At 60.3% G+C, this 55,791-nt stretch carries 54 protein-coding genes and 1 pseudogene (2 of these 55 only partly in view); 30 read left to right on the plus strand and 25 right to left on the minus strand.

Going from position 1 to position 55,791, the window contains the following annotated elements:
• Positions 1 to 178, plus strand: partial view of a hypothetical protein gene (locus BMY73_RS04000; RefSeq protein WP_062382131.1) — the 3' portion only. Its footprint begins 29 nt before the window's first position; the window shows 178 of its 207 coding nt (coding positions 30-207); its start codon lies beyond the left edge, outside the window; its stop codon occupies positions 176 to 178.
• Here BMY73_RS04000 and BMY73_RS04005 read toward each other — a convergent pair.
• Positions 175 to 912, minus strand: a complete 738-nt coding sequence (locus BMY73_RS04005; protein WP_082060818.1) for a lipopolysaccharide kinase InaA family protein — start codon at positions 910 to 912, stop codon at positions 175 to 177. The genes BMY73_RS04000 and BMY73_RS04005 overlap by 4 nt on opposite strands.
• A gap of 271 nt (positions 913 to 1,183) precedes the next feature.
• Here BMY73_RS04005 and chrA point away from each other — a divergent pair, with 271 nt between their 5' ends.
• Positions 1,184 to 2,548, plus strand: a complete 1,365-nt coding sequence (gene chrA, locus BMY73_RS04010) for a chromate efflux transporter (RefSeq protein ID WP_062382132.1) — start codon at positions 1,184 to 1,186, stop codon at positions 2,546 to 2,548.
• A gap of 132 nt (positions 2,549 to 2,680) precedes the next feature.
• On the opposite strand, the gene BMY73_RS04015 is transcribed toward chrA, so the two are convergent.
• Both BMY73_RS04015 and BMY73_RS04020 read right to left on the minus strand, forming a co-directional pair.
• A complete protein-coding gene (locus tag BMY73_RS04015) occupies positions 2,681 to 2,902 on the minus strand; it encodes a PLD nuclease N-terminal domain-containing protein (RefSeq protein WP_062382133.1) in 222 nt (73 codons plus the stop codon).
• Between the two features lie 18 nt (positions 2,903 to 2,920).
• Positions 2,921 to 4,144, minus strand: a complete 1,224-nt coding sequence (locus BMY73_RS04020; protein ID WP_062382134.1) for a zinc-dependent alcohol dehydrogenase — start codon at positions 4,142 to 4,144, stop codon at positions 2,921 to 2,923.
• Between the two features lie 203 nt (positions 4,145 to 4,347).
• Between BMY73_RS04020 and BMY73_RS04025 the strand changes: the two genes are divergently transcribed.
• Complete coding sequence (locus BMY73_RS04025; RefSeq protein WP_062382135.1) at positions 4,348 to 4,845, plus strand: CinA family protein; 498 nt, start codon at positions 4,348 to 4,350, stop codon at positions 4,843 to 4,845.
• A 194-nt stretch (positions 4,846 to 5,039) separates the two neighbouring features.
• Complete coding sequence (locus BMY73_RS04030; protein ID WP_062382136.1) at positions 5,040 to 7,106, plus strand: hybrid sensor histidine kinase/response regulator; 2,067 nt, start codon at positions 5,040 to 5,042, stop codon at positions 7,104 to 7,106.
• A gap of 91 nt (positions 7,107 to 7,197) precedes the next feature.
• Here BMY73_RS04030 and BMY73_RS04035 read toward each other — a convergent pair whose 3' ends face one another.
• Positions 7,198 to 8,094 carry a LysR family transcriptional regulator gene (locus tag BMY73_RS04035; RefSeq protein ID WP_062382347.1) on the minus strand — a complete coding sequence of 299 codons (897 nt, stop codon included), beginning with the start codon at positions 8,092 to 8,094 and terminating at the stop codon, positions 7,198 to 7,200.
• Positions 8,095 to 8,315: 221 nt separating this feature from the next.
• Here BMY73_RS04035 and BMY73_RS04040 point away from each other — a divergent pair, with 221 nt between their 5' ends.
• Entirely contained in the window at positions 8,316 to 8,942 is a 627-nt protein-coding gene (locus BMY73_RS04040; protein WP_062382137.1) for a hydrolase, read from the plus strand.
• Positions 8,943 to 9,087: 145 nt separating this feature from the next.
• Entirely contained in the window at positions 9,088 to 9,342 is a 255-nt protein-coding gene (locus BMY73_RS04045; protein WP_139214099.1) for a hypothetical protein, read from the plus strand.
• A 190-nt stretch (positions 9,343 to 9,532) separates the two neighbouring features.
• Here BMY73_RS04045 and BMY73_RS04050 read toward each other — a convergent pair whose 3' ends face one another.
• On the minus strand, positions 9,533 to 10,315 hold the full coding sequence (locus BMY73_RS04050; RefSeq protein ID WP_062382139.1) for an aldolase: 783 nt from the start codon (positions 10,313 to 10,315) through the stop codon (positions 9,533 to 9,535).
• Between the two features lie 132 nt (positions 10,316 to 10,447).
• On the opposite strand from BMY73_RS04050, the gene BMY73_RS04055 reads away from it, so the two are divergent.
• A complete protein-coding gene (locus tag BMY73_RS04055) occupies positions 10,448 to 10,987 on the plus strand; it encodes a helix-turn-helix domain-containing protein (RefSeq protein ID WP_062382140.1) in 540 nt (179 codons plus the stop codon).
• A 27-nt stretch (positions 10,988 to 11,014) separates the two neighbouring features.
• On the opposite strand, the gene BMY73_RS04060 is transcribed toward BMY73_RS04055, so the two are convergent.
• A complete protein-coding gene (locus BMY73_RS04060) occupies positions 11,015 to 11,857 on the minus strand; it encodes an EamA family transporter (protein WP_062382141.1) in 843 nt (280 codons plus the stop codon).
• Between the two features lie 147 nt (positions 11,858 to 12,004).
• Between BMY73_RS04060 and gcvA the strand changes: the two genes are divergently transcribed.
• Positions 12,005 to 12,922: a transcriptional regulator GcvA gene (gene gcvA, locus BMY73_RS04065; protein WP_062382142.1), complete on the plus strand. Its 918-nt coding sequence runs from the start codon at positions 12,005 to 12,007 to the stop codon at positions 12,920 to 12,922.
• Positions 12,923 to 12,934: 12 nt separating this feature from the next.
• On the opposite strand, the gene BMY73_RS04070 is transcribed toward gcvA, so the two are convergent.
• Positions 12,935 to 13,885, minus strand: coding sequence for a LysR family transcriptional regulator (locus BMY73_RS04070; RefSeq protein WP_092405201.1), 951 nt, complete (start codon positions 13,883 to 13,885; stop codon positions 12,935 to 12,937).
• A 128-nt stretch (positions 13,886 to 14,013) separates the two neighbouring features.
• Between BMY73_RS04070 and BMY73_RS04075 the strand changes: the two genes are divergently transcribed.
• The 3 genes from BMY73_RS04075 to BMY73_RS04085 all read left to right on the plus strand — a co-directional run bounded on the left by BMY73_RS04075 (position 14,014) and on the right by BMY73_RS04085 (position 15,132).
• The gene (locus BMY73_RS04075) at positions 14,014 to 14,277 is read left to right on the plus strand and encodes a DUF2798 domain-containing protein (protein WP_092405203.1); all 264 of its coding nucleotides are present in this window, start codon (positions 14,014 to 14,016) and stop codon (positions 14,275 to 14,277) included.
• Between the two features lie 83 nt (positions 14,278 to 14,360).
• A complete protein-coding gene (locus tag BMY73_RS04080) occupies positions 14,361 to 14,663 on the plus strand; it encodes a DUF1883 domain-containing protein (protein ID WP_062382145.1) in 303 nt (100 codons plus the stop codon).
• 142 nt (positions 14,664 to 14,805) lie between these two features.
• Positions 14,806 to 15,132, plus strand: coding sequence for a hypothetical protein (locus BMY73_RS04085; protein ID WP_092405204.1), 327 nt, complete (start codon positions 14,806 to 14,808; stop codon positions 15,130 to 15,132).
• Positions 15,133 to 15,253: 121 nt separating this feature from the next.
• Here the strand turns inward: BMY73_RS04085 and BMY73_RS04090 are convergent, their stop codons facing one another.
• Positions 15,254 to 16,216: a LysR family transcriptional regulator gene (locus tag BMY73_RS04090; RefSeq protein ID WP_092405205.1), complete on the minus strand. Its 963-nt coding sequence runs from the start codon at positions 16,214 to 16,216 to the stop codon at positions 15,254 to 15,256.
• A 119-nt stretch (positions 16,217 to 16,335) separates the two neighbouring features.
• On the opposite strand from BMY73_RS04090, the gene BMY73_RS04095 reads away from it, so the two are divergent.
• The 3 genes from BMY73_RS04095 to BMY73_RS04105 all read left to right on the plus strand — a co-directional run bounded on the left by BMY73_RS04095 (position 16,336) and on the right by BMY73_RS04105 (position 19,468).
• Positions 16,336 to 17,088 (plus strand): SDR family NAD(P)-dependent oxidoreductase, encoded by a 753-nt coding sequence (locus BMY73_RS04095; RefSeq protein WP_092405207.1) that lies wholly within the window; start codon positions 16,336 to 16,338, stop codon positions 17,086 to 17,088.
• A gap of 192 nt (positions 17,089 to 17,280) precedes the next feature.
• Positions 17,281 to 18,054 carry a ParA family protein gene (locus BMY73_RS04100; RefSeq protein ID WP_092405467.1) on the plus strand — a complete coding sequence of 258 codons (774 nt, stop codon included), beginning with the start codon at positions 17,281 to 17,283 and terminating at the stop codon, positions 18,052 to 18,054.
• Between the two features lie 91 nt (positions 18,055 to 18,145).
• Entirely contained in the window at positions 18,146 to 19,468 is a 1,323-nt protein-coding gene (locus BMY73_RS04105) for a chloride channel protein (RefSeq protein ID WP_092405209.1), read from the plus strand.
• A 33-nt stretch (positions 19,469 to 19,501) separates the two neighbouring features.
• Here the strand turns inward: BMY73_RS04105 and BMY73_RS04110 are convergent, their stop codons facing one another.
• Both BMY73_RS04110 and BMY73_RS04115 read right to left on the minus strand, forming a co-directional pair.
• Positions 19,502 to 19,813 carry a cupin domain-containing protein gene (locus tag BMY73_RS04110; protein WP_092405211.1) on the minus strand — a complete coding sequence of 104 codons (312 nt, stop codon included), beginning with the start codon at positions 19,811 to 19,813 and terminating at the stop codon, positions 19,502 to 19,504.
• Positions 19,814 to 19,827: 14 nt separating this feature from the next.
• Positions 19,828 to 20,598, minus strand: coding sequence for a class I SAM-dependent methyltransferase (locus tag BMY73_RS04115; protein WP_092405213.1), 771 nt, complete (start codon positions 20,596 to 20,598; stop codon positions 19,828 to 19,830).
• A 285-nt stretch (positions 20,599 to 20,883) separates the two neighbouring features.
• Here BMY73_RS04115 and BMY73_RS04120 point away from each other — a divergent pair, with 285 nt between their 5' ends.
• Together BMY73_RS04120 and BMY73_RS04125 are read left to right on the plus strand one after the other, a co-directional pair.
• The gene (locus BMY73_RS04120; protein WP_092405215.1) at positions 20,884 to 22,185 is read left to right on the plus strand and encodes an MFS transporter; all 1,302 of its coding nucleotides are present in this window, start codon (positions 20,884 to 20,886) and stop codon (positions 22,183 to 22,185) included.
• Between the two features lie 28 nt (positions 22,186 to 22,213).
• Positions 22,214 to 22,990, plus strand: a complete 777-nt coding sequence (locus tag BMY73_RS04125) for a substrate-binding domain-containing protein (protein WP_092405217.1) — start codon at positions 22,214 to 22,216, stop codon at positions 22,988 to 22,990.
• Here BMY73_RS04125 and BMY73_RS04130 read toward each other — a convergent pair.
• The 3 genes and pseudogenes from BMY73_RS04130 to BMY73_RS04140 form a co-directional block, all read right to left on the minus strand.
• Positions 22,976 to 23,884, minus strand: a complete 909-nt coding sequence (locus BMY73_RS04130; protein ID WP_092405219.1) for a LysR family transcriptional regulator — start codon at positions 23,882 to 23,884, stop codon at positions 22,976 to 22,978. The genes BMY73_RS04125 and BMY73_RS04130 overlap by 15 nt on opposite strands.
• A pseudogene (locus tag BMY73_RS04135) lies at positions 23,881 to 24,111 on the minus strand (ABC transporter permease); the annotation flags it as partial. The pseudogene BMY73_RS04135 and the gene BMY73_RS04130, both read right to left, overlap by 4 nt.
• Before the next feature lie 306 nt (positions 24,112 to 24,417).
• Positions 24,418 to 25,893, minus strand: a complete 1,476-nt coding sequence (locus BMY73_RS04140) for an MmgE/PrpD family protein (protein WP_092405221.1) — start codon at positions 25,891 to 25,893, stop codon at positions 24,418 to 24,420.
• A 111-nt stretch (positions 25,894 to 26,004) separates the two neighbouring features.
• Here BMY73_RS04140 and BMY73_RS04145 point away from each other — a divergent pair, with 111 nt between their 5' ends.
• A complete protein-coding gene (locus tag BMY73_RS04145; RefSeq protein ID WP_256570807.1) occupies positions 26,005 to 26,904 on the plus strand; it encodes a LysR family transcriptional regulator in 900 nt (299 codons plus the stop codon).
• Between the two features lie 146 nt (positions 26,905 to 27,050).
• Positions 27,051 to 27,914, plus strand: coding sequence for an aldo/keto reductase family oxidoreductase (locus BMY73_RS04150; RefSeq protein ID WP_092405223.1), 864 nt, complete (start codon positions 27,051 to 27,053; stop codon positions 27,912 to 27,914).
• A gap of 5 nt (positions 27,915 to 27,919) precedes the next feature.
• Here the strand turns inward: BMY73_RS04150 and BMY73_RS04155 are convergent, their stop codons facing one another.
• Both BMY73_RS04155 and BMY73_RS04160 read right to left on the minus strand, forming a co-directional pair.
• Positions 27,920 to 28,669: a creatininase family protein gene (locus BMY73_RS04155; protein ID WP_092405225.1), complete on the minus strand. Its 750-nt coding sequence runs from the start codon at positions 28,667 to 28,669 to the stop codon at positions 27,920 to 27,922.
• A gap of 12 nt (positions 28,670 to 28,681) precedes the next feature.
• Positions 28,682 to 30,397: an amidase gene (locus BMY73_RS04160; RefSeq protein WP_092405227.1), complete on the minus strand. Its 1,716-nt coding sequence runs from the start codon at positions 30,395 to 30,397 to the stop codon at positions 28,682 to 28,684.
• A gap of 250 nt (positions 30,398 to 30,647) precedes the next feature.
• Here BMY73_RS04160 and BMY73_RS04165 point away from each other — a divergent pair, with 250 nt between their 5' ends.
• From BMY73_RS04165 to BMY73_RS04180, 4 genes are read left to right on the plus strand one after another with little or no spacing between them, the layout of a single operon-like run.
• A complete protein-coding gene (locus tag BMY73_RS04165; protein ID WP_092405229.1) occupies positions 30,648 to 31,886 on the plus strand; it encodes a SpoIIE family protein phosphatase in 1,239 nt (412 codons plus the stop codon).
• Positions 31,887 to 31,888: 2 nt separating this feature from the next.
• Positions 31,889 to 32,458 carry a SiaB family protein kinase gene (locus tag BMY73_RS04170; RefSeq protein WP_092405231.1) on the plus strand — a complete coding sequence of 190 codons (570 nt, stop codon included), beginning with the start codon at positions 31,889 to 31,891 and terminating at the stop codon, positions 32,456 to 32,458.
• Positions 32,459 to 32,475: 17 nt separating this feature from the next.
• Complete coding sequence (locus BMY73_RS04175; protein ID WP_062382160.1) at positions 32,476 to 32,862, plus strand: DUF1987 domain-containing protein; 387 nt, start codon at positions 32,476 to 32,478, stop codon at positions 32,860 to 32,862.
• A gap of 14 nt (positions 32,863 to 32,876) precedes the next feature.
• Positions 32,877 to 33,632 carry a GGDEF domain-containing protein gene (locus tag BMY73_RS04180; protein ID WP_092405471.1) on the plus strand — a complete coding sequence of 252 codons (756 nt, stop codon included), beginning with the start codon at positions 32,877 to 32,879 and terminating at the stop codon, positions 33,630 to 33,632.
• Positions 33,633 to 33,773: 141 nt separating this feature from the next.
• Here the strand turns inward: BMY73_RS04180 and BMY73_RS04185 are convergent, their stop codons facing one another.
• Complete coding sequence (locus BMY73_RS04185; protein WP_092405233.1) at positions 33,774 to 34,232, minus strand: REP-associated tyrosine transposase; 459 nt, start codon at positions 34,230 to 34,232, stop codon at positions 33,774 to 33,776.
• 420 nt (positions 34,233 to 34,652) lie between these two features.
• Between BMY73_RS04185 and BMY73_RS04190 the strand changes: the two genes are divergently transcribed.
• Both BMY73_RS04190 and BMY73_RS04195 read left to right on the plus strand, forming a co-directional pair.
• Positions 34,653 to 35,636, plus strand: coding sequence for a GlxA family transcriptional regulator (locus BMY73_RS04190; protein WP_092405235.1), 984 nt, complete (start codon positions 34,653 to 34,655; stop codon positions 35,634 to 35,636).
• A 361-nt stretch (positions 35,637 to 35,997) separates the two neighbouring features.
• Entirely contained in the window at positions 35,998 to 36,693 is a 696-nt protein-coding gene (locus BMY73_RS04195) for a tRNA (adenine(22)-N(1))-methyltransferase (protein WP_305882042.1), read from the plus strand.
• Between the two features lie 141 nt (positions 36,694 to 36,834).
• On the opposite strand, the gene BMY73_RS04200 is transcribed toward BMY73_RS04195, so the two are convergent.
• On the minus strand, positions 36,835 to 38,694 hold the full coding sequence (locus BMY73_RS04200) for an ABC transporter ATP-binding protein (RefSeq protein WP_062382163.1): 1,860 nt from the start codon (positions 38,692 to 38,694) through the stop codon (positions 36,835 to 36,837).
• 66 nt (positions 38,695 to 38,760) lie between these two features.
• A complete protein-coding gene (locus BMY73_RS04205) occupies positions 38,761 to 41,397 on the minus strand; it encodes an ATP-binding protein (RefSeq protein ID WP_092405237.1) in 2,637 nt (878 codons plus the stop codon).
• A 352-nt stretch (positions 41,398 to 41,749) separates the two neighbouring features.
• On the opposite strand from BMY73_RS04205, the gene BMY73_RS04210 reads away from it, so the two are divergent.
• Positions 41,750 to 43,873, plus strand: a complete 2,124-nt coding sequence (locus BMY73_RS04210) for a TonB-dependent siderophore receptor (protein ID WP_092405239.1) — start codon at positions 41,750 to 41,752, stop codon at positions 43,871 to 43,873.
• A 181-nt stretch (positions 43,874 to 44,054) separates the two neighbouring features.
• Here BMY73_RS04210 and BMY73_RS04215 read toward each other — a convergent pair whose 3' ends face one another.
• The 4 genes from BMY73_RS04215 to BMY73_RS04230 form a co-directional block, all read right to left on the minus strand.
• Positions 44,055 to 44,417, minus strand: coding sequence for a response regulator (locus tag BMY73_RS04215; RefSeq protein ID WP_092405241.1), 363 nt, complete (start codon positions 44,415 to 44,417; stop codon positions 44,055 to 44,057).
• Positions 44,418 to 44,500: 83 nt separating this feature from the next.
• Entirely contained in the window at positions 44,501 to 45,889 is a 1,389-nt protein-coding gene (locus BMY73_RS04220) for an ATPase domain-containing protein (protein WP_092405243.1), read from the minus strand.
• Positions 45,890 to 46,048: 159 nt separating this feature from the next.
• Positions 46,049 to 46,363 (minus strand): hypothetical protein, encoded by a 315-nt coding sequence (locus BMY73_RS04225; RefSeq protein WP_092405245.1) that lies wholly within the window; start codon positions 46,361 to 46,363, stop codon positions 46,049 to 46,051.
• A 162-nt stretch (positions 46,364 to 46,525) separates the two neighbouring features.
• Positions 46,526 to 47,038: an acyloxyacyl hydrolase gene (locus BMY73_RS04230; protein WP_062382169.1), complete on the minus strand. Its 513-nt coding sequence runs from the start codon at positions 47,036 to 47,038 to the stop codon at positions 46,526 to 46,528.
• 263 nt (positions 47,039 to 47,301) lie between these two features.
• Here BMY73_RS04230 and BMY73_RS04235 point away from each other — a divergent pair, with 263 nt between their 5' ends.
• Positions 47,302 to 47,484, plus strand: coding sequence for a hypothetical protein (locus BMY73_RS04235; protein ID WP_092405247.1), 183 nt, complete (start codon positions 47,302 to 47,304; stop codon positions 47,482 to 47,484).
• 33 nt (positions 47,485 to 47,517) lie between these two features.
• Here BMY73_RS04235 and BMY73_RS04240 read toward each other — a convergent pair whose 3' ends face one another.
• The 3 genes from BMY73_RS04240 to BMY73_RS04255 form a co-directional block, all read right to left on the minus strand.
• A complete protein-coding gene (locus tag BMY73_RS04240; protein ID WP_092405249.1) occupies positions 47,518 to 49,965 on the minus strand; it encodes a PAS domain-containing protein in 2,448 nt (815 codons plus the stop codon).
• A gap of 77 nt (positions 49,966 to 50,042) precedes the next feature.
• Positions 50,043 to 50,831 carry an EAL domain-containing protein gene (locus tag BMY73_RS04245; RefSeq protein WP_092405251.1) on the minus strand — a complete coding sequence of 263 codons (789 nt, stop codon included), beginning with the start codon at positions 50,829 to 50,831 and terminating at the stop codon, positions 50,043 to 50,045.
• A gap of 761 nt (positions 50,832 to 51,592) precedes the next feature.
• Complete coding sequence (locus BMY73_RS04255; RefSeq protein ID WP_092405253.1) at positions 51,593 to 52,585, minus strand: hypothetical protein; 993 nt, start codon at positions 52,583 to 52,585, stop codon at positions 51,593 to 51,595.
• Between the two features lie 278 nt (positions 52,586 to 52,863).
• Between BMY73_RS04255 and BMY73_RS04260 the strand changes: the two genes are divergently transcribed.
• From BMY73_RS04260 to BMY73_RS04275, 4 genes are all read left to right on the plus strand, one after another.
• Entirely contained in the window at positions 52,864 to 54,357 is a 1,494-nt protein-coding gene (locus tag BMY73_RS04260; protein WP_062382174.1) for a PAS domain S-box protein, read from the plus strand.
• A gap of 120 nt (positions 54,358 to 54,477) precedes the next feature.
• On the plus strand, positions 54,478 to 54,744 hold the full coding sequence (locus tag BMY73_RS04265) for a CsbD family protein (protein ID WP_092405255.1): 267 nt from the start codon (positions 54,478 to 54,480) through the stop codon (positions 54,742 to 54,744).
• 166 nt (positions 54,745 to 54,910) lie between these two features.
• Positions 54,911 to 55,090, plus strand: a complete 180-nt coding sequence (locus BMY73_RS04270) for a CsbD family protein (protein ID WP_062382176.1) — start codon at positions 54,911 to 54,913, stop codon at positions 55,088 to 55,090.
• A 200-nt stretch (positions 55,091 to 55,290) separates the two neighbouring features.
• On the plus strand, positions 55,291 to 55,791 hold the 5' portion of the coding sequence (locus tag BMY73_RS04275; protein ID WP_062382177.1) for a DUF1206 domain-containing protein. It continues 312 nt past the right edge of the window; 501 of the gene's 813 nt are visible here — the first part of the coding sequence; it begins with the start codon at positions 55,291 to 55,293; its stop codon lies beyond the right edge, outside the window.

The following is a 55,791-nucleotide window of genomic DNA, read 5'->3' on the forward strand; positions in this document are numbered from 1 at the left end:
GATCGGGTTCGGTGATGAAAGCTTCAGTCACGACTGTGTGATCGTCGAGCGCACCGTTGGCGGCAAGCACCTGCGGTATGCCGCTGTGGTGCTGGGTTCCGCCCCCGCGCGCAGCCGACAGGACCTGAAAGACCTGTTCGTGTTGCTCGATGAGACGGTGGTGGTGCATAACCCTTAGGCTTTTCGCCCGGCTGGCTGCTGCCGTTGAGAGGACAAACGGTCCCGCTGGGCAGGCCGGGTGAGTTTTTTACCCAGACGCGACTCATAGCGAGACAGCAGGGCCTGCCATTCAGACTCGCTCCAGAACGAATGGCGGCGGAGCTGGAATATGTCATGCCGTGCGGCGCCGAGCGTGGTCAATCGCCCGTGGGACTTTTCGAGGTCCAGCAGGGCGAGGTCGAATTCCTGGCCGACGTCGCCGCTCCTCTCTCTGATAAAAATATGCTTGGAGCGCATGCAGCCGTGTTGCCAACGCGCCCGGTGCATGCGGGATAAAAGCTGGGCCAGTTGATCCAGGATCCTCAAGTGCTCGTCTTCGCTGATGCGCGCACGACCACCCTCCGAATACCAGGTGTCGAGGTCTTGAAACCCGCCTAAATCCCTGGTCACCAGAATCCCTCGCCAAACGCCATCGACTTTCTCGGCACCGTAAAAAATCGGCGCAGGTGCTGTGACGCCCAGTTGCAGTAACTTCGACAGTGCCTTGCCTTCCCGCATGACGGTGGGCCGCCCAAGGGGATACCGGATGCTCCGGGACAAATGGCCTGTCTGGCGCTTTACGTAAACCAGTTTCCCGTCATGCATGACGCGCTGTACGCCACTGGTTCCGCTTCTGCGGACATTGGGTTCCTCCACCCATGGGCCGGACGTGTTCCACCAGTAATCAAAGTTTTTTTCGCAGTGTGGCTGCATCAGTGCTCCTGTTCGCCAATCACCAAGCTCCATACTCAGCGATAAAGCGTTATCCTTCGCAAATTTCCCACCAGTCTGACGGCAAAAAAGATACAGGCATATACCACTGGTCGATGTCGGGTGGGTGTGTCGCGTTTTTCCGGCGATATGGCCGATATGACCGGCGGTTCTCACACCCGTGAAAGGATCATGCTGCTCATTCTACGGGTGCAGTCTCGCGACCTGACCCGCCGGAATTTCCTCAATCGGCTTCTCACTGGATACGCCAACGATGAACCTGCGAACGAACGAGCGCACCGAGGACCTTGTCGCTCCCCGGGAAATAAGCTTGCGAGAGGCCTTCGGATTCTGGCTGAAACTGGGTTTTATCAGCTTCGGTGGTCCGGCTGGCCAGATTTCGCTCATGCACCAGGAACTGGTGGAGCGACGTCGCTGGATCTCCGAGCGCCGGTTCCTGCACGCGCTCAACTACTGCATGCTGCTGCCCGGGCCAGAAGCCCAGCAACTGGCAACGTACATCGGATGGCTGATGCATCGCACCCGAGGGGGCGTGATTGCAGGCGCGCTGTTCCTTCTGCCCTCGCTCTTGCTATTGATCGCCTTGTCCTGGATGTATATCGCATTTGGCGAGCTTGCAGTGGTGGCCGGCATTTTCTACGGGATCAAGCCTGCCGTGACCGCGATTGTCATTCAAGCAGCCCACCGGATTGGAGCGCGCACCCTCACGCACAAGGGATTGTGGGCGATTGCCGCAGCGTCCTTCATCGCGATCTTCGCATTTAACGTTCCCTTTCCGCTGATCGTGCTGGGTGCTGCTGTCGTCGGTTATCTGGGTGGAAAGTGCGCGCCGGCCATGTTCGACGGTGCACGCCATGACGTCTCGAAAAAATCCTGTGGGCTTGCCCTGATCGATGACGATACAGCGTCGCCCGCGCACGCCCTGTTCAGCTGGACGAAGCTTGCCGTGATCGCGTCGGTCGGGGCGGTGTTGTGGGGGCTGCCAATGGCATTGCTGACCCTTCTGCTGGGCTGGGATGCCACGTTGACGCAGATGGGCTGGTTTTTCACCAAGGCTGCGCTGTTGACGTTCGGCGGCGCTTACGCTGTTCTGCCCTATGTTTACCAAGGTGCGGTCGGTCACTACGGATGGCTCACACCGACACAAATGATCGACGGCCTGGCCTTGGGTGAGTCCACGCCTGGACCGCTGATTATGGTGGTAGCCTTTGTCGGGTTCATCGGTGCTTACGTATTGCAGGTATTCGGTCCGGATCACGTTTTTCTGGCTGGCGCCGTGGCCGCGTCACTGGTGACATGGTTTACGTTTCTGCCGTCTTTCCTGTTTATCCTGGCAGGCGGACCGCTGGTGGAGTCGACCAAGAACGCTATCAGGTTCACTGCACCGCTCACCGGGATTACGGCCGCTGTTGTCGGCGTGATCCTGAATCTCGGACTGTTCTTTGCCTATCACGTGTTCTGGCCTGCCGGCATGACGGGGAAGGTGGACTGGGTGTCCGTGCTCATTGCGCTGGCGGCAGCTATCGCTTTGTTCAAGTACCGGCGTGGCGTCATGGTCGTATTGCTGGGGAGCGGCATTGCCGGGCTAGTCGTGTTCCTGCTGAGGCAGAGTCACTGACTTCAGGGCTGACCCCGTCGAGGGGCGGACAGCGCGCAAGGGTTCGCGGCCTTAAGTGGCGTTGCACAGACCCCAGAGGCGCCCACCCTCATCAACTCGTGGGTGGACGCCTGTCTCGCCCGCGCTGTGTCGCTAACCCTTGCTGTGCTCTTCAGAGGTGGGAGGTTCTGCAACCCCGCGCGGGCCTGCGATTCCCCAGATCACCAGTCCAATCACCGGGAGCACCAACAGCACAATCGTCCACCCGATTTTCGTGCCCGCAGATTTGGTGGTGCGCCAGATACTCGCCATGGCCCACAGGTCGACCACGAGCACGACCACGGACACCGTCGTCCAGAAAAATGTCATGTCCATTATTCACCTCCATACCTTTTACACGGCAGGCACCGGTGTCGCCGAGTCGATTTCAGGCAGCGCGATGTCGCCGCTGCCCGGCGTCAGAATGACCTTGCGGCAATCTTCTTTTTTCTTGTCGAAAATCTTGTAGCCTTCGGCCGCCTGCTCCAGGGACATGCGGTGCGTGATGATGGCTTCGGGTTGCAGACGGCCCATCTCGATATGTTCAAGGAGCTCCGGCAGAAAGCGCTGAACGTGGGTCTGTCCCATCTTGAACGTCAGCCCTTTATCGAATGCGTCTCCAAACAGGAAGCCGTGGATGAAGCCCGCATAAACGCCAGGAACGCTGACCACGCCGCCGCGCCTGACCGCCGCGATGCATTGGCGCAGTGCCTTCCCGCTACTGCCTTCGAGCTTGAGGGTGGCCAGAACCGTTTCCGTGGTGCTGCCCTTGGCTTCGAACCCGACCGCGTCAACGACACCATCGACGCCGCGCATGCCCGGTGTCTGGCGGATGATGGTATCCGCCGGATCGTCGTCTTCATCGAAGTTGATCGGGATCACGCCGTAGGTTCGCTGCGCGTAGTCAAGGCGGTAGGGATGGTGATCGACCATGAAAATACGGTCAGCGCCCAGCATGCGAGCCACTGCAGCGCTTAGCAGTCCCACTGGACCGGCCCCATAAATGGCAATGCTGGACCCTTGGCCAATCCCGGTATTCGTCACTGCCTGGAAAGCGGTCGGAAGGATGTCGGAAAGAAACAGCACTTTCTCATCGGCGAGCGTCCCCGGCACTTTGAACGGCCCGGTGTTGGCTTTCGGCACTCGCACATATTCGGCCTGGCCGCCGGGAATGCCGCCATACAGATGGCTGAAACCAAACAACGCTGCCCCTGGGGGAATCGCCTTTTTGTTGAGAATGGCCCCGCGTCCCGTGTTGGTCGTTTCACAGGCGGCAAAAAGATCCTGCTGGCAGAAGAAGCAGTCACCGCAGGCGATGACAAACGGAATGACAACCCGGTCACCGGGCTGGACGGCCGTCACCGCTGACCCGGTTTCTTCGACGATCCCCATGAACTCATGGCCGAAAATATCGCCATGCTCAACGGTGGGAATCTTGCCCCGGTAAAGGTGCAGATCCGAACCGCAAATCGCGGTGGCGGTGACACGCAGAATGATGTCGTCGGCATCCTGAATCACAGGGTCGGGAACGGTGTCCACTTTCACGTCATGCGCGCCATGGTAAGTCAGTGCTCTCATATCGATCTCCGCAGTTTGAGGGGGCTGTAATCAGGGGAGCGGACAACCGTGGCAATAGTTCATGCATTTGATCAGGCGTGGGGATCAGCGGTCGCACCAGGCCGCTGCGTCCCTTCATCTTTCGATTCGCCAGCAAGTATCTGAGACGAAGGAATGGGTTACGTGTCCAACCTTCAGTCACGCTTGGCCGGAACGAGGTATGCATGATGGTTGAGGACATTGTTTATTACCTGAGACAGCATTCACTGTTGCTGGCGACAGCCGAGTCCTGTACGGCGGGCCGGATAGTCGCTTTGCTTGCCGAAGTCCCCGGCAGCGGCTCGTTGGTCGAGTGCGGATACGTGGTGTATTCGCCACAAGCCAAACAACGGCTGTTGGGCGTTCGTGCAAAGACCATCGAACACTTCAATCTCACCAGCCTTGAGGTGGCCAGGGAGATGGCGGCAGGCGCCTTGCACGACAGCCCCGCCACGGTCGCCATTGCGACCACTGGCCTGTGTGGGAATGAGGATGTCGACGGCATTCCTGCGGGAACCGTGTGTTTCGCCTGGGGTTTTCGTCACGACGGCCGCACGACCGTGTTCGCGCGCAAGGAGCGTTTCTTCGGGGACAGGAAAGCGATGCAGCAAATGGCGGCGCTCCACGCGCTCAAACTGCTGCCGCACTTCCACCAGCGAATGCTCGGGGGTGAAGCAAGTTGAGCACCGCACCGACCGACCCTGACGCCTTCTTCATGACCGGTTGCCATGACCTGTAGCATGACTGCTCGTTGCCTGAGAGCTTGGCCGGCATTAGGTGATTGCGGGCGGCTTCGTCACTTAATCCGGCGTTTGCGGATGGAGCATGACCGAGTATCCTCAAATGCTGTTTGAAGCGTGGATCGCCGAGGTTGTGAATGGATCAGAATAAGCATGAAGCGCTGACCGGTAAGGCCGGTTCTTCCTGCCAACCTCAAGGACAAGCATTGTCTTCGGACGCGTCGGAACGGCTGCAGCTGGCGCTGGATGCGGGGGCAATCGTCGGGACGTGGGTCTGGGACATTCCAAACGATCGGGTGACAGCCGACGAGCGATTTGCACGCACCTTCGGTCTTGCATTCGAACGCTGCAAATCCGGTATTCCAATCGCGGAAGCGTTCACCTCCATTGATCCTCGGGACGTCGATCGCCTGGCCGCTGAGATTCAGGCAGCGATGGCCAAGGGTGGGGCGTTCCGGTGCGAATACCGCGTGCGTCGGGACGACGGGCATTACCGGTGGGTCGAGGCCAATGGCCGGGCCGAGCTGAATGCTCAAGGACAGGCCGTTCGCTTCCCGGGTGTGCTGATGGATATCGAGTCTCGCAAGGCTGCAGAAGGTGAGCGAGACAGAATGTCGGCGTTGCTCCGAACATTTACCGCGGCGGTGCCTGGCGTGGTGTACGCCAAGGATCGGGAAGGCCGAATGCTGGTCGCCAACCATGGGACGACGGAACTGATTGGCAAGCCGCCACAGTTTTACCTGGGCAAGACCGATCTGGAGTTTCTGGAGGACAAGGATCAGGCGCGGCAGATCATGGAGACTGATCGGCGAATCATGCAAAGCGGAAAAGCCATACAGATCGAAGAGCGCGTCGATATGCCTGACGGATCAGCGGCGATATGGCTTTCGGCGAAGGCTCCACTGCTGGACGATTCGGGCGCCGTCATTGGCTTGATTGGTTCGTCAATCGACGTGACCGCCCGTAAAGAAGCCGAGACGGCGCTCCTGGAGCTCAATCGCAATCTGGAAGCGCGCGTGGTTGAGGCCGTGGCTGAACGTGAAGCCGCGCAGGCGGCGCTTCGTCAGTCGCAGAAAATGGACGCGATAGGACAGCTTACGGGTGGAATCGCCCATGACTTCAACAATCTGTTGGCCGGCATTACGGGCAGTCTGGACCTGATCAAGATACGGCTTGATCAGGGCCGCACCGCCGACGTGGAACGTTACGTTTCCGTGGCCTACGGTGCGGCGCAACGGGCTGCCGCGTTGACTCACAGGCTGTTGGCGTTTTCCCGTCGCCAGACCCTGCTTCCTGAGCACATAGACGTTCACACCTTGATCGTTGAGATGGAGGAGCTGATACGGCGAACGGTCGGGCCGACCATTGATTTGAAAGTCGATCTGGCAGCGGCGGCGAGCACGTGCCTGGTCGACCCCGCGCAAGTGGAGAATTCCCTGCTCAACTTATGCATCAACGCCCGGGATGCATCAGGAGGGGCCGGAAAGATTTCGATCAGAACGTTCAACCAGACGTTTGAACCCGGACCGGAGCTTGATGCGGAATTGCCTCCCGGAAGGTATCTGACCGTCTGCGTCGCCGACGACGGGGTAGGGATGAGCCCGGAAACGCTCTCCAGAGCCTTTGAACCTTTTTTCACCACCAAGCCGGTGGGAGCAGGGACAGGTCTGGGATTGTCCATGGTCTACGGCTTCGTCAAACAGTCGGGCGGACAGATAAAGATCGACTCTGAGCAAGGCGCGGGGACACGCGTCTATCTGCAACTGCCCGTTGAGGATGTTCAAGTCGAGGCGGTCGTGCGGGACGAGCCGAAGGCGGACGTCGGCTTGAAGTTGTCAGGTGAAACCGTGCTTGTCGTCGATGATGAACCGTCTGTGCGGATGTTCGTCAGTGAGGCGCTTGGCGGGCTCGGCTACCGCGTCATCGAGGCCGCCGACGCGATGGCGGGGCTGCAGCTGCTCCAGTCGGATACACCAATTGACCTGCTGGTCACCGACATCGGTCTTCCTGGGGGATTAGATGGCCGCCGTATGGCTGACGCGGCGCGAACGTGCAGGCCGGGCCTTCCTGTATTGTTCATGACGGGCTACACCGAACCCACTGTGGCAGGAGGCCTGCCGCTGGGGTCTTCCACAACCGTCTTGACCAAGCCTTTTGCATTGGAGGCCCTGGTTTCGAACGTGGATGCCTTGCTTCGCAGTTGACTGGATACGCCTTGTCATTCAGTGGAAGTGCCGCGCGCCGCTGTGTTGTGAACCTGCATGTGTGCCGCGGCCTCGTCAACGACTTGCCCGCTCAGGCTGATACGGGTTTGGCGAAATGTGGGGACTGGCCAAACGATTCGATCAACAGTTCGGTGAGGGCCTGTATTTTCCGGGCAGGGTGCAGACCTGGCGGACGGACGACATAAGCACCGGCCGGAGGCGGAGGGTACCGGGTCATGATGGGCACCAGTGTGCCCGACTTTATCGCCTCATAGGTCAGGCAATCCGGCAGGTAGGCAACCCCCAATCCCGCGATGGCGGCGGCGACCAGCGCCGTGCCGTTATCAGCCTTGAACCGTCCGTGGGGACGCACCGTCACCACCTTGTCGCCGTCCATGAATTGCCAGGATTCGGTTCCCTGCATGAGGGCCTCGTGGGCGCTCAATGCTTCGGGCGATTCCGGTTCGCCGTGGCTTTTTACATAACCGGGGCTGGCCACGAGCTTGGTATAGATCGGACCGATACCCCGGGCAATGAGGGTTGAATCGGGGAGATACCCCACGCGAATGGCGCAATCAAACCCTTCGGCGATGAGATCGACGAAGCGATCGCTGTAACTGGTCTGAATGTACAACTGCGGATGGCGGCGAGCCATTTCTGCCAGCATGGGCGCAAAGTGAGTCGGTCCGAACGAGAGCGGCGCGGCGATGCGCAAGCGGCCGCGAAGAGCACCAGAGGGCAGCAGCGTTTCCCTGGCGATGTCGATCTCGGCGCAGACCCTGGCCGCATGGTCTCGAAAAAGGGTTCCCGCTTCGGTCAGGGCAGCCCCGCGAGTCGTTCGCGCAAGCAACTGGATACCCAGTTCCGCCTCCAGCCGCGCCAGTCTGCGGCTGACGATCGATTTGGACACGCCCAGCCGCAGGGCAGCAGGTGAAATGCCCCCGGCATCAGCGACCTCTACAAATGTTTGCAGCGCTTCGATATCCAGATCAGCGTTCCTCATTCAGCAACACAGAAAGCCACCCGATGCTACTACTGCCTCTCGTGGCGGAACAGCACAATCCTGCTTCCCGGCGACGTTGGCGCTCAGTCATGTCGCCCGGGAATCCCGTCACCTCCAACGCCGTGAAGGCATCAGCCGGCGCGCCGCTTCCGCAGCGAACGACCGATCACCCACGCGCAAATGACAACTAAAAGCAGGAGCAGCAAATGACTAGCGAGGCAATCCGCAACCCGCTTACCGATCACCTCTTGTCGCCTGAAAATTCGGCGTTGATCATCATCGACTACCAGCCTGTTCAAGTGTCCTCTATCCGCTCGATGCCGCGCGATGAGCTGGTTTTCAACATCACAAGCGTGGCCAAAGCGGCCATCAACTACAACCTTCCGATCATCCATTCGACGGTCAACGTGGCGACCGGTCGAAACAAGCCGCCCATCCAGGAGCTGCAGAACGTACTGGGTCATTTACCGACCTACGACCGAACCTCGATCAACAGTTGGGAGGACGTCGAATTCAAGCAGGCCGTCAAGGCGCTGGGCCGTCGCAAGCTCATCATGACAGCACTGTGGACGGAAGCGTGCCTGACCTTTCCGGCCCTGGATGCCCTGCAGGAAGGGTATGAAGTCTATGTGCCGGTGGATGCCGTGGGAGGCACATCCGTTGCCGCCCATGAGGCGGCATTGCGCCGAGTCGAGCAAGCGGGGGCGAAACTGATCAGTCGTGTGCAGATGTATTGCGAGCTTCAGCGCGATTGGGCTCGCGCGTCGACGGTAGCGGGATTCATGGGTGTATTTGAAAACGCCGATGGTTTCAACGCCGAAACGGCCAGCTAGTCATCCATCACGTTCGGCAGGACCCGGCATCGCGTCGGGTGCTGCCATCCAGGTTATCACGCAGGCACCGGCGCCTCAGCCGCCGCTTGACCCGCTGGTGGAACTTGAGCCAGCGCCAGACGGGGACTTGTTGCCGGGGCTCGAATTGCCCCCGCTTCCTGCCTCGCCACCGGAACCGGGGAGCGCGGTGCCGTTCGTGTTGGCGCCGTTAGTGCCGCTGGGTCTGGACGACTCATCGGAGCTTGAAGCGTTGCTGCCGGACGATGACGATGGACCGCTCATGCTGCTGCCGCTGGAGCTGCTGCTCGGGGTTGAGGAGCCGGCCATCGAAGGCGCCGAAAGCACGCATGTAAGACCTGCCATTGCCAGCGCGATGCCTAATTTCTTGTTCATTGGGTAATGCCTCTTCGTCATGGAAATCAGAAGGTCGCAAAAGTACAGGGACGGCGGTGTTGCCCGTTCTTGTAAGCGTGTGACTGACTGCGGCATCGGAAAAGTTAGAAAAAATCAGCAATCGGCGATGAACGGTTGCTGAGGCTGCAGCGCTGACGTGGTGTTCGGAGGTGAGCCCATGAGCCGCTCTTGGGGGGTTACCCCAGGCAATCCCCGTGTCCGCGCAGGGCGCGCCGTGCATAGTAATTAAAGGCGGCTCCATGACGCTTGGGGGTGGAAATCCAGTCATGGGCTTCTCTGCCCAGCGCCTCGGGGATCGGGCGGATATCACCCGCGCTCATTGCCAGTAACTGCATGCCGGCTGCCCGCTCGAAAAGCAGTGCCAGAACGCAAGCTTCCTCGATAGAACCACCCGCAATGAGCAGCCCATGGTGAGCCAGCAGAATGGCACGCTTGTCGCCGATCGCATTGGCGATGATTTCGCCTTCCTCATTGCCGACGGGAATGCCGGGCCAGTCTTTCAGAAACGCGCAGTCGTCGAACAGTGGGCAGATGTCCATGTGAGACACGGCAAGCGGCACTTCAAGCATCGACAAGGTGGCGCTGTGCAGCGCGTGCGTGTGGATGATGCAGTTCACATCGGGGCGAGCGCGGTAGAGCCAGCTGTGAAAGCGATTGGCGGGATTGGCCATGCCCTGGCCGTGGAGGACATTCAGGTCCTGGTCGACCACTAGAAGACTGGATGCCGTAATCTCGTCAAAGCCCAGACCCAGGCGCTGCGTATAATACGTCCCCGGTTCTTGCGCGCGAGCAGTGATCTGGCCCGCGAGGCCGGAGTCGTGGCCACCATCGAACAGAATGCGGCAGGTGAGGGCGAGTTTTTGCCTGGCGCTGTAATCGTTGTCGATCAGCGCGGTCATCATCTGCTGCTCGGCAAGCTTTACGAGCTGATCTTTCGGGGTATTCATGGTCGTGGTCACGGTCCGCACCTGTTTGAGAGCTGTTTAAAACATTCCCGGGCGCTGCAACGCCCTCAGGACACCTTGTGATCCTAATGACACAATGTGTCATTATCAAGCTGTGTGTCATGACTGATGAAGGAACAACGCGGGATGGCGGTACACCTGAGAATCTTGCGCAAGAAGATGGGCATGACGCTTGAGCAGCTCGCCGGGCTTACCGGCTTGACCAAAAGCTACCTGTCCAAAGTGGAGCGGGGACTGAGCTCGCCGTCGATCGCCGTTGCGCTGAAACTGGCCAAGGCCCTCAATGCGCAGGCGGAAGAGCTGTTCAGCACCGAACCGCTGCCGCTGGAAGGCTACAGCCTCGTTCGGCGTCAACCACGCGATGCATCCGATGGTGCCGCTGCGTCTGCCCACGTGCCATTGGCGCGTCATATCGGGCAAAGGGCGCTGTTGCCGTTTCTGGTGTATCCGCCGCGCTCCTTCGGCCACTCTGCGTTCAAGGAGCACCTGGGGGAGGAGTTCCTCTTTGTGGTGCGCGGACGCGTGGAAGTCGATTTTGGGGACGAGCGCCAGACCCTGGATGAAGGCGACGCGCTGCATTTCAACGCGCAGAAGCCCCACCGACTGCGCACCGTGTCCGACGAGCAGGCGGAATTGCTGGTGGTGGTACACAGCACCGACGAGTGATTCGAAGCGCCGCCAATCGTCCGTCCGTCAAAGCCCCAGGCACACCGCACCCGCGGCCACCACGGCGCACACGGCCCAGCGTTTCCCGTTCATGTTTTCGCCCAGAAACACACGCCCGATGAGCGCTGCGAACACCACGCTGGTTTCCCGCAGCGCCGACACGCCACCCATGGCGCCCGATTGCATCGCCCAGATCACAATCCCGTAGGCGCCGATAGACACCAGTCCACCGCCCAGCGATGAGGTGACGGAAAGCGGGTGGGTGCGCATCGGACTCAACAGCGAGGCCCAGCCGCGTTTGGCAATGAAGAGCAGCGGCATCGACCAATAGAACATGAACATCCAGGCCGTATAGGCGATGGCCTGGCCGTCGGACTGACGTACGCCAATGCCATCGATCACGGTGTACAGCGCGATGATCGCGCCCGTGCTCAGTGCCGCGAAGACGTCGGCACGGGAAACACGGCGATCCAGCAGCGCCAGGGCGAGAATACCGCCCGATATCATGACGACCCCGAGCGCGTGCAGAGGGCTGATCGCCTCTTGTGCGAACAGCGCCGCGCCGAGGGTGACGAGCAATGGCGATGAGCCGCGCGCAATGGCATAGGCCACTGAAAGGTCGCTGCGACTGTACGAGCGTATGAGGCTGATGTTGTAGACGATGTGCACCAGTCCGGAGGCGACGATGTACGGCCATGCCCCGGCGGAGGGCAATGGCAGGTTCAGGGCGACCACCGTGGAGACTGCGGCGATGACGATGCTCATCCAGGCCATGGACAGGTGTCGGTCGCGATTACCATGCAGCAGGGCGTTCCAACTAGCATGAAGGATGGCGGCAAGCAGGACAAAACCGCCGGTGGCGCTGAGCATGGGGCGTTTTCCGAAATAAGGGCAGCAGCGGGGCGTGCTGCGAGGTAGAGGCGGTGGCCGACATTGGCGTGATCAGCAAAATATCTATCTTGGTGTCCCCTGACAAACCAGATAAATTGGCGCCTCACATCAGAAAGGCTATTGCGAATGAATCGGATACTGCCTCCCCTCAATGCGCTGCGTGCCTTTGAGGCCGCCGGCCGTTTGGGCAGTTTCAAGGAAGCTGCGGCGGAACTGCATGTTACGCAAGGGGCGGTCAGTCAAAGCGTTCGCCTGCTTGAAGACTGGCTCGGCGCGGCATTATTCGAGAGGCATAACCGCCGGGTGGTGCTGACGCCCGCGGCGACTGTTTATCTGGCGGAGGTCGGGCCGCTGTTCGAGCAACTGTCGCAGGCGACCGCAAAGTTTGGCTTTCCGGTTTCTGCGACGCGTACGCTGTCCGTGAATGCCTCTGCAACGTTCACGCTGCGCTGGTTGGTGCCACGACTGGAAGGGCTTCGTGCCCGTTACCCGGGCATCGAGGTCCAGGTCGAAACGTCGAACAGCCCGGTGGAAAGTTTGCAGACGGCCTATGACGTCGTCATTCGCGGCGGACCCGACACCCTATACGGTTACTCGACCCACGTGTTTCTCGGCGAGGAACGGGTGCCGGTGTGCAGTCCCACGCTCTTGCAGCGTTTGCCGCTGCAAGCACCTGAAGACCTGCGCCGACACACCCTGCTGCACGCCTCAAGCCTTCCTCGACTCTGGCCGGACTGGCTGGCGAGTGCCGGCATTCCCACCTTGAAACCTGCCGCCGCCGTCGTTTTCGACCATTTCTACCTGACCTTGCAGGCGGCGATTGACGGGGTAGGTGTCGCGATGGGGCCGATCTCATTGGTGTCCGGCGATCTGCAAGCCGGCCGACTGGTCATTCCGTTGACCCGGCCCCGGCTCAAGTCCCGAAGTTATTGCGCTTACGTTCCGGCGGACAAAGCAGCGGATGAAACCATCGCGCTGTTTTGTGCGTGGCTGCAAGAGGAGGGCAGTATCAGCGGTCCGACGCACAGGAGCGCCGAGGGGTGAGCGGTGCTTGCTTCACGGTCCCTCCACCGCAAGCGCACGGGACCGCGCGGGCGTGTCGTCCTGCATCGCCGCCTCAATGAACTCGATAAACGCGCGGACCTTCGCGCTCAATGCCGAGCGTTCGCTGACACAGGCGTAGATCTCCATGGGTTCAGGCTCTGCACCGGCGGTACCGCCATGGTCTGATTCAAACAGCGGCAGCAGTCGGCCGCTGTCGATCAGGGGTTGAGCGATGAAGCTTGCCAGGCGCGCGACTCCGCCGCCGTTCACGGCGATCTGCGCGATGGTGTCGATGTCGTCGCAGATGAAGCCCGGATGGACTTTTGCTTCGAGGCGTTTGCCGTTGAGCCGGAACGTCCACGGCAGAAAGCGGCCATCGGTCGGGTAGCGAAACACCAGGCAGGCATGGCGTTGAAGGTCTTCGGGTGTGACGGGGACGCCCGCACTGTGCAGGTACGACGGTGAGGCGCAGAACACGAACGGGATCGAGGCGATGCGCCGAGCGATCAGTTGGTCGTTCAGTTGTGCATCGATGCGCAGGCTGACGTCGACCCCTTCGAGCCGATGGTCGACGCGCCGGTCGGTGCTGATCAGCTCGACATCAATGCGTGGGTACAAGGCTTTGAACGCCGGCATCAACGGCGCAAGCACATGACGTCCGAACGCGGTGGTGGTGGCGATGCACAGTGACCCTTGCGGGGAGGTGACGGCGGCCGCTGCTTGCGAGGCGAGGTCGATGTCGTGAGGGATATGGCGCACCTTCTCGAAGTATCGCGCCCCGCTGTCAGTGAGGGCCATGCTGCGGGTCGTACGCGACAGCAGGCGCACCCCCAAATGGGTTTCGAGCCGCGTGATGCTCTGGCTGACCGCGGCAGGGCTCATGCCCTTGGCACGGGCCGCCGCGGCAATGCTGCCGTTCTCCACCACGCTGATGAACGTGTTGATCAGCCCCAGTATGTCCATCGGCTCCCTCCCGTTCGATTCGTCGATTTTACTTAAGAGTCATTCAACCGCAACCCGTCTACTGCGGCAGCCATTGGCTTGTTAGATTACCCGCTCACTTTCTTTCAACGATCGATAAGGACCCATTGATGGACCACCGAAACGTGCGCACCACGGCAAGAATCCGCTTTCCCAGAACGATGACCGCCTACGTCTTCGCCCTCTATATGGCTACTATCATGGCGTTTTTGATGTGCCTGGTTATCACGCTGGCCGAGTTCGGATTTGATGAAAATTACATGAAAAATGTGATGAGTGCATACCGTGTGGCCATGCCTTCAGCGTTTTTCTGCGTGCTCATCGTGCGCCCGATCGTGGCCCGGCTTGTGGCCTGGACCGTGCATTGTGAGTGAGGCTTGTGCCGAGGAGCGGCCAGCGAGGGAGGGCGACGCCGTGATATTCTTGCCGCCTTGTTAACCTTTCCAGTGGAACCTCCGTGAAATTCATTCACCAGCGCGAACACCTCAACGAAGACGATATTGTGGTGATTCAGGCGTCCGGCACCTGCAACATTCGACTGATGAGCGATGCCAATTTTCGCAGTTTCAAAAACGGTGGACGTCACACCTATCACGGCGGTGCGTTTGATACGTTTCCGGCGAAAATCGTGGTGCCGAGCAGCGGCTTCTGGAACATCACGATCGATACGGTGACCAAACGGGCGATCAGCGTGACCCGCAAACCGGCCGTCCAACATTCGATCAAGATCATCCGCCGGTCCAGTTCGTCGCTGCGCTGAGCGTCTGGAGGCATCGCCATTCATTGTCGGTGTCGATAGTCAGCATCACGTCTTTCAAGTTCAGTTCCGCTCTCAGAGCTGGACAATGGCCTGTATTGAAGCGCTTGCCTGGTGGCAGCCATTTTTTACAGGAGACACGCCGATGCGTCGTTTGTTTTTTCCCGCTGTTTTGATGTCCGGCTCGCTGTTGGCGGGCTGTGCGCCCGCGCCCAACGAGCCGACGCTGACCCTGATCACTCAAAAGTCTCCCGAGCAGTTCACCGCCTGCGTGATGCCAAAACTGCAAGACCGTGCGCTGAGCCCGAGCCTGTCTCAAACTCAGCGGCACTACCGAATAGTCGTTTCAAGTTCCGTCGCCGCCGATAACGTGATCGAAGCCTACAAGGCATCCAGCGGTGGCAAGGTGTTTGTGTATGAACGCAACCTGCTGAGTTCGGGATTTGGGCGGGCAGCGAAAGACTGCGCTTGATTCAGGCGCAGCGCCCGGCCGTCACCGCGACCGGGCAGCCTGAAGGGGCGGTTACGTCGATCAGGGTGAACGCCGTGATGGCGTCGAGCGTGGCCATCCACTCGCGCCCTCGACGATGGTTTCACTTGTGCAACGCCTTGCGGGACGTCGGTGTGTCGGGATGGTCGTTCGGCGGCCATCGCCACCGGGGATCCGACAGATGTTGCGCAAAGAAATCAGACAATGCCTTGATTTTCGCCGGTCGGCTCCGAGCCGAAGGCGTCACGAAGTAAAGGCCGCCCCTGGCCATGCTCCACTGCGGAAACAACACTTCCAGCCTGCCATCGGCGAAGTATTCGCTGGCGATGAATTCCGGCAATTCAGCGATGGCCAGTCCCTCCAGCAATACAGGCAGCAATGCGTCCGAGTTGGTCACCCGTAGGGGGCCGTTCGGCACGACATCTTCCTGCGTGCCGTCCTGGTGCGTGAAGCGCCAGACTTGAGTGCGGGCGCGATAGACGTAACTCATGCAGGTCCGGCTCGCCAGTTCACGGGGGTGGGAGGGGCGTCCGTGCGCTTCGATATAGGCCGGCGAGGCCACCGCAAATTGCGTCACGGCGCACAACCGACGCGCGACGAGCGACGAGTCCGGCATCACCGCAATGCGCAATGCGGCATCGAAGCCTTCTGCGACGAGGTCGACAGAGGCGTCGGAGAGGTGCAGGTCCACGGAGAGCTCGGGGTACTGGCGCATCAATCGGGGCAGTAGCGGCGCGACCCAGCGCAAGCCGAATGCCATAGGCACCGCGAGCCGCACCAGACCTCTTGGTTGCACCGACAGGTTCTGCGCTTCACTTTCGATCTCCTCCGCTTGCCGGTAAATCTCTCCGGCCTTGGCCGCCAGGCCAGACCCGAACTCCGTCAACGCCAACTGGCGTGATGTCCGGTTGAAGAGGCGTCCGCCCAGACGCTCTTCCAGCCGTGCGACCGCGCGCGACACCGTTGGCACTGAAACGCCCATCACGCGAGCCGCCGCCGCGAACGAACCTTCTTCCGCCACTTTGGCGAACATGGCCAGACCTTCGAAATCGGGGAGGTTGTTCATTTCATTTCTGCAACGATGGTTTGCAGGCAATTCTATTTTGAACAGGTGCCTCCGTCGATATGCTTCTCCCACACCGCAACGATGACTGAATGACTTCAGTCACCTTCTGGAGAAACATCATGGCTCGCAAACTTGAAGGCAAAATCGCACTCGTGACGGGCGGCACCACTGGCATCGGCCTGGCCACCGCCAAGCGCTTCGCCGAGGAGGGTGCTTACGTGTACATCACCGGCCGTCGTCAGGCTGAGCTGGACGCCGCCGTGGCGCGGGTTGGTAACGCCACCGGGGTTCAGGTCGACTCCACGAATCTGGAACAACTGGACGCGCTGTACCGGCAGATCGGGACCGAGAAAGGTCGCCTCGATGTGCTCTTCGCCAACGCGGGGGGTGGTTCGATGCTGCCGTTGGGCGACATCACCGAGGCGCAATACCACGACACCTTCGATCGTAACGTCAAAGGGGTTCTGTTCACTGTTCAGAAGGCGTTGCCACTGCTCGCCAAAGGCGCCTCCGTCATTCTCACCGGTTCGACCGCGGGCAGTTCCGGTACGGCAGCGTTCAGCGTGTACGCCGCCTCCAAGGCTGCCGTCAGGGCGTTCGCCCGCAACTGGATTCTGGACTTGAAGGACCGCAACGTGCGCGTCAACACCCTCAGTCCGGGCGCAACCAGAACGCCGGGTCTGGTGGACCTGGCCGGCCCTGACGCCGCCCAACAGCAAGGGCTGCTCGACTACCTGGCGTCCCAGATCCCGATGGGCCGTGTCGGCGAGCCGGAAGAAATTGCCGCCGCCGCGCTGTTCCTGGCTTCCGACGACGCCAGCTTCGTCAATGGCATCGAGCTCTTCGCCGATGGTGGTCAGGCGCAGATCTAAGGGCGAACGGGGCGGTGCCGGTCACCGGTTTCGCCCCGAATCCGGAGGAGATCCGCAAGGGGCTCGTGGCAGGCTTCGGCGATCTGTGCGGGCTTTCGTCACATAACTGTCATGTAACTGTCTGTGACTTGCCACATCAAACGAAAACCGGGACTGGTATGATCGATGACTTTTTCACGGGTCATCTGTCTCATGCGTCGCGCGGTATTCAATCAGAAGGGAGGGGTGGGCAAATCCAGCATTGCCTGTAATCTGGCCGCGGTGAGCGCCGCCGAAGGGTATCGGACGCTGGTGATCGACCTCGATACACAAGCCAATTCGACCCATTATCTGACCGGTCTCACGGGCGATGACTTGCCCGTCGGCATCGCCGATTTCTTCAAGCAGACCCTGTCGTCGGGATCTTCGGGCAAGAAGAACCGGGCCGAAATCAATGAAACCCGCTACGACAACCTGTTCCTGATCGCCGCCAGCGCCGAGCTTGCTGACCTGCAACCCAAGCTTGAGGCCCGGTTCAAGATCAACAAACTGCGTCGGCTGCTGGTTGAATTGTCGGAGGATTTCGAGCGTATTTACATCGACACGCCGCCCGCGCTGAATTTCTATTCCTACAGTGCGCTGATTGCCGCCGACCGGGTGTTGATCCCGTTCGATTGCGACAGCTTTTCCCGCCAGGCGCTGTACAACGTCATCGCACAGGTCGCCGAGTTTCAGGCCGATCATAACGAGTCGCTGACCGTGGAAGGCATTGTGGTCAACCAGTTCGTCAGCCGCGCGAGCCTGCATCAGAACCTCATCGAAGAATTGATCGCTGAAGGTCTGCCTGTGCTGTCGACGTACCTGAACAGTTCGGTGAAAATGCGCGAGTCCCATGAGGTCTCGGTGCCGCTCATTCACCTCGACCCACGGCACAAACTGACGCTGCAGTTCGTGGCATTGTTGACGGAGCTTGAGCAGGCGGCCTGATCTTCGGCATTCGAAGTCATTTGGCGCCCATCGGTTCTTTGGTTAGTCTGCCTGCACCTTCGTGTCGAATTTTCAACGGGAACTGCTTCGGGTGATCAAACCGATAACGCTGCTACGCCGTCGTTTTGCCTCCATGCGTTGGCGCACCCGCGTCACGCTCTGGGTAGCCGCCACGCTGGCCGGGCTACTGGTCGTGATGTTTGCCCGGCTTGCCGACCTGGCGCTGGCTCAATTCGCTCAACAAACCAGCGAGCGGCCCTGGCTCCCCTTCATCTACACGCCGGTGATCGGAATGCTGGTGGTGTGGCTGACCACCCGTTTCTTCGTTGGCGCGCAAGGCAGCGGGATACCGCAGGTGATTGCGGCGACGCGTCTGGTCCACCAGGGAAAACCGGTCAACACGCTGGTGTCACTGCGCATTGCCTTCGCCAAGATGAGCCTGGGAACGCTGGCCCTGACCGGCGGTTTTTCCGCAGGACGGGAAGGGCCGTCGGTTCAGGTTGCGGCGTCGATCATGCATTTCTTCCATCGTTTTTTGCCGAACGCGCGAATCGTCCGTGCCGAGGACCTCATCCTCGCCGGTGGCGCTGCGGGCATTGCCGCCGCTTTCAATACGCCGCTTGCGGGGATTGCCTTCGCGGTGGAGGAACTGGGCCGTAAGCTGGAAACCCGCACCAGCGGCGTTCTCCTCAGCACCATCATTCTGTCCGGCATGGTGGCGATCGCTCTGCAGGGCAATTACAACTATTTCGGCCACTTCGGCGTTCAGGACATTGGTGTCGATATCGTTGTTCCCGCCCTGGCGATCGGCATCGGGTGCGGGTTGTTGGGCGGCTTGTTCAGCCGAATGCTGTTGTGGCCTCAACGGCACCCGCACCTCGTTGTATGGGCATGGCGCCGTCGGCACCCCGTCTGGTTCGCCGGCGCATGCGGGCTGACCGTCGCGTTACTGGGCTGGATCAGTGGCGGGATATCGTTCGGCAGTGGTTACGGCATCACCTCACAGGTCATTGCGTCTGAGGTCGGCCTGCCGTGGCATGCGCCTGTCACGCGATTCCTTGCAACGGTGGTGACGTATTTTTCCGGCATTCCGGGCGGTATCTTCGCCCCGTCGCTGGCGGTGGGCGCCGCCGTCGGAAGCAATGCCGCCGAGTTGTTCCACCTTGCGTTTCAGCCGACCATTGCCTTGTGCATGGTGGGTTTTCTGGCGGCGGTCACCCAGTCGCCGATCACCTCAGCCATCATCGTGATGGAGATGATCGACAGCCACGGCATGGTGATCAGCCTCATGGCCGTTGCCTTGATTGCCAAGGCGGTGAGCTCGCGCATGGGGCCGGAGTTGTACCAGCAACTGGCGCGCGGGTTTTTGGAGACCGCGCAAGCGGACGCTGCATCGCGCAAGACCGAGGGGTAATCCGATTTGCCGATGCAGCCTGTAGGGGTCGACTTAAACGCTGCCTTCGCTTTCCACCACCAACACGCGCGCGATGCCCAGTGGATGAGCCACGTGCGCAGTGCCGACCGAGGCGTAAAAGATATCGCCGGTTTCAAGAATCGTCGACTGCTCGATACCGTTTTCCTTGAAGTGCATTTCCACACGCCCATCCAGTACCGCAAACACTTCCTGGCCGTCGTTGACGTGCCACTTGTAGGGTTGGTCGGTCCAGTGCAGCCGGGTGGTGATGCCGTTCATGTTGGCGATGTCGAGCGCGGCCCAGGCGCGCTCGCCGGTGAAGGATTTACTGCGGACGATTTTCACGGGTTGACGTCTCTTCAGTCGAGCCGACGGCACAGGTAGGCCTGTGTCTGGTAAGGAAAGGCGATGGTCTCTCGTCCGCGTAGCGCTGGATGTGTGCTGATCAGCTCGCGCAATTGTTCGGTGACGATGGCCTTGTCTGCCGGGGGCAGGGCAGCGATGAAGCTCACCGACAGAAACCGGTTCATGATCACGGTCTCAGCGCTGCCGATGTGGGTGTAAGGGAAGCAGGTCATGTCCGGCTGCGAAAATAATCGCCCGTCGAACGGCCGCCGCCAGTCGCCGGTGTGAAAGCGTGGGGTATCGCCTTCATAAGGGGTGATGATGCGGGTGATTTCCGCCACCCAGTCGACCGATTCGTCCCGCGCGTTCCAGATCAGCCCCAGACGGCCGCCGGGTTTGAGCACCCGATGCATTTCCGAGAGCGCCGCTTCGTGGGCAAACCAGTGAAACGCCTGAGCGCACACCAGCACATCGGCTGCGCCGTCGGCCAGCGGCATCGACTGCGCCGTGCCCGGCAAAATCTGTGTGTCGGGCAGGTGGCTGGAAAACTCCTGACGCATGGCGTCCACCGGCTCGACGGCGATCAGGTGTTCGGAAAGCGGTGTGAGCAATCGCGTGAACTTGCCGGTTCCGGCGCCCAGGTCAATGACCGTGGACGTGGGCAGGATGCCAAGGGTGTCGCGTAACCATGTGCTGATTTCGTTAGGGTAATCCGGCCGGCCTTGCGCGTACGTGCCCGCCTGCGTTGAAAACCCCACCTGAGCCGATTTGTGAACCACTGTCATCGTCAGCATTCCTCTGCGTGGAAAAATGGTGGGCTTATTATGCGCCAGATGCCAGCGGCCTGACGCTCATTTTCAAGCCTTCAGTACGTCTCGGCGTTGTCCCCCAGACGTCCTGTATTAAGCAGCACGGCACTCAGCACACTTCTCGCCAGCCCGGTATCGACTGATAAGCTTTGTGCATCAATCGATGAAAACATAGCACTTATCGTTTCAAATTGTGTCGATCAAACTCCCGGTCATAAAGCGCCGAAAGGCTCATTAAAACAAGATCGCTGGAGAATATTCATGCATGGCTCCCCCCATTCGCGGGCGACGTCCGCCCCCTCAAAAGCCGGTGCCGTCTTTCGTGTCACCTCAGGCAACTTCCTCGAACAGTTCGACTTTTTCCTCTTCGGCTTCTATGCCACACAGATCGCCTCGGCGTTCTTTCCTGCTTCCAGTGAATTCGCATCGTTGATGATGACCTTCGCCGTGTTTGGTGCCGGGTTCCTGATGCGTCCGTTAGGAGCCGTCATCCTCGGGGCGTACATCGATGACGTCGGGCGCCGCAAGGGCTTGATCGTCACGCTGTCCATCATGGCCAGCGGGACGTTACTGATCGTGCTGGTGCCGGGTTACTCGAGTATCGGCTTATGGGCGCCGGCGCTGGTGCTGTTGGGGCGCCTGCTGCAAGGCTTTTCGGCCGGCGCGGAACTGGGTGGGGTATCGGTATACCTGGCAGAAATGGCCACACCTGGGCGCAAGGGTTTCTACACCAGCTGGCAGTCCGGCAGCCAGCAAGTGGCAATTGTCGTAGCGGCTGCGCTGGGGTTTGCCCTGAATCAATGGATGGCGCCAGCGGTCATCGCGGACTGGGGATGGCGGATTCCGTTCGCCATCGGCTGCCTGATCATTCCGTTCATTTTCGTGTTGCGCCGCAGCCTTCAGGAAACCGAAGAATTCGCCACTCGAACGCACCGGCCCACGATGAAAGAAGTCATCGCCACGCTGTTGCAGAACTGGGGTGTGGTGGTGGCCGGCATGCTGATGGTCGCCATGACCACCACCGCGTTTTATCTGATCACTGTCTATGTCCCGACCTTCGGCAAAACCGTGCTGAACCTTAGCACCTCCGACGCGCTGTTGGTGACCTTGTTGGTGGGCGTGTCGAACTTCATCTGGTTGCCCATTGGCGGCGCGTTGAGTGACCGATTCGGCCGCAAGCCGCTGCTGATTGCCATGACCGTCTTGACCATCGTCACGGCCTATCCTGCCTTGTCGTTTCTGGCCCAGGCGCCTAGCTTTGGCCACATGCTCGAAGTATTGCTGTGGTTTTCCTGCCTGTATGGCCTGTACAACGGCGCGATGATTCCAGCGCTCACCGAAATCATGCCGGTAGAGGTGCGTGTCGCGGGGTTCTCCCTGGCGTACAGCCTGGCAACCGCCATTTTCGGGGGATTCACGCCTGCCATTTCGACCTGGCTGATCCATTTCACCGGCGATAAGGCCGCACCTGCGTACTGGATGACATTCGCCGCCGCGTGTGCCCTGGGTGCAACGCTGATGCTGTACCGGAACATTTCCGCTCGCCCGCAGTTGGCTATCTGAGCAGCCGTTTCAAGGAGAAGGACTCGATATGAAAGCACTCTTCAATGCATTGGCTGCTCTGACACTCGGCGTGCTGTTGGGCAGCACATCGGCCCAGGCCGAATCGCTCAAGGTGATGACTTCCGGCGGCTTTACCGCCGCGTATAAATTGCTGGGCCCGCAATACGCCGCCGCAAGCGGCGACACGCTGGAGACGGTCCTTGGCCCGTCGATGGGCAAGGCGCCGGAGGCCATTCCCAACCGCCTGGCGCGTGGAGAGCATGCGGACGTGGTGATCATGGTGGGTTATGCGCTGGATGAGCTCATCAAGCAGGGCAAGGTCGATCCCGCTTCACGTGTCGAACTCGCGGATTCGCGCATCGGAATGGTGGTGCGGCAGGGCGCCCCCAAGCCGGCCATCACGACCGATGCCGAGCTCAAGGACGCGCTGCTCAAGGCGAAGTCCGTGGCGTACTCCGACAGCGCCAGCGGCGTTTACGTCGAGAACGAGCTGTTCAAGAAACTGGGTGTTCAGGATCAGGTCGGGCCGAAGGGGAAAATGATCGAACGCATTCCGGTGGCGTCGGTGGTTGCCAAAGGCGATTACGAACTGGGTTTTCAGCAGGTTGCAGAACTGTTGCCTGTACCGGGTGTGACCTTTGTCGGCAAGATCCCGGAGAATGTTCAGTCCGTGACGCGTTTCGCCGCGGGCATACCGCGCAATGCAGAACACCCGCAGCAAGCCAAGGCATTGCTTGACTACCTGTCGTCGGCCAACGTGCAGGCCGAGGTGCAATCCACGGGTCTGGACTCAGTGCCCCGTTGAGCAGGTGGGCATCTGCCTGACCAATTGTTCCAGCTCGATGGCCGCGGGTGTCAAGGTACGCCCGCGGCGTTTGATCAGCCCGACGTTGCGCAGCACCTCGGGCTTGATCAGCGGGATGCTCACCAGAATCGGATGCCCCTCTGCAGGCATCGCGATGGAGGGCACCGCCGCGACACCCAGTCCGGCTTCGACCAGACCGATCATGGTCGTCACATGGCGCGTTTCGCAGATGCTTGGCTTTTTGGCGGGTGATCGCAGCAGCGCCTGGTCCAGCACCATCCGGTTGCCAGAGGTCTTGTCCAGGCTGATGTAGTCGTATTCGTGCATCTCTTCCCAAGTGACCTGCTCACGCTCGGCCAGAGGATGGTCGCGTCGGCATGCGACCACGTAGCGTTCCTGCAACAGCAATTCGAAATCGACTTCCGCCGCCAACGTGCCGCTGAAACTCACCCCGAAATCCGCTTCACCCAAGGCCACGGCACTGTTGACCTCATTGGCGCTGGCGTCGAGTACACGGACCTTAATCCTGGGGTACAGCGTGTGAAAAGCGCTGATCACCTTCGGCATGAAGTAGTACGCCGCGGAGGGTACGCAGGCGATGGTCACATGCCCCATGCGCGTCGACGCAACCTCACTGATGCTCATCAGGGCGATGTCCAGATCGTCGAGCATCCGTTCGACCTGCGGCAGAAAAGCCAGCCCGACCGTGGTGAGGCTGACCCTGCGGGTGGTGCGTTCGAACAATTTGACGTTAAGCGCTGATTCAAGCTTTTCGATGCGTCGACTCAGCGCGGGCTGGGTGATCCTGATCGCGTCTGCCGCTTTGCGGAAGCTGCCGTTCTCGACCACGGCACGGAAAGCCTGAAGGTCATTGAGGTCAAAATTGATACTCATGCCGTTCGCCTCATCACCAGTCGGTTGACCATGAAACGGTGATCCGCCGAAAACAGTCGCCTGAATGTCAGCAACACCGCGCAGACCGTGCCCAGCGCCGAGCCGGCGGCGATCAGGAACATGATCATGATCTGGTAGCGCACGGCGTGTTCAGGGTTTTCTCCCGCCAGCACCTGACCGGTCATCATGCCGGGCAGGCTGACGATGCCGACCACGGTCATGTGGTTGGGTCCAGACGAGTCAACCGCCTGATTTCGAGCAACGGCTCGGACGATGAACGGGGCGAGGGCACATTCGGCGGCACGGTGGTTCCTTCTGGGCGGGCGGGCTGAAACGCCCTGCATTATTGCCCACTTTGCAAGGCCAGGCATCCGCGATGACGCATCGCTGGATCCCTGCCACACCCTGCTGAAACGTCGCGCACCTGTAGGAGACGTCGGAGGTGACGACGGCAGCGAAAGCGGTGGTTCATTCATCCGCGATATGACTGATCCACCGCGTTCGCCAAGCCGGCCTTTACCCTCAGGCTTTGGTCACACCACTGCCGCCTTGGCAATGTCCGCCGCGCTGGCCAGTTTCTCCACCGACCAGCAGGTCTCGATCACTGTGCGCACTTGAGCATCGGGCAGGATGCCCTTGGCCAGATCCGTGAATTTGGCCTCCAGTTGCTGATCGCTCATGGGGACTTCCAGGCTGCCAATCGCGTGCTCGATGAATGTGTGCAGAACACGACCGTCCTTCAAGGTGATCGTCATGTCGACCTGTTCCGGTTTGATCGCAGGATCGATGATCGCGGTAACCCGTTCGCGCAGGGCAATCACCTTGGGGTCGTTCACGGCGCGGTCGCTGTACTGCCGCTCGCCCGCCGCCCCTTCGATAAGCGCCACGGCCACCGAATGGTAGATGCTGAACTTGCCTTCCAGGCCGATTTTTGGCGTCTTCTTGCCGGTCAGCTCGATCACCAGCGGGTGCACCTTGAGGTCGACACGGCTGATCTGATCTTCAGTCAGTGCGTACCGATTGCGCAGTTGAATCGCAGCGTCCAGCGCCGGGTGGATGACAATGCCGCAGGCGAAGGGTTTATAGGTGTTGAGCGCTGACTCGTACCGCTGCCCAAGGCCCTCGGTGATCTCGCGGTAGTCCTGCTTGGTGCTGATGGTGTTCGCCCAACCGCGCTTGGCTTCGATCATGCCGTTGGAACTGGTGTAGTCCTTCGACGCCAGCAGGGCGGCGAACAAACCGTTGCTGGCGGCGCGACCGGGGTTGAAGCTTTTGTTCATGGAGCCGAACGACTCACGCAGGCCCACCGGTTGCGACGCTGCCAGACCCAACGCCCAGACCATTTGTTGTTCGGTCAGGCCGAGAATCTTTCCGGCGGCCGCGGCTGCGCCGAACACCCCGGCGGTTCCCGTGATGTGCCAGCCGACGTCATAGTGGTTCGGGTACACCGCGTTGCCGATCCGGCATTCGGTTTCGACACCGAGCACCAGCGCATTGAGGAAGTCTTTACCGGACACCGGGTGGTATTCCGATAGCGCGAGGATCGCCGAAACGACGGGACCTGCCGGGTGAATGATGGTTTTGAGGTGCGTGTCGTCAAAGTCGAAGATGTGGCTGGCGACGCCGTTAAGGAACGCCGCGTTCATGATGTCCAGGCGCTCCGGACGACCCAGCAAGCCGGCCTGCGGCGGTCCCGAAAAAGGCTTGAGCGCGGACAGTGCGCGTTCCACCGTTTCATGGTGCGAACCGCCCACGGCGACGCCGACCCAGTTCAGCAACGTGCGCGTGCCTTCTTTACGCACGTTGGCGGGAAGGTCCTCGTAACGCGCGTTGACCAGATAGTGCGCCAGGATCCGGGTGACCGGTTCTGGCGTTGACGAGGGGGCGGGTTCAACGGGTTTCATTTTTTCCCCTTGGGCCAGGACTGAAAGAGACAGGCCGGGCGTGGCCGCCGCCACCGAGGCGATAGCGCCGGCCTTGAGAAGTCCGCGTCGATTGATCGTCGTCATGATCGTGTGTGCCTTTCTTTATGATTGTTTGAATGCACGTGCCAAGAGCACGCCACGATCATGAAGCAGTGGTGCTAGCATTTGAATTGCAACAATCTCATGGATCTATGCATGCCAAACATGAATCTGGAAATGAGTGATCTGCGCGCCTTCGTGGCCGTCGCGGAGCTGGGGACGTTCAGCGCAGCGGCGCTGGACCTGCATCTGTCACAGCCAGCGCTGTCCAGGCGGATCTCCAAGCTGGAAGCCAAGATGGGCGTACGCCTGCTTGAACGGACGACCCGCCGTGTCGACCTGACTGTTTTCGGACGCGATTTTGCGCGCAAGGCGCGGGACATTCTTAACAGCCTCGATGAAACGCTGATCGGCTTGGGCGAGGTGGCGGGGCGCATGAGCGGTGAGGTCACCGTGGCCTGCGTGCCGTCTGTGGTGCGCTATTTTCTGCCTCACGTCCTGCGCGAGTTTCACCAGCGCTACCCGCGCATCGTCATTCGGGTCATGGACGACGGCGCCAGCGAGGTGCTGTCGAGCGTTGTGCGCAATGAGGCGGATTTCGGGCTGAACTACATCGGTGTGCAGGAGGCCAGCATCGACTTTCAAGCCGTCCTGAAGGAGGCATTCGTGGTGGCCTGCCGGCGCGATCATCCTCTGGCGGGCCGACACCAGGTCACATGGGCAGAGCTGGCGCAGTACGATTACATGAGTGTGGCCAAGGCCAGCGGCAACCGGTTACTGCTGGATCTGGCGCTCGCCGACAGCGCGGATCTGCCGCGATCGTTCTGCGAGGTCCGGCACGTCATGAGTGTGGTCAGCCTGGTCGAAGCCGGCGTGGGCATCGCTGCCGTTCCGCGTCTGGCCATGCCCGAGGACGGTCACCCGATACTCGTCAGTGTTCCGCTGGTCGATCCGATGGTCAGCCGCACGGTCGGCCTGATTCGGCGTCGTGGCCGGGTGTTGTCGGCGGCAGCGCAGCAGTTGTACGACATGATCGGGGAGCGGGCAGGGGCGTGATGTTCTAGGATCGGAAGGTCAGGAAACCGTTCCGCCGTTTGATGGCCGCGTCATCGCTCACTCGTACGCCCTGTGCCGATTGCATCTGATCAGCGAAGTGGTCAAGGCCTATAGTGACCAGACACTTCATGACAGAGGCAGACGGCATGAGCAACGCAAGCAAGGCAGGCACCTTTCAAATCGGCGATCGTCGCGTCAACCGCCTGGGCTACGGCGCGATGCAACTGGCCGGGCCGGGCGTGTTCGGTGCGCCCAAGGACCCCATAGCAGCCTTGGCCGTCCTGCGCGAAGCACGGGCGCTGGGCGTCAACCATATTGACACGTCCGACTTCTATGGCCCTCACATCACCAATCAGTTGATCCGCGAAGCGCTGCATCCTTACGCGGGCGACCTGGTCATCGTCACCAAAGTCGGCGCACGACGGGGTGAAGACGCTTCCTGGCATCCGGCGCAAAGCCCGGCGGAGCTGATACAGGCCGTGCATGACAATTTGCGCAATCTGGGACTGGAGGTGCTGGACGTTGTGAACCTGCGCGCCTGGGGCAACCTGCACTCGCCGGGTGAAGAATCCATCGAAGAACAGTTCACTGCGCTTGCGGAGCTGCAGCGGCAAGGGCTGATTCGGCATCTGGGCCTGAGCAACGTCACGGCGGCTCAGGTCAGACAAGCCCAGTCCATCGCCGATGTCGTGTGCGTGCAGAACCATTACAACCTGTCTCACCGTGACGACGAGCAGATGATTGCCGACCTCGGCAAACAAGGCATCGCCTACGTGCCGTTTTTCCCGCTGGGCGGCTTTACGCCGTTGCAATCGAACGTCCTGTCCAGCGTGGCCACGCGGATGGACGCTTCACCGCTCCTGGTGGCGCTGGCCTGGCTGCTGCAACGCGCGCCGAACATCCTGCTGATCCCTGGCACGTCGTCGGTGGCGCATCTGCGGGAAAACCTGACCGCCAGTGAACTGACGATCACGCCGCAGATGCTGGCGGAGCTGGATGCGGTGGCGTAGGGACGTCAGTTTGGCGTCGATTCCTCACTGAAGGCATTGACCGCTTGTATCAGGCCCTGGGCGGCCAGCTTCACCAGTTCGCCGCCTTTGTCCGGGGTCGCGAGAGCCGGGTCTGAGCCCATGCGGCCGTCGGGAAAGCGCGCACGAAAGTCGCGCGCCTCGCGGATCGGGCCGGTGGGTGCAATGCGTGGCGAGTACGTCGCCGACTTGATGGCGTCCGGATAAGCCCATTGAGTGACTGCAATTTCCGACGGTGTCGCATGCGACCCATGGCCCACCGGAAACTGCTCGTGGGCCAGTTGGCCGACGCCCTCCAGATCCCACCAATTACACAGCTTCAACGCGAATCCCGCCGGCCGTCTGGCGAAGCTGGATTCGGCGTACAGCTCGGAAAAGGCGGCTTCAATGGAGGCCACGTTGCCGCCGTGGCCATTGAGGAACAGGATCTTCTCGAACCCGTGCCCGGCCAGGGAGCGAACCCAATCGCCAATGGCGGCGATGAAGGTCGAAGGGCGCAACGAAATCGTGCCCGGAAAACCGAGGTGATGCTGCGCCATGCCGATGTTGAACGTCGGCGCGATCAGGATATCGGCGTTTTTCTGCGCTTCTTCGGCGATGATCTGCGGGCACATCCAGTCCGTGCCCAACAGCCCGGTCGGGCCATGTTGTTCATTCGAACCGATGGGCACGACGATGGTGCGGCTACGGGTCAGAAACGCTTCGATCTCGCGCCACGTCGACAGGTGTAAAAGCATGGTGGGTTCTCTCTACGATGTGGCGGAAACGAGGGCAGGCGTGCGCGGCGGAATCATGCGCTTCGACCCGGTTGATTCAAACGCAGCGGCCAGACGCAGCAGCGCCGAGTCGTCATACGCGCGACCGGCAAACGTGAGACCGACCGGCATGCCGATGTCCGACAGGACGCCCATGGGTACCGTGACCGTCGGCACGCCGAGATGGCGGATGGCGAGGTTGCCGTTGGCAACCCATACACCGTTGCTCCAGGCGATGTCGGCGGACGCGGGATTTACGTCCGAATCCGCGGGCGCGACGTCTGCGACGGTCGGGAACAGCACGGCGTCCAGTCCCTGCGCATCCATCCATTCCTCCAGGTCGATGCGCCGGGTTTTCTCAAGTCCCCGCAGGCCGTCGGCCAGGGTGTCGATTTCGTTCCACGGCGTGATGCCACGCTCGGCCATGCGCACGTACTCGTCCATCCCCGCTGCCAGATCGCCTTCGCGGTTAGGCAGGGTGCCTGGGTCGTGGGGGAAAATCTTCGGACCGTCGACATCGACCAGTCGATTGAGCTTTGGATCGCCGTTGGCTTGCAGGAAGTCATCGAACGCCCAGGCCGTCAGGTCCCACAATTCGTGGTGCAGGAATTCCTTGGAGACGATGCCGCGATTGAATACGGTCGGCGCGCCCGGGCGATCGCCTTCGCAATTGGACACCAGCGGGAAATCCAATTCGATGACTTCGGCGCCCGCTGCTTCGAGCGCCTGGCGAGCTTCTTGCCACAGCGCGATGACGGAGGGACGGGTGTTGATGCGCTGGCCGGTCGGGCCGCCGATGCCCGGCGCTTCGCTGGTGCCTGCGTCAGGATCGGCGTTGATGTACATGCGCGGGATGCCCAGGCGCTTGCCGGCCAGTGCCTCGGCATTCACCGCGAGTTCAGCGTAAGACGCCGGACGCACCGACGCGACCGTGGGGATCGGCACCCAGGGTTGCATTCGCCAGAGGTCGCCGCGTGTGTCGGGATCGTCCGCCACCACCACGTCCAGCACTTCCAGCAGGTCGGCCATGGTGCGGGCAAAGGGCACGACGACGTCCATGGTCGGTGTCAGCGGCCAGTTGCCGCGCACCGAAATCACCCCGCGTGATGGGGTGTATGCGCATAGACCGTTGTTGGAGGCCGGGCCTCGACCGCTTGACCAGGTTTCTTCAGCCAGACCGAACGCGGCGAAGCTGGCCGCCGTCGCGGTACCGGCGCCGTTCGAAGAACCTGAGGCGAAGGGTGCGGTGAGGTAATCGCCGTTGTAGGGACTTTCGGCGCGGCCATAGACCCCGCGTTGCATACCGCCGTTGGCCATGGGCGGCATGTTGGTCTTGCCCAGGCAAATCGCACCGGCAGCGCGCAGCCGTTCAATGGTGAACGCATCGCGGTAGGCAATCAGGTCGGCGAACGCAGGGCTGCCGGACGCGGCGGTGAGGCCTTTGACCAGGTAACTGTCTTTGGCGGTGTACGGGATGCCGTCGAGCGGGCCGAGTGTCTGGCCCTTCGCGCGGCGAGCGTCGGACGCTTCTGCTTCCTTGAGGGCTTCAGGGTTTCGAACCACCAACGCGTTGAGGCGGGTTGGGGTGTCCGGACCGTCATAGGCATCGATGCGCGCCAGATACGCCTGGACCAGTTCAACGGCGGTGGTTTCGCCGGACGCCAGGGCAGCGCGCAATTGGGCGATGGAGACTTCGGTGACTTCGATCATGCCGCCACCGCCGACGCCTGGGGAAGAGGGGAGTTGCGTGTCTCAAAAAGGCTTTTCATATCGCGTTCCGTCTCGCTGAACTGTCCGGCAGGGTCTGAGCGTTCGACCCGGGTGGTGTATTTAACACCAAGTGCATGGGGCGAGGCACGGGGCCAGATAGGGCCCGACGGAACAAATGACTCGCGCTGTAACATCATCTTAATATCACGTTGGTACTGTCCGCGCTTTGGTCTGGCGTGGTAGTGCAGGCATGCAGGCGGAACATTTCACATTCATGCGACCGACGTTGCCCCGGGATCATCGGTGCGCGGGCGATCTGTGCAATGAGGTGCCCGGCATTGAATCGGACAGCACCAACCATCGGGTCATGGAAATTTTCAGCGCTCACCGCGAGCGCGCGTGCCTTGCCGTACTGGAGGGCGATCGACCTATCGGGTTGATCAACCGCAATATCTTCCTGTCGCAGATGAGCAAGCCGTTTCATCGCGAGCTCTACGACAAGAAAAGCTGCATCGCTTTCATGGACAAGGAACCGCTGATCGTCGATGCCGGGATGAGCATCGAGGCGCTGACGTTCAAGACTGTCGAATACGGTGAAAAGGCGCTGGCCGACGGCTTCATCGTCACCCGCAACGGGCGTTTCGCCGGGTTGGGTAACGGTCTGGAGCTGATGGCGGTGGTCGCGGCCATGCAGGCGGAGAAAAACCGCCAGATGATGCAGAGCATCGAATACGCCAGTGTGATTCAGCGTGCCATGCTGCGGGCGTCCCGCGAGGCGCTGGGTTCGACCCTTGGCGATGCCGCGCTGCTGTGGGAGCCGCGCGATGTCGTGGGCGGCGATTTCTATCACTTTTGCGCCTACGCCGACGGCTGGTTCGGTGCCATCGCCGACTGCACGGGGCACGGCGTTCCCGGCGCGTTCATGACATTGATCGCGTCCTCATCGCTGACCCAGGCGTTGGCGCAACTGGGGCCGCGTCACCCTGCGAGCCTGTTGTCGGCGGTCAACCGCAGCGTCAAGGAGCAACTGGGGCAGGTCAACGGCCTGGATGGCACCCCCGAATCCGACGACGGTCTGGACGCTGCGTTTTTCTGGTTCGATAACGCCACGCGGATGCTCAGCTTCGCGGGCGCGCGCATGGCGCTGCATGTCTTGCATCCTGACGCTGAACAGCTTGAGACCCTTGCCGGTCAACGCATGGGCGTGGGGTACGTCGACAGCCACTTCGATTACCAATGGTCGGTGAGTCGCGTGCCGATGCAATCGGGAAGCCTGATGTTCATCGCCACCGACGGGTTGATCGATCAGATCGGCGGCCCGAAGCGTATCGCATTTGGCAAGCGCAAAGCCTTCGAGACGATTATTGCGCACCGCAGCCAGCCATCGATCGCGATCTGTGAAGCCCTGCAAGCGGCGCTTGCCGTGTGGCAGGGCGAACAGACACGCCGTGACGACTTGACCCTTTTCTGTGCCCGCATTCAGGAATGATGATGTTCACTTCACCTACCGCTCAGCAGGACTGCACGTTTTTCGATCTGGCCCAACAGAGAAACGTGATCTTCTATCACATGGGCTATTTCTCGCATCACATCATCTCGGCGATGGCGGAAGTGATGAAGCTGCAGCTGGAAATCTCCGGCGTCAGCGGGCCGACGCGACGCAAGCTGTTTTCGTCGTTCGTCGAGCTCTCGCAGAACATCATTCATTACTCCTCCGACGCCTTGAGCGCGACCGTCGCCGAAGCCGCTGCACTGCGGCAGGGCGCCGTCTGCATCAGCACCGACGGCGAGCGGCATCTGATGCTCTGCGCCAACCCCATTGCAACGGCCGACATCGCGCGACTGCGCGAGAAGCTCGAGCCGCTACGCACCATGTCGCTGGATGAAATCAAGCACGCCTACAAAGCCACGCTGCGCGCCGAAACGCCAGTAGACAGCAAAGGCGCTGGCCTGGGCTTCCTGACCATGGCCCGTGACGCCTGCGCGCCGCTGGAGTTCGGGTTTCATCCGCGCCAGGACGATCCCGAAACGACCCTGTTTTGCCTTAAAGCCACTATTTGATTGAGCGACGCTTAGCCATGGACAACTTCTACATCGAAGCAACGGCCACTTCGCCGGAAGTCGACTTTCGTTTTGACCAGCACCTTCTGTCGATGAAAGGCGAATCCTACCCGGAAAACGCTGCCGCTTTTTACGCACCGATCGTGCAGCAGCTGCGTGCATTTCTGGACGCCAAAGAAGGCGTGACGATCACGGCGAATATCGCACTGGCCTACTTCAACAGCTCCAGCACCAAGATGCTGTTCAGCATTTTCGATGCGCTGGATCAGTCGGCAGCGGCAGGTAACCGGATTGAAGTGAACTGGTACTACGAAGAAGAGGACGAGACCATCTTCGAGTTCGGCGAAGAACTGAAGGCCGACTTCACTTCGATCATCTTCAATGACCATCCAGTAACCACGTGAACAGGGTGATCACCATGGCCGCTTCTGCCGCATCGCGAGGCACCTCGCCCGACCTGGCACCAGACTTGTTCAAAAGCGAGGCCGAGGCGCTTGAGCAGGTTCGGTCGATTCTGGCGCTCCCTGACGCCCACGCGCAGGTCTACCGCACCTCCTTGGCTGATCTGGCGGCGCACTATGAGCGCCTGATGCGTGAAACCCGCCGCCTGATCGGTCGCAGCGACCGCGCCGAGCGTGAGATGAACGCGCTTAACGCCCAGCTTCAGACCCTGGCCCGTCAGCTGGAATACCGCGCGACCCACGATGCCCTCACGGGCGTGCTCAACCGCGGCGCAATCATCGACATGACCACAAGGGCGTTGTTGCACACGGGCGCGGTGATGATCGTTCTGGACATCGACCACTTCAAGCACGTGAACGATGAGTTTGGTCATCCTGCAGGCGATGCGGTTATTCGAGGCATCGTCGACTGCCTGCGGCAGATCGTGGGGGAGGGGGCCGCCATCGGCAGGGTCGGCGGCGAAGAGTTCACCGTGCTCATACCCGGCGGCGAACTCGAAGAAGGGATCAAGATGGCCGAAGCCATGCGCCAGGCCATCGCCACGCATGTTTTCGGTGACCCTGTCTACCGCAGCATCACCGCCAGCTTCGGCGTCAGCGCCAACCCCGCAGGCACCGGTTTCGACACGGCCTACGGATTGGCGGATACCGCGCTGTACCACGCCAAACGCGCAGGGCGTAATCGCGTGGAAGTGGCGGACGATCCGGTGTGATGGGGTGAAAGCCAGACCAAAGCCGTCGATTCAGCTCAGTGGCGTGATGGCATCGGGAGTCGGCTCAGTCGCAGCCGGCTTGCTGGCGAATGCTTGTCCGGTAGCACCCGCGCTCGTTTGCCATTCGATATCGCCACGCTTTCAGATCCATTTCGCATCCCACAACGGATAGTCATGTACGCGTCTGACTAAACCGGCCCGAATCGGGTTGGTGATGATGTAACGCCCTGCGGCGAGCAGATCCTCCTCCTTTCGAAGGGCCCGATCATGAAAACCTCTTTGCCAGACTTGGCCTGAACGACCCAGATGTGTGTTGATGTCTCGCGCGGCGCGTGACTTGACGGCGAGTACCAAAGAGGGAAGATCATCTTTCTCTAGCTCGATCAACCAATGAAAGTGATCCGGCATAACGACCCAGGCCAGGGAATTTGCCCTGCCATCCTGTTGCGCTATCCGGAATTGATTTACCACCAGACGGCCGGTCATCCAGTCCCGGAAGAGTGGCTGACGATTGAGGGTGACTGACGTCACCAGATAAACCTGGCCGGTCTGGGAGTAACGGCCAATGCGCAATCGCCTGGAATCAGCGGGAAGAGTCATCGCTTGCTGTCCTGTCTAAGAAGTCAACCCGAAAGGCTAGCGAGCAGAACGAGTGACCGTTTCCAAATCCTGCATCAGGATGTGTAAATGCGACCGCATTCGCTGCCCTCGTAACCTCGGACGTCTCCCACAGGGTTCGGGGTTGTTGCTGGACGTTGTGCCAGGCAGGCACGGGCATGGCCAGGATTGATATTGTTTCTCTCAACGTTTAACAGCCTTCCTGTTACCTGCCATCGCTTTGAGATAACCTCGTTAACCCCTTGCGTACGGATGTCAGGTTTGCCCGGAGCGGGTGAAACGGGGCCGGCTCGGCAAGCTGGACTTGGGCCAGGAAGGGTAAAGGGGAGAAACTCATGAAAATCGATCATTGGAAAACAGGCGGGGCGAACGTTGAGCGAGAGAAGAGAGTTCAGCGGCGGCATGAAGGGCAAGAACCTTCGCTATCTTGACGAGCATCGGCGGCAGCCTTGTCCACATACGCGGACCGGTTTTTTGTTGCTCGAACATTTTTCGCTCCCGGCGTTCACCCAGGCGCTGGACACGATCGTTACCGCCAATCTGCTGCGTCCCAAGCTGTTTTCTTCCAGAACCTTCGGTTTGCAGGAGGGCGAGGTCATCAGCGATCTGGGACTGGTCATTCGGCCCGACGCCCGCCTTGAGCTGTCCGCGCTCAAAGACCTTGATCTGCTGGTGATCTGTGGGGGTTACCGCACGGAGCTCAAAGCCGGCGAGGACCTGGTCAATCTGCTGGTCACCGCCTCCGACCTCGGCATCACCCTCGCCGGGTTATGGAACGGCGCCTGGTTTCTCGGTGCAGCGGGCCTGCTCGAAGGTTATCGCTGCGCCATTCATCCCGAGCACCGTCCTGCACTCGCCGAGATATCGAAGGTCACCCATGTGACCAGCGAGCCTTTTGTCGTTGACCGGAACCGGCTCACGGCGTCCAGTCCTTCCGGGGCTTACCATATGGCTTTGGAATGGATCAAAGGCTTGCACGACAAAGCCCTGGTCGAAGGTATCGAAGACATCCTGTCGTTCGAAGAATCACGCTATCGGCGTATCAAGCCGAGCCGACACATTTCGGTCAGTGCCCCGCTCAAAGAGGTCGTCAAGCTGATGGACGCCAACCTTGAAGAGCCACTGGAAATGGACCAACTGGCGGTGTACGCGGGACGTTCTCGCCGGCAGATTGAGCGCTTGTTCAAGGAGCAATTGGGTACCACGCCGCAGCGTTATTACCTGGAATTGCGCATCACCGAGGCACGGCGGTTGCTGCAGCACACCGAGCTTTCTCAGGTTGAAGTTCTCGTCGCCTGTGGCTTCGTCTCACCCAGCCATTTCAGCAAGTGCTACAGCGCCTATTTCGGTTATCGGCCTTCCAAGGAAGTGCGGCTGGTGAAATGAGGTCGGGGAGGGCAAGGTCAGTTTCGGGCGTCCCCATCTCGGGAACTCCATTCGCGGCCCTCGTAACCTCGGACGTCTCCTACAGCGATCACGTTGTTCCGAAGATTTGCGCCGAACACAAACCCTGTGGGAGCGAGCTTGCTCGCGAATGCGGTGGATCAGTGGCATCGATAGTCGATGACCCACCGCATCGCGGCCCTCGTAACCCCCCGGCGACTCCCACCGTGGCTGCGTCGAGGCATATGCCTGAGTCGGGCTCAGAGATGGCTGCGCAAAACATTTGAATTGCCTGCCATTGACGGACAGAATCGCCCCCGGGTCGGCCAGGGCGTCGGCGGTTCAGGGTGAGGAAGGGCGGCAGTTGAACGAAAACACATTGTCCATGCGCCTGGAGCGCGTCGCCGCGCAGGTGCCGGCCGGGGCTCGCCTGGCGGATATCGGCTCGGATCACGGTTACTTGCCGGTCGCGCTGTTGCGCCGCAGGGCAATCGAGTATGCGGTTGCGGGGGAGGTGGCGTTGACGCCGTTCCGCGCGGCCGAGCGTACCGTGCGTGAGAATGGGCTTCAGGCGCGAATGGCCGTGCGTCTGGCCAGCGGCCTCGAAGCAATCAAGCCCGGGGACGGCATCACGGCCATCAGCTTTTGCGGCATGGGCGGAGAAACGATTCGCGACATTCTTGACGACGGCAAGGCGTATCTGACGGGGCGTGAACGCCTGATCATGCAGCCCAATGGCGGCGAGCAACCGCTGCGTCAGTGGTTGATGGAAAACGATTACCGCATCCTCTTCGAAGACGTGCTGCGAGAAAATCGTTTCGACTACGAGATCATCGTCGCCGAGCGCGACGGGCCGGTGACCTACACCGCCGAAGAGCTGTATTTCGGGCCATTGCTGATGCAGTCCCACAGTCCTGCATTTCTCGCCAAATGGCAGCGCAGACTCAAACAGAAAGAGAAGACCCTCGATCAGCTCGCGCGCGCACGTCAGAAGGTGCCCGACACCCATGTTCAAACACTGACGCGAGAGGTGCGATGGATCACCGAGCTGCTGGGTTGAGCGCGTTCACATAAGAAAAGGCACCGAGGTTTTTTTGAAGAGCGCGGCGCCACTGGGGCGAATTTCCTGCGCAGAGGGTCGGTCGTGACAGTCGCGCAGCCATGGGCGATCGAAGCAGATCGCCCAGATGACCCGCCCCACTCAAGCTTGTTCGCCAGCCTCGACCACGCCCTGGTCCTCACCCAGGAATCCGCCACTCTGGTGCTGCCACAGCCGTGCATAAATGCCGTTTCTCGCAAGCAGTTCACTGTGAGTGCCCTGTTCGATAATCCGGCCGTTATCCATGACGATGAGCCGGTCCATGGCCGCAATCGTTGAAAGCCGGTGGGCGATGGCGATCACGGTTTTGCCTTCCATCATTTCATCCAGGCTTTCCTGAATGGCGACTTCGACTTCTGAGTCCAGCGCGCTGGTGGCCTCGTCCAGCAGCAGGATCGGGGCATTTTTGAGCATGACCCGGGCAATCGCGACCCGCTGGCGCTGACCGCCCGAGAGCTTGATACCGCGCTCACCCACCAGGGTGTCGTACCCCGAGTGACCTTGCTTGTCGCTGAGCTGGCGGATGAACCCGTCAGCTTGCGCGTTGGCGGCCGCGCGGTGTATCTGCGCGTCGGTCGCCTCGGGCCGGCCGTAGGCGATGTTGTCCCGAATGGAACGGTGCAGCAGAGAGGTGTCCTGAGTGACCATGCCGATGGCGCTGCGCAGGCTGTCCTGTGTGACGTGCGCGATGTTCTGCCCGTCGATGCGGATTTCTCCGCTGTCCACGTCGTAGAAGCGCAGCAGCAGGTTGATCAATGTGGATTTGCCCGCGCCGGAGCGGCCCACCAGACCGATCTTTTCCCCTGCGCGGATATTCAGGCTCAACCCGTCGAGCACTTGCCGCTCGCCATTGTAGTTGAAGCTCACGTTGTCGAAGGTCACGGCACCGCCGGAGGTCACCAGCACGCCTGCGTCCGGGGCATCCTGGACCTTGGGGCCGCGGGTCAAGGTCGCCATGCCGTCCTGGACCGTGCCGATGTTTTCGAACAGCGAAGTCATTTGCCACATGATCCAGTGCGACATGCCGTTGATGCGCAGTGCCATCGCGGTAATCGCCGCGACGGCCCCTGCGCCGACTTCGTCCTGGTGCCACAGCCACAGCGCATAGCCGCCTGCCGCCAGGATCAATCCGACCACCAGCGCCTGATTGACGATCTCGAACTGGCTCACCAGGCGCATCTGCCGGAAGCCTGTCTGCTTGAAGTCCTCCATCGCCGCACGCGCGAAGTGCGCTTCACGTTTGGAATGGGAGAACAGTTTGACGGTGGTGATGTTGGTATAGGCGTCCGAGATTCGTCCGGTCATCGACGACCGCGCGTTGGCCTGTTCCTGCCCGACTTTCCCCAGGCGCGGCACGAAGTACCACATGGCCAGCCCGAACAAGGCGACCCAGGCCATGAACGGAAGCATCAGTTTCAGCGCGAAGCCACCGGCCAGTGCGATGATCGCGATGAAATACACTCCGATCCCGGGCGCGATCTCGATGAGGGTGAACAGCACTTCACGCACGGCCAGCGCCGTCTGCATCACTTTGGTGGTCACGCGGCCGGAGAATTCATCGGAAAAGAATGAAAGACTCTGCCGCAACATCAGGCGATGAAAATCCCAGCGCAGACGCAACGGCAGGTTGATCGCCAATATCTGGTGCTGGACCATCGTGCGCAACGCCACCAGCCCGATACTGGTCAACAACACAATGCCGATGCCCCACAACACGTGACGTTCCTGATCCGTCACCCCGCCGCCGGTCTTCCAGCTCGAGAGCAAGTCCACGACCTGGCCGAGGAAAGAAAACAGCCACGCCTCGTAGATCGAGACGGCAGCGCTGAGCAGCGCGAGGGCAAGGATGTAGCCCCGCGCGCCACGCGTACAGGCCCACAGGAACCGCGCCAGTCCGTCGGGAGGCGGCGGTACTTCGTCGGGTGGGAAGGGGTCGAGCCATCGCTCAAATGCACGAAGCATGGTGGTCTCCGAAAGAATCAAATTGGAGGAAGTTTGCCATCGAACGGCGGCCAGGGCTAAGCCGACCTAGTGTGAGGGCTTGGAGGTGTCGGAATGAGGGGCCGGTTTCGCCCCGACGGCGCTCATCACCTCCATCAGTTGCGCTTGAGAGAATGGCTTGGCCAGGCAAGGGATTTCCGAGGGAAGACCGGTCACTGTATCGGCGTACCCCGACACCAGAATCAGCGGCATCTGCGGCCAGCGCTCACGCACCAATGTCGCCAGTTGCGTACCGGTCATGTGTGGCATGGCGTGGTCGGAAATCATCATGTCGAATCGTTGCCGGTCCAGCCAGATCAGGGCTTCACGCGCTGAACTCGCGGCCTGCACGCGATGCCCCATGTCCTTGAGCATCTCCACGGTGCTGAGTCGCACCAGCTCATCGTCGTCCACGGCCAGTATGTCCCAAACGGCCGAGTGAGCGAGGTCCCGCACCGGGTGTTGCACGCTGCTGTCCAGAAGCTGCTCGGGTGCCGTGGTCGCCGGCAACCAGAGTTCGGCGGTCGTTCCGATACCCGGATTGCTGGACAGCCGCAAGGCTCCGCCCGATTGCTGAACCAGTCCGTGCACCATGGACAAGCCCAGGCCAGTGCCTTCACCGATGCCCTTGGTCGTGAAGAAGGGCTCCGTCGCACGCTTGAGCGTTTCTTCGTCCATTCCTCGGCCGTCGTCTATGACGCAAAGGCACCCGTATTCGCCAGGGCGGAGCTGTGCGTCGGCTACCTGCACGGTCCGCAGGCTGGCTTCGATCCTGATATGCCCCTGGCCATCCATGGCGTCGCGTGCGTTGACGGCCAGGTTCAGCAACGCCGCTTCCAGTTGATTGGGATCGGTGAGGACCCAGACCAAGGCTGGCGCGGGTGTAATCTGCAGTTCGATGGTGGGACCGAGCGAGCGCTGCAAGAGTTCGCTCATCCCCGTGATCAATTCCCCGAGTTCGACGGCCTCGGCCCGCAGTTCCTGGCGGCGCGCGAACGCCAGCATTCGAGCAATCAGCGTGGCACCCCGTTCGGCGCCGGTTCGCGCGTTATCGACCAATTGCAGGAGTTGCGGCGTGGGAGGCATTCGCCGGCGCAACAGCTCCAGGCTGCCAATCACGGCCATCAACAGGTTGTTGAAGTCATGGGCGATGCCGCCGGTGAGATTGCCCAATGCTTCCATCTTCTGCGATTGATGCAAGGCCTGTTCGGTGCGGCGGATGGCGGCTTCGCTCTGGCGCAAGGCCTCGGTGCGTTCAAGCACCCGCGCCTCCAGGTCGAGGCGAAAGCGCTCCTCGCTGTCCCGGCGTCTTGACTCGGCGCGTACCCGCTCGATATGGGCCCAGGACCGCTCGGCCACTTCAGTCAGCAGTGACAGTTCGCGCGGAGTCCAGCAGCGGGGAACCCGGTCATGAATCGCCATCAACGCGGTGAGTCGGCCGTCTTTTACCAATGGCATACAGATGGTGGCGGCCAGCCCGATACTCAGAAACGCCTGAGCCTCGGCGGGCTCCAGTTCATTGGCGTTGTCGTTCAGGATAAGCGGCATACCCGAATGCAGGTTGTGCATCGCCAGTTTGCCGAAGTCGGCCAAGCGATAGTGCCCGACGATGCTGGCCGAGCCGGGGGCATGCCAGTCGCCGCGAATCGTGAAACTGTCCTGGTCCGACTCCATGTCGGCATAGGCGCAGACCGCGATCTCCAGATGCTCGCCCAACATCCGCGTGGTGGTCGCCATGATGACGTCGGCATCGTTGCTGCGGGCAGTTTCCTTCCCCAGTGCATCCAGAAAATGGAGGCGCCGCTCATTGGCCCGCAACGCTTCTTCCGCTTCCCTGCGGCTGGTGACGTCTGTTGCCGTGCCGAACCATTCGATGATTTCGCCGTGCTCGTCAAACAGGGGCACGGCGCGCGAAAGCACCCACCCCAGCGTTTCATCGGCGCGTATGACCGGGTGCTCGAGGGTGAAAGTGGTTTTATGGCGGATGGCTTCTGCGATAGCCCGATTCACCTCAGGCTGGTGCTGAGGGGGAACGTAGGTGTCCAGCCAGCTGAGGTTCGATGGCATGGCGTCTTTAAGAAAACCTTTGCCTTCGAGTTGACGGAGGGTGCGCCAGTCTGGCGAGACTCGATAAACCACGTCCGCCGTCGCGTTGACCAGCGCGCGCAAGCGCTGTTCGCTCTGTTGCAGGTTGCGGCGTACCAGGACCCGCGACGTGGTTTCCACGACGATGGCAATCACGCCGCCGGGCGTACCACTTTCGTCATAAACGGGTGAGTAATCCAGGTCCATCCAGACCTGCTCTGCGTGCCCGTGGCGATACAGCGTCAGCTCCTGGTCTTTGTAGGCCAGGGTCTGGCCAGCCAGGCCGACGCGCATGACCTGATCATTGAACTCGGCAACCTCCGCCCAGCCTTTGCGGACTTCAGAACCCAATAAACGCGGATGACGCTCCCCGGCGAAGATGGAATAGGCGTCGTTGTAAATCATGATGCCCTTGACGCCCCACAACAGCACGATGGGCACTGGTGACGCCAATAGCATCGAGGTGACCGATTTAAGGCTCTGAGGCCAGAGGGCGGGGGCGCCCAAACCACTGGAGGACCAGTCGTGATGACGAATCAGCTCGCCAAGTTTACTCGGAGGCAGGAACGACAGACTGTCCGTCGCGGGGGGCTGGATCATAGGGACTCAAGTCCATGAGAGGCAGGGTGGATGGCTATGCGAGTCGGTTGCGAAGCGATAGTTCCGACAGGGTAACAGCGGCCGGTAGAAGAGGGTATCCGGCCGGTCCAGCCTGGGCGGGCAGCCGGACCCTGTGTTCTGGAGCGGCAACGGGTAGGGGGTCACCCGCGTGCGAGCGGCAAGGGTGGACCGCCACTGTACCTGCGACATAGATGTCAGGCCGGTGTCGTCGCGTTTCATCGACGCAAAAAATATTTTTGGAAACCGGTGAGGTAAATGGCGTTTCGACCCGTGTAAGGTGAGATAGGAATAATTCTCTTTTGCTATTCTCTACGGAGTCACTTACGTGGTCATGCTGCTCAACCGCACCAATGCTTCACTCCTTCTGTGTTCTGCACTGCCGTGTCTGGCGATGGCGGACCAACCGGTGACCGAGCTTCCGGCCAGCACCATTGAGTCCACCTATGACGCCAGTGGCGACTCCAGCAGCTACACCCGGACCGACAGCAGTACCGCGAGCAGAGGAACGACTCAGAACCGCGACGAAGCACAGACCGTCAACACCGTTACTGCGCAAACGCTCAATGACTATCAGGTGAAAGACCTCAACGATGCGATGCGTTTTGTCAGCGGTGTCACGCAGACCAACACCCTGGGCGGTAGCAAGGATGCGGTGGTCAAGCGCGGTTTCGGCAGCAACGACGATAACTCCATCTTGCGTGACGGCGTCCGTTCGGCCATCGGCCATAACCTGGGCGCCACCACCGACCATGTGGAAGTGCTGAAGGGGCCCGCGTCGCTGATGTACGGCGCGCTTGAGCCTGGCGGGCTGATTAACGTGATCAGTAAACAGCCGCAGTTCACCCGCAGCACGACGCTGACCGGATCGGGCTACAGCGAGGGAGGCGGGACGTTTGGCGTCGACACGACCGGCCCGATGGGCGATACCGGACTGGCCTATCGCCTGATCGCCGAGCGCAGCCACGAAGACTACTGGCGTAATTACGGCGTGGACGAGCATACGCTGATTGCGCCGTCGGTGACCTGGGTGGGTGAGCGCGCGAGTTTCTCGCTGGCCTACACCTACAACGACTACGCCAGCCCCTTTGATCGCGGAACGGTGTTTGTCAATGGACACCCGGCGAACATCAGCTACCGCGATCGACTGGATGAGCGGTGGGCGAAGTCCGAGGGGATCAGCCAGAGCACGACCGCCAAGTTCGAGTATCAGCTCAACGACGACTGGCGCAGCCGCCTGACCTATGGCTGGACCGAGGACCGCTACAGCCTCGCCATCGCGCAGCCCAGCACATTGAACGGCAACACGTTGCGGCGGATCGCCAACGGCGGCCATTACGATTACGAAAGCCGCTATACCGCGCTGGATTTTCTGGGCGACCAGCAGATCTTCGGTCAACGGCATGAGATCACGGTCGGTGCGGACAACGAGTCGCTGGATAAATACCGTGGCAAAACCTACCGCAATAGCAGCACCCCGGCCGGCAACCTCAACATTCAGAATCCCGTCTACGGCAACCTTGCCGAACCTGCGACCGTCAGCGCCGCGCAGAGCAATGCGCGGAACAACCTCGTGACGACCTCGGTGTACTTCAAGGACAACTGGCACCTCAACGATCGCTGGATTCTGGTGTTTGGCGGTCGTCAGGAACACTGGGACCAGTACAGCGATCAAGGGCTGGGCAGAGCCTATGCGCCTGGTGCAGATTCCAACGGGGATAAATTCATTCCTTTTGGCGGGATTGTCTATCAACCGACGGAAACGGTGGCGTTGTACGCCAACTACAGCCGTTCATTCGTGCCCAACGATGCTGATGATGCAGGCAACAGCTTCAAACCCACCGAAGGACGCAGCTACGAGGCGGGGATTAAATACACGCCGGTCGAGCGACTCAACGTGAATCTGGCGCTGTATGACATCGTCAAAAAGAACCTTGTGAACAGCGTGCTACAAAGCAATGGTGACAGCATTGACGAAGCGGTGGGTAAAGCGCGTTCGCGTGGCGTCGAGCTGGATGTGACCGGTGAGATCGCCGAGAACTGGAGCCTGATCGGCACCTATGCGTACGACCATACGGAGGTGTTGAAGAACGAAGAGTCGCCCGAGCAGGAAAGCAATCGGCTGCCCAATGCGCCCATGCACACCGCCAGCCTGTACCTGACTCACCATCTCGCGCTGCCGGCTGACACGGGCAAATGGCACGTCGGCGGCGGTGCTCGCTACGTCGGTCAGCGTCCGGGGGACGATGCCAACAGTTTCTGGCTCGACAGCTATACCGTCGCGGATGCATTTGTCCGTTGGGACCTGCCGGTGCACGACTACAAAACCAGCCTGCAACTGAACGTCGACAACTTGTTCAACAAGGAGTACTACCCGTCGACCACGGGCAGCAGCACGCTTCAGGTGGAAGAGGGTGCGTTGAGAACCGCCCGAATCACGGCCAGTGTGACGTTTTGATGCCAAGGGCCTGCATGGGGTCAGGGGCTTCGTCCTGACCCCATGCAGGCGCCGACGGTAGGATCGGCGCGGCCTGGACGGGAGGAGACGCTGTTGACGGCCTGATCCTGCAGTGCCGCGGATGCCTGACACGACGCTGTTAAACATCCTTATTGCGTAAGCGCCAGGTAGAAAAGGCCGATCAGGTGCTGGCCACCAGTGCTTTGATCTTTTCGACCACTGTGTCGATATCGAATGGCTTATCCAGAACCTCGATGAAGAGATCCGGGCGCGCCACCCCGAGATAGGCTTGCGCTCCGCTCATGAGCATGATCGGCGTGGAAGCATGAAGCTCCTTGCTTCTCACCGCGTCCGCAAACTCGATACCGGTCATGCCAGGCATCATGAAGTCAGTAATGATCAGGTCCGGGCGCTCCCTGTCCAGAATCTCCAGCGCTTTCTTTCCGCTCCCTGCGGTGACGGTCATGTATCCCTCGTCCTCGAGCGCAAAGCTTAAAATGTCGGCGATCAGGTACTCGTCATCGACGATGAGAATGGTCGTCATGACTGGTGCGCTCGTCGGAGCCTGTCAAATGCGCCTGGACGCGCAAGCCAGACTCGCTGGGTTGTTCTTGACATGTGCATGAGTCAGACCTTATTCACGGCTACCCCGAAATCACCTATAGCCACCTCCAGCAAAGAAGGGTCGTAGGCACTGTCCCTGATTTTCAGAATAAAAAGCTCGCGTTTAAGTTCAGAACCTTTTCGTGCGAATCGGATGAGGAGCAGATTGTCCACGATGCTGGAGAGATCCGAAGCGGGTGCATCGATCTCGCTGCCCAGCAGCGTTTGAGTTTCCCACGACGCCATGGTCGTGACCCCCCGGGTGCGCAGCTCCGCCATCAGTGCGGCAAGCAGGTCATGGATTCGGCTTTTGTCCGCCGCGACCCGGCCCATCCCGCTGAGGCTGTCGATGAAAACCCGCTTGATTCCTCTCTCCTGGACAACCTTGAGCAAGTCGTAGCCCAGCTTGTCGATCAGGCCCGGCGTGGTGGGGTTCCATATGACGTGCAAGGCCCCGCTGTTCTGCATGGCCTCAAGGTCGAAACCGAACGCGTTGGCCTTGACCCTGAGCCGCTGTGGCGACTCGAAGAACCCAAATAACAGCCCAGGCTCCTCCGGCGTACATTTGCTTAAAAAATGTAGCCCGATGGAGGTTTTCCCTGCCCCGGACGGGCCTGTCAGCAAGGTCACCGAGGAGCCTACGAGGCCTCCGCCGATCTGTGGGTCCAGCGAGTCGATGCCGCTGCTGACCGGTGTGATTGACGTGAGGTCAACCACCGAGGCGCAGCTCAGTACGCTTTCGAGTCGGGGATACACATCGATCCCGTTGTCTGTGATTTCAAACTCGTGGGCGCCTGGTAGCGAACCACTGCCGCGGGTTTTGCGAAGCCGCATGCGGCGAACGGTTCTGGGGCCAAAGGCCTCTTCACCCATTTCGATGACGCCATCGACCATGGTGTGCTCGGGGCTGCCATCGTCCAGTTGCGAGCTTGTCAGGAAGATGACCGTGCAGCCGGCAAAGGCGGCGTGGCCTTGAAGTTCGGAAATGAACTTCTTGGTATCGATAGGCAATTCGGCTTGTGATCGGGCATTCAAGAGGCCGTCCAGGATCATCAGCGTGGACTTCTGCCGGCTGATTTCCCGACGCAGCAGCTTGACCACTTCATCCAGACCTTCGTTTTCCAGGGTGTCAAACGCGCTGACGAACTGGATTTTTCCCCCGATCTGACTTTTGTCGAAAAAGCTGAGCGTCGACAGAAACTGGAAAAGCCGATCGTGAGGCTCTGCGAGCAAGGTGGCGAAGAGGACATTCGCACCGCTGCGCACATGGTTGAAGCCGATCTGATTCGCAAGAATCGTTTTTCCTGAGCCAGGGCGACCTTGAACGATGTAGGAAGCCCCTGCCACCAATCCGCCCTTCAACAGGGTATCAAGGCCCTCGATGCCGCTTTTCAGGCGTTTTAACTGTTCCACGTCTCAGTCCTCTACTGATTCAGCCAGCAACACGACAGGTGTACGGGGTGGGGCTGATGCTGCTGGTTGTTGCGGACAGCTATTCTATCCAAAGCGCGGACGTCCGCCAGCCATCTTTTCGAGGCGCGACTGGTCGAACGGATGGAGTCGTCGGCGTGTTTAAGAGGGGCTTAGCGGCGTTGGTTGCAGCAGTTCGCGGGTGTTGTCAGTGATGATCACAGGGCGGTATTGCAGGTCGACAAGGCGGTCTGCGTTTTCATCCGGAGGAGGGCAGGCCAGCGCACCGAAGGCCAGCGCAATCTCGGCCTGCTCAGCCGGGAAATAGACGAACGTTTCGGCGGTGGCAGCATCAAGCATCAGACGATAAGGGCATTCGTCGACAGGGCACAGCAACAACCGTAGCTCGTCCAGGATTTTCAAACGATGGTAGACCGATGCCCCGTGTCCCAATGATTTGCTGTACCACTCGGTCATATCTTTGCTCGTCAAACGGATAGTTAAAGTTCTGACACAACGCTGAAAATGTTGGTTCCGCAACTCGGATCACCGTTACGCAAACGCTCCACAAGGGTGGCATCCGGGAGAGCCGCCACCCTGTTTCGATAACCCTGATGTTTATCGGCTCACGCTTTCGTGTCAGATCGAGTGGCTGTAGACCAGCGCGTAGGACTCGATGCCGTCGTTCGGTTCCTTGATGCCTGCGTTGGAGTAATGGGTGACCCGCAGCCCTACCTTTTGCGTGTCGCCAATCTTGATGCCAGCGCCAAGGCGGTCTTCGAAGTTAAAGGCCGAACCGAATTTTTGATCGCCCGCCGTCGTGCCCGAAAACATCGCTACGCCAATCCCGGCTTCCACGTACGGCTTGATGTGACCGCTTCCGAATTCGTAAACGAACACGGGGGCGAAGGACAGGGAATGACGGCCACCTGCTTCATCGCCGGCCTCCCAATAGGTGTACCCCAGATCCCAATAACCCGTCAGTTTGCCTGTCGAGCTTTCCATCCAGCTTTTGTCCCAATCGAAACCCAGGCCCACTCGGGCGGTGAGTCCCCCCTGGCTGGTGGCACCCAGCGCGCCGGAGATATCGGCAGCGTGTGCATTCAGCGTGAAACCGGACAGACACAATGCAGCGATCAGGATCTTTTTCATATTTTTCATGAGGCTATATCTTGATGAGGTTGGGGATGCGGGCGACGCCGCGCCTTGGGGTAGGGCAGATCGCCATCAGAATGGTTCAATTTTTTTTGAGGGAAAAATGACGGCTGCGATTGTCGCCCTCACCATGTGTCGAAGTCCCCCGATTACCCGTCCGGCAACCAGACGAAAAAGTGAACGGCGGTACGCCGTTGAGATCCGAGTTTTACATTCAGACCCGGTATGCCAGCGGCATACGGGCAATACGGAGAATGCTCATGGCCGTTACTGTGAAGAAGCTGGAAGGGATTGAAGTGCCCGAAGCGTTACGTCGCGGCGAAGATCAGACGATCTTTAAAGTGACCGACGTCGACGGCAGCACCCATTGCCGGGAAAACGAGGTAGACGCTGCAAAGCTTGTCGTCGAGCTCAGCGAGGAAGCGAAAGACGACAGCAGGTGATGCAGGGGAGCTGACGTTTGCTGGAAACACGCTTCATTTTCTGACTACCTTTCTCAACGCCCTGGACAACTGGTCCAGGGAATAGGGTTTGTGCAGCAGTTCGAAGCCATCGCAGCCTTTGTCAGCGAGTACATGGCTGTAGCCGGACGTCAGCACCACCGGGAGCTCCGGGTAACGCGTCTGCAGTTCGTAAGCAAATTCGATTCCCGTCATACCGGGCATGACGACGTCGGAAAAAACCACGTCGAACGGTTGGGTGGCGCACTCAAGTTCGGTCATGGCCTCATGAACACTGGTGCTGAGCACAGTCTTGTAGCCTAGCTCGGTCAATGCCTGCACCGCGGAGATGCCGACATCGCGGTTGTCTTCGACGACCAGTACGCAGGTGCCGTGACCCTCTTCCAGGGGCGTATCCGGGAACGTCGGTTTTGAGCGCCAGCCGTCTTCACTGACTCGCGGAAGATAAAGGGTGAACGTGGTGCCTTTTCCTACCTCACTGGTCACTGCAATCTCGCCACCCGACTGTTTGGCGAAGCCAAACACCTGACTCAGACCCAGTCCCGTCCCTTCACCGACGTTTTTGGTGGTGAAGAACGGTTCGAAAATGTGCTCAAGCTCCGTCGCCGGTATGCCCGCGCCGGTGTCCGAGATCGAGATGGCAACGAATGACCCGCTCGAGGGGGGATGAAGCCGGATGGAGGGCACCGACTCCACGGGTCGCACGGTGATGGTAAGCCTGCCTTCCCCCTTCATTGCATCCCGGGCGTTGGCGACCATGTTGACCAGCGCGGTATCAAACTGGCTTTGATCGGCGTTCACGCAGCAAGGGCGCTCAGCGAGCTGGATAACCGTTTCGATTCGCGAGCCGCTCAGTGTTCTCATCATCCCACTGATCGCATCGACGTTTTCACAGGCGCTAAAGACTTCGGGTTGAAGGGCTTGTCTGCGCGCGAAGGCGAGCAACTGCCCGGTGAGCCGGGCGGCGCGATCAACCGTTTCTGAAATGGCGGTCACGTACCGCAGCCGCCGCTCTTCGGTCAGTTTCGGCCGCATCAACAGATCGGTGGAAGACCGGATCACCGTCAGCAGATTGTTGAAGTCATGGGCGACGCCGCCGGTGAGTTGCCCGAAGGCTTCCATCTTCTGGGACTGGCGCAGGGCCTCTGCCTGTTCTCTTTCCTTGGTCACGTGCCGCCCTGCGGCGTACACCCGGCCGTCCTCGAAGGTCCCTGTCCAGCTGAACCATTTGTACGAACCGTCCTTATGGCGCAGTCGGTACTCATAGGGAACGGTCAGCGGTGTCTCGAATATGGTGGTGAATGCGGCCAGTGCGCCCGCCAGGTCGTCCGGGTGTGTGTAGTCCGGAAACGTGGTACCGACCAGCTCGCTTTCAGACCACCCCAACTGTTCGGTCCAGCGCCCGTTGACTTCATCCAGCGTGCCGTTGGGCGAGGCAATGACCAGAAGTTCCTGAGAAAGTCCCCATGCCCGGTCACGCTCACGGGTGCGGATCGCCAGATTGTTCGCCTGATCTTTTTCGCGGGTGATGTCGCGTCCGCTGCAATAAATCTTCCCGTCCTCGAGCACCGCCACCCACGCCACCCAGCGGTACTTTCCGTTGCGATGACGGATGCGATTCTCAAAACGAGAAACCGGGCGGCCTTGTGCCGCCTGGCTGAATACAGCCTCACTGTCAGGCACATCGTCCGGATGGACGAAGGACAGAAATGTCGTGTGCAACTCTTCTGGCGACCACCCCAGTGCGATCGTCCAGGCAGGGTTGGATGCCTCGATGATTCCGTGGGCATTGATGACGGACAGCAGGTCATTGCTGAGCAGCCAGGTACGGCTTCGCTCTGTGGCCCGCTCATTGACCTTGCGCTCAAGGTAGTTGTTGAGATCGCGCAGCTCGTCCTGGCTCTGGCGCAGTCGCTGATCCGAGCGATGCCGTTCAATGGCGAGCGCAGCGGTCTGGGCGATGACGGCGATGGCTTCAATATCGGCGTCGGTTGGCGTGCGGGGTTCGCCGTAGTAAGCGGCGAAGGTGCCAAGCGTCTTCCCGTCCGCTGCCTTTAATGGCGTGGACCAGCACGCCCGCAGCCCATGAGCAGTCGCGAGGTCCGCGTATCCCCGCCACAGCGGGCTGGTGACGATATCGTCGACATAAACGGCAGCACCACGCGCAGCGGCGGTACCGCATGAGCCGATGCCCTCGCCGATGGCGATGCCGTGGATGGCTTCGTTGTAGGGGGCAGGCAGACTGGGGGCTGCGCCGTGAAGCATGTACTGACCGTCTTTGCTCAGCAACAGCACCGACGCTTTCATATCGCGACTTTGCGCTTCAATGGCGAGCAGCAGATCATTGAGCACTTGCGCAAGCGGCATGCCGGCGGCGATCTGTCCCAGGACCTTTCTCTCACGCTCGATGAGCGCCACGGGGGAATAACGTCCACCCAGCAAATTCAGATCAATGGATGGCATGGCGAACTCCTGGAATTCGGTACGTGATGCAGAAACGGGGCGTGATCAGGGGACTTTCCGGCAGCGGGTGACCCGTTTTACGGTTGCGGATACGGCGACATCCCCACCAGTCTTCCGATCGTTGGCCGGGCGAAGAGATAGCCCTGCATCAACTCGACGCCCATCTGCAACAGGGTTTCGCATTCATCCTGCGTTTCAATTCCCTCGGCGATCACCGTAATGTTCAGTCGGTCGGCCACCAGAACGATGCCTTCCAGGATCGCCTGGCGTGCAGGATCCCGATCGATGCCGCGCGTCAGCGCCATGTCGATTTTCAAGACGTTCGGTTGGAACATCGCCAGAAAATTAAGTCCGGAATAGCCGGACCCGAAGTCATCGATGGCCGTTGTAAAGCCTTGACGCTGGTACTCCTCGAAAATCGCTTTCAGGTGTTGCGGATCGTCCACACGCTCACCTTCGGTGACTTCAAACATCAGGCGCCCGACCGGAAACTCAAAAAGGCGAGCGGCTTCCAGCGTTGCGCGAACACAGGTCTCGGCCCTGTAAACCGCATTGGGTAAAAAGTTGATACTGAGCTTGCAGTCAGGGATCGCCAACAGTCCGAGTCCTGCGGCCAGCTCAATGGCCTTGACCCGGCAAGACTGGTCGAACCGATAACGGTTGCTGTCGTTCACGCGACCCAGAATGCTGGCAGCCGATTCTCCGTTGATCCCGCGCACCAACGCCTCGTAAGCGTAGGCGGCGCCGGTTTTGACATTGAAGATCGGCTGAAAAGCCATGGTGAAGTCAAAGCCCAGTCCGTCAGCATTGCGGCATTCAGCGCATCCAACAGACTTGAACTCAGAGGTGGGGATGCGCTGGGTCATGCGTGCTGCTCCGTAGGCGATAGGAATGCGTACCTCATGATGCTTCCCGGTGATTTGCAGAGTCCCGGAAGCAGGCATTAGAACCTTTTCCACCGCTTTGATGAAGCGGGTTCTACTGGGACAGGCGGCGATTGATTTCGATCACTTGGACTTGCATGACGCTGATCGACGGGACGATGGTCGGTTGATCGGCAGGAACGTTTACCTCGTCAAGCGATTGCGTCCGGTAGAAAGGGGTTGCGTTTCAGTGGCGTGACGACCCGCCGGCCGAGGAGGGCGGACCGATCAAGGGCCTCCTGGCCGCGAATCCTGACTGGCCCGGCGCGATCAGCACCGCCTTGAAGGATATTCGCCTGAACCGTTTGGTCAGTCAGATGCCCAAATCAGATACCCATCAGAGGACGTGACCATGACCGAAGAAAAAAAGAGGCGCCTAAAGAGGATGTTCCTGCCCACTCGACCGAACAGGAGAGAGAACGTCTGAAAGACTTCAACAAAGACGGCATACCGCCTGGGTCAAGCTGACGGCGTCTGTCGGTAACGGCTGCTTTCCTTTGGTGCGGTCTCCGAAAAAGGCAAACCTGTGCCTGGCAAGTGAGATCCCGAGCCGTGCCGCCATCTATCCTTTATGACCTGATTACCGCCGCGCAGGGCGCTTGCCGTCATGTAGCCCCAGCGTATTAATGGGCCTCTCCTGAAATCACGAAGTCCGGTACGAAAAGATTCGTACCGGACTGAGCGCGTGTGTAAGGGGGGATCGGTCAGTCAGTAGCGACCAGCAATTGTGGGCGCGAACGAAGCGCGTAACGCGCGCTGAAGAAGCTCACCGCGCCACCCAGCAGCAGCATGAAGAACGTACCCCAGGCCGCCTTGGAGACCTGTTTGGCCGCAACATCCGCAGCCTCGCGTGCCTGTTGCTCAGCCTGCTGTTTGAGCTGGTTCACTTTGGCGGCAGCCTCTTGATAGGCACGGGCATAGTTGTCCACGATCTGCTGGGCTTCAGCCGTGCTTTTACCGGTACGGGCCGCAACGATGTTGACCAGCGCTTCTTTGTCCGCTGCATTGAGGGCAGGCTCGCCCGCTTTCTGAATCCGCTCGAACCACTGCTTTAGCTGATCGCCGGCTTGCGTCGGATCAGTGGACGCTTGAGTTGCCGCCTGCTTGCCATCTTCCCCGGCAGCGTCGGCCTTCTGATCGAGTGTGGCGGGGTCAAGCGCCTGCTTGCCGGACTGCTTGAGCGTGGTGTCCAGTTCTGATTTCAGGCTGTCCCAATCCAGGCTGATGCCGTTCTTGTCCAGCTGTTGCTTGATCGTCTGCCCAACCCCGGGCGCTGCGGCGGCCACGCCATCGGCAGCCAGTGAAAGTCCCTTGCCCGCGATGTTGCCAGCGGTTCCCATCAATGAGCCCGCGAGCGATGCCAGCAGCCAGGTGGTGAGCAGGGTGCTGATGGTCCAGCTCAGCAGACCGTGCAGACCGCCGCGATCCGGCGCCGTACGGCCCGAGACCCAGGCACCGACACCGATGGCGACCAATGTGCTCACGAACAGCCATACACCTGCTCCGGTTCCGAACCCTTGCAGCGGATTGCCCTGCGCCAGCGGATTGATCGCGCCTGCGCCGATGGCGGTCCCGAGTACGCTCAGTACCAGGTAGGTGATCAGGGTAATGGACGCCCCCGCGAAGACTGAGCTCCACGAAACCCTGAACGGGGATGCCGCATGAAGGGTAGCGGGGGCAGCGTATGTCGAAGTCATAAGCGATTCCTCTTGTGCAATGGCAGCGCACGACCTGCGTGCGTGATACGAACCGTCATCAAGGCGGCTCAATTCGTCTCGTCTTGTGCGACGGGGTACGTGGTATCAGTCTGCGCAGGGCGGGTAGGCGTGTGATGACGCATTTGCACGGGTTGCACTGGTGCATTCGCACCGACGTTTCCGGGCGGCGCTGCACTAAGCTTGCACTGGCGAGTCCGATGGTTTGCTGTGCCCCGACGGTCGAGGGACAGCATTCGCCCACCGATCCAGGAGATGACATGACAGATGCCGTGCTTGCCCGAGAAACCAACCGTCGTCAGTTGCAGCACATTATTTCCGGGTTGTCGGATGGGGTCATTCTGGTCGAGGTCGATCAGACCATCATCTGGGCCAACGAAGCTGCGCTGCGGATGCACGGTGTGGATGAAGTGAGTGAGCTGGGTGCGGACGGCAGCGCCTACCGGGAACGCTTTGCGCTGCGCTATCGCAACAACCATCCGCTGGATCCGGATCAGTACCCGATCAGCCGGGCGGCGGCCGGTGAGGAATTCAGCGATGTGCTCGTGGAGGTCAGTCGAGTCGGGGACGAAGAAGATCGCAGCCGCGTCCATCGCGTACGCAGCATGGTCCTGGCAGACAGCAGCGGCGAGCCGGAATCCCTGGTTTTGATCATGGCCGACGCCACCGAATGGGCGAGTGCCGAACAGCGTTTCGAAAAAACCTTCAACGCCAACCCGGCCCCGGCTGTCATCTGCCGTCTGAGCGATCTGCGCTTCATCAAGGTCAATCAGGGCTTTCTGGAAATGACCGGGCATTCCAGGGAAAACGTGATCGGCCGTTCTGTCTACGAGGTCGACGTGTTGGAAAATGCAGAGCGCAAAGACCTTGCCATCGAGCGCCTGAACGCTGGCGCGACCATTCCTCAGATGCAGGCCGAGCTGAAAATGCCCGAGGGTGGCACCAAGCTGGTCATTGTCGCGGGACAGCCTCTGGACATGAACGAAGAAGACTGCATGTTATTTTCGTTCATTGACCTTGAAGCCAGGCGCAAGGCCGAGACGGCGCTGCGTCAGAGCGAAGACCGGTTTGCCAAGACATTCAAGTTAACGCCGGTTCCGATCATGGTTTGTACGGCGGACCGTCAGCAGATCGTCGACGCCAACGAGGCATTTTTCTCCACACTGGGTTTCACCACCCTGGAGATGATCGGCAAAACTGTTGCCGAGATGGACTTCCTCGATAACGGCAAAGACGCGGTGCAGCTGTTCGATATGCTTGAAAAGAGCGGGCGTATCGAGGGCATGGATTTCAAGGTCCGCAAAAAAAGCGGCGAGATCATGCACTGTGTCCTGGCAGCCGACACGGTGACCATTCAGGACGCGGCCTGTTACCTGTTCGTGTTCATGGACATCACCGAGCGCAAGCGGTCCGAGCTGGAACTGGTGGAGGCCATCGAGACGGTGATGAAGGATGCCTCCTGGTTCAGCCAGACGCTGATCGAAAAGCTGGCCAACGCCAAACGCGTCAATGGCCGGAATCTGCCCACCGCATCCTTCACCGATCTGACGGCCCGCGAGCGTGACGTGTTGGGCCTGATCTGCGAGGGGCTCGCGGACAAGGAAATCGCTGCACGCTTGAACCTGGCGCTCAACACGATCCGTAACCACGTCGCCACCGTGTATTCCAAGCTCGATGTCCACAGCCGGGCTGAAGCCATCGTCTGGGCCCGTGAACGCCACCTCTTCGCGGGGCAGGGCTCAGGCAAGCGCTAGTCCCTGATGCAAATGCACTGGCGACACTGGTGCAAAGGCGCCTTAAACGCCTGGCGGTCGTTGCTTAACCTGTGAGCGTACCGGCCACTTGAGGCCGCAACGCAAGTTGGAGGGCATACCATGAAGGCGGAACAGGTGAAGGGCGCATTGGAAAAGGCCGCGGGTAAAACCCAGGATTTTCTCGGCGAACTGACCGGGGACGAGCGCTTGCAGATGGAAGGAAAAGCCAGGCAGTCAGCCGGAGAGCTCCAGCAGCGCTATGGCGATGTGCTGGACACCTGCGCGACTTATCTGCAACGCAGACCTCGCGCGACCTTGTTCACAGTCTTCACAGTCGCGGGATTAACGCTGACGGTCGCCTGGCTGATCAAACGCCGAAACCGCTGAGCCCTCAGGTCAGGCGGATAAACCCAGCCATCCGTACCCAGCCATCTATCTGTCACAGGTGGCGGAGGCTTTTAGACCGTTTCGGCATGCAAGGCCCGATGCCTTGCCCGTATGCCGGATCACCCAGGGTGTCGATCATCGGCACCCCCTTACCGGAGAAGCAACCATGAGCGGCACTTCAGACAAAATCAAAGGCATGGCCAACGAAGTGGTAGGCAACATCAAGCAAGGCGTCGGCAAAGTCACGGGCAACGAAACGTTGCAGGTCAAAGGCAAGATTCAGGAAAAGAAAGGCGAAGCCCAGCAGGTGGTTGGGGACGTCAAGGACGCAGTCGATAAACGCTGACAGCGGTCAGGCTTGCAAGCGGCGGTCATCTCAGGATGGCCGCTTTTCGTTTGTGTGCGGGTTGGGTGGAGGGGCTGTCAGGCATGCACTGTCGCGTGGGAGACGGTTTTCCCCTGGCTGCCTGGCATTCCAGGATTCAGCGATAGAACCCCTTTCCGTCCGATCAGTCTGTTCCTGTATCACTTTCGGGAAAGCAGCCAATGTCCTCACACCAGACTCTTATTGTTCTTGCACGCGGCGGGTACGCCGCTCGAGGGGTGCTTTATCTGATCATCGGTATCTTCGCGCTGCTGGCGGCCCGGGATTCGACAAGACCAAAAGACAGCCACAAAAGCCTGGAAGCCTTGTTAGGCCAGCCGTTCGGGTATTTTTTAGTGGGGCTGGTGGTGGCGGGGCTGCTCGCCTTTGCGGCCTGGCGTGTCCTGCAAGCCACACGTGATGTCGACCATCACGGGAAAAATCTAAAGGGTCTGATCATCCGCGCCGGCCTGTTTACCGGAGGTCTGGTCAACGGTGCGCTGGCATTTTTCGCGCTGGGCCTTCTCGTGAGCGGCATGGGGCGCTCGGGCAAGACGGGAGGGCAAACCAAAGACTGGCTCGCGCATCTGTTGTCCTGGGAATACTCCAATGCAGTGGTGTACCTGATCGCGCTCATTCCGCTCGGGGTGGGCATTGCTCACCTCATCAAGGGATGGAAGGCA

It is taken from the genome of Pseudomonas sp. NFACC02 (assembly GCF_900110765.1).
In the GTDB taxonomy this organism is placed as follows: Bacteria; Pseudomonadota; Gammaproteobacteria; order Pseudomonadales; family Pseudomonadaceae; genus Aquipseudomonas.

What these genes read in the sequence shown, in the direction of transcription:
- BMY73_RS04155 (WP_092405225.1), bottom strand. Translation starts at nt 28,669, where the DNA reads ATGCTTTTACACCTGTCGACGTGGCGCGAGATCGAAGCGTTTCTGACC.
- BMY73_RS04245 (WP_092405251.1), bottom strand. Translation starts at nt 50,831, where the DNA reads ATGACCCAGCGCATCCCCACCTCTGAGTTCAAGTCTGTTGGATGCGCT.
- BMY73_RS04185 (WP_092405233.1), bottom strand. Translation starts at nt 34,232, where the DNA reads ATGACTCTTCCCGCTGATTCCAGGCGATTGCGCATTGGCCGTTACTCC.
- BMY73_RS04075 (WP_092405203.1), top strand. Translation starts at nt 14,014, where the DNA reads ATGGACCACCGAAACGTGCGCACCACGGCAAGAATCCGCTTTCCCAGA.
- BMY73_RS04130 (WP_092405219.1), bottom strand. Translation starts at nt 23,884, where the DNA reads ATGAGTATCAATTTTGACCTCAATGACCTTCAGGCTTTCCGTGCCGTG.
- BMY73_RS04030 (WP_062382136.1), top strand. Translation starts at nt 5,040, where the DNA reads ATGGATCAGAATAAGCATGAAGCGCTGACCGGTAAGGCCGGTTCTTCC.
- BMY73_RS04150 (WP_092405223.1), top strand. Translation starts at nt 27,051, where the DNA reads ATGAGCAACGCAAGCAAGGCAGGCACCTTTCAAATCGGCGATCGTCGC.
- BMY73_RS04180 (WP_092405471.1), top strand. Translation starts at nt 32,877, where the DNA reads ATGGCCGCTTCTGCCGCATCGCGAGGCACCTCGCCCGACCTGGCACCA.
- BMY73_RS04270 (WP_062382176.1), top strand. Translation starts at nt 54,911, where the DNA reads ATGAGCGGCACTTCAGACAAAATCAAAGGCATGGCCAACGAAGTGGTA.
- BMY73_RS04115 (WP_092405213.1), bottom strand. Translation starts at nt 20,598, where the DNA reads ATGACAGTGGTTCACAAATCGGCTCAGGTGGGGTTTTCAACGCAGGCG.
- BMY73_RS04170 (WP_092405231.1), top strand. Translation starts at nt 31,889, where the DNA reads ATGTTCACTTCACCTACCGCTCAGCAGGACTGCACGTTTTTCGATCTG.
- BMY73_RS04020 (WP_062382134.1), bottom strand. Translation starts at nt 4,144, where the DNA reads ATGAGAGCACTGACTTACCATGGCGCGCATGACGTGAAAGTGGACACC.
- BMY73_RS04095 (WP_092405207.1), top strand. Translation starts at nt 16,336, where the DNA reads ATGGCTCGCAAACTTGAAGGCAAAATCGCACTCGTGACGGGCGGCACC.
- BMY73_RS04145 (WP_256570807.1), top strand. Translation starts at nt 26,005, where the DNA reads ATGCCAAACATGAATCTGGAAATGAGTGATCTGCGCGCCTTCGTGGCC.
- BMY73_RS04240 (WP_092405249.1), bottom strand. Translation starts at nt 49,965, where the DNA reads ATGCCATCCATTGATCTGAATTTGCTGGGTGGACGTTATTCCCCCGTG.
- BMY73_RS04225 (WP_092405245.1), bottom strand. Translation starts at nt 46,363, where the DNA reads ATGACCGAGTGGTACAGCAAATCATTGGGACACGGGGCATCGGTCTAC.
- BMY73_RS04025 (WP_062382135.1), top strand. Translation starts at nt 4,348, where the DNA reads ATGATGGTTGAGGACATTGTTTATTACCTGAGACAGCATTCACTGTTG.
- BMY73_RS04160 (WP_092405227.1), bottom strand. Translation starts at nt 30,397, where the DNA reads ATGATCGAAGTCACCGAAGTCTCCATCGCCCAATTGCGCGCTGCCCTG.
- BMY73_RS04015 (WP_062382133.1), bottom strand. Translation starts at nt 2,902, where the DNA reads ATGGACATGACATTTTTCTGGACGACGGTGTCCGTGGTCGTGCTCGTG.
- BMY73_RS04165 (WP_092405229.1), top strand. Translation starts at nt 30,648, where the DNA reads ATGCAGGCGGAACATTTCACATTCATGCGACCGACGTTGCCCCGGGAT.
- BMY73_RS04255 (WP_092405253.1), bottom strand. Translation starts at nt 52,585, where the DNA reads ATGACTTCGACATACGCTGCCCCCGCTACCCTTCATGCGGCATCCCCG.
- BMY73_RS04140 (WP_092405221.1), bottom strand. Translation starts at nt 25,893, where the DNA reads ATGACGACGATCAATCGACGCGGACTTCTCAAGGCCGGCGCTATCGCC.
- BMY73_RS04055 (WP_062382140.1), top strand. Translation starts at nt 10,448, where the DNA reads ATGGCGGTACACCTGAGAATCTTGCGCAAGAAGATGGGCATGACGCTT.
- BMY73_RS04005 (WP_082060818.1), bottom strand. Translation starts at nt 912, where the DNA reads ATGCAGCCACACTGCGAAAAAAACTTTGATTACTGGTGGAACACGTCC.
- gcvA (WP_062382142.1), top strand. Translation starts at nt 12,005, where the DNA reads ATGAATCGGATACTGCCTCCCCTCAATGCGCTGCGTGCCTTTGAGGCC.
- BMY73_RS04060 (WP_062382141.1), bottom strand. Translation starts at nt 11,857, where the DNA reads ATGCTCAGCGCCACCGGCGGTTTTGTCCTGCTTGCCGCCATCCTTCAT.
- BMY73_RS04265 (WP_092405255.1), top strand. Translation starts at nt 54,478, where the DNA reads ATGAAGGCGGAACAGGTGAAGGGCGCATTGGAAAAGGCCGCGGGTAAA.
- BMY73_RS04200 (WP_062382163.1), bottom strand. Translation starts at nt 38,694, where the DNA reads ATGCTTCGTGCATTTGAGCGATGGCTCGACCCCTTCCCACCCGACGAA.
- BMY73_RS04085 (WP_092405204.1), top strand. Translation starts at nt 14,806, where the DNA reads ATGCGTCGTTTGTTTTTTCCCGCTGTTTTGATGTCCGGCTCGCTGTTG.
- BMY73_RS04100 (WP_092405467.1), top strand. Translation starts at nt 17,281, where the DNA reads ATGCGTCGCGCGGTATTCAATCAGAAGGGAGGGGTGGGCAAATCCAGC.
- BMY73_RS04175 (WP_062382160.1), top strand. Translation starts at nt 32,476, where the DNA reads ATGGACAACTTCTACATCGAAGCAACGGCCACTTCGCCGGAAGTCGAC.
- BMY73_RS04260 (WP_062382174.1), top strand. Translation starts at nt 52,864, where the DNA reads ATGACAGATGCCGTGCTTGCCCGAGAAACCAACCGTCGTCAGTTGCAG.
- BMY73_RS04090 (WP_092405205.1), bottom strand. Translation starts at nt 16,216, where the DNA reads ATGAACAACCTCCCCGATTTCGAAGGTCTGGCCATGTTCGCCAAAGTG.
- BMY73_RS04190 (WP_092405235.1), top strand. Translation starts at nt 34,653, where the DNA reads ATGAAGGGCAAGAACCTTCGCTATCTTGACGAGCATCGGCGGCAGCCT.
- BMY73_RS04120 (WP_092405215.1), top strand. Translation starts at nt 20,884, where the DNA reads ATGCATGGCTCCCCCCATTCGCGGGCGACGTCCGCCCCCTCAAAAGCC.
- BMY73_RS04210 (WP_092405239.1), top strand. Translation starts at nt 41,750, where the DNA reads ATGCTGCTCAACCGCACCAATGCTTCACTCCTTCTGTGTTCTGCACTG.
- chrA (WP_062382132.1), top strand. Translation starts at nt 1,184, where the DNA reads ATGAACCTGCGAACGAACGAGCGCACCGAGGACCTTGTCGCTCCCCGG.
- BMY73_RS04215 (WP_092405241.1), bottom strand. Translation starts at nt 44,417, where the DNA reads ATGACGACCATTCTCATCGTCGATGACGAGTACCTGATCGCCGACATT.
- BMY73_RS04230 (WP_062382169.1), bottom strand. Translation starts at nt 47,038, where the DNA reads ATGAAAAAGATCCTGATCGCTGCATTGTGTCTGTCCGGTTTCACGCTG.
- BMY73_RS04040 (WP_062382137.1), top strand. Translation starts at nt 8,316, where the DNA reads ATGACTAGCGAGGCAATCCGCAACCCGCTTACCGATCACCTCTTGTCG.
- BMY73_RS04235 (WP_092405247.1), top strand. Translation starts at nt 47,302, where the DNA reads ATGGCCGTTACTGTGAAGAAGCTGGAAGGGATTGAAGTGCCCGAAGCG.
- BMY73_RS04070 (WP_092405201.1), bottom strand. Translation starts at nt 13,885, where the DNA reads ATGGACATACTGGGGCTGATCAACACGTTCATCAGCGTGGTGGAGAAC.
- BMY73_RS04125 (WP_092405217.1), top strand. Translation starts at nt 22,214, where the DNA reads ATGAAAGCACTCTTCAATGCATTGGCTGCTCTGACACTCGGCGTGCTG.
- BMY73_RS04205 (WP_092405237.1), bottom strand. Translation starts at nt 41,397, where the DNA reads ATGATCCAGCCCCCCGCGACGGACAGTCTGTCGTTCCTGCCTCCGAGT.